At 72.8% G+C, this 42,919-nt stretch carries 34 protein-coding genes (1 of these 34 running past the window's edge); 23 read left to right on the forward strand and 11 right to left on the reverse strand.

Annotation, left to right across the window (positions count from 1 at the left end):
• From ACIP4O_RS20165 to ACIP4O_RS20180, 4 genes are all read left to right on the forward strand, one after another.
• A protein-coding gene (locus tag ACIP4O_RS20165) for an ABC-F family ATP-binding cassette domain-containing protein (protein ID WP_401576164.1) crosses the window boundary here: on the forward strand, positions 1-444 show its 3' portion. It extends 1,176 nt beyond the left edge of the window; only the last 444 of its 1,620 coding nucleotides appear in the window; its start codon lies beyond the left edge, outside the window; it ends in the stop codon at positions 442-444.
• A gap of 153 nt (positions 445-597) precedes the next feature.
• The gene (locus tag ACIP4O_RS20170) at positions 598-1,944 is read left to right on the forward strand and encodes a hypothetical protein (protein WP_401576166.1); all 1,347 of its coding nucleotides are present in this window, start codon (positions 598-600) and stop codon (positions 1,942-1,944) included.
• A gap of 133 nt (positions 1,945-2,077) precedes the next feature.
• Complete coding sequence (locus ACIP4O_RS20175) at positions 2,078-3,127, forward strand: MBL fold metallo-hydrolase (protein WP_401576168.1); 1,050 nt, start codon at positions 2,078-2,080, stop codon at positions 3,125-3,127.
• 63 nt (positions 3,128-3,190) lie between these two features.
• Positions 3,191-4,468 (forward strand): hypothetical protein, encoded by a 1,278-nt coding sequence (locus tag ACIP4O_RS20180; protein WP_401576170.1) that lies wholly within the window; start codon positions 3,191-3,193, stop codon positions 4,466-4,468.
• 90 nt (positions 4,469-4,558) lie between these two features.
• Here ACIP4O_RS20180 and ACIP4O_RS20185 read toward each other — a convergent pair whose 3' ends face one another.
• Together ACIP4O_RS20185 and ACIP4O_RS20190 are read right to left on the reverse strand one after the other, a co-directional pair.
• Complete coding sequence (locus ACIP4O_RS20185) at positions 4,559-5,209, reverse strand: DedA family protein (RefSeq protein ID WP_401576257.1); 651 nt, start codon at positions 5,207-5,209, stop codon at positions 4,559-4,561.
• A gap of 104 nt (positions 5,210-5,313) precedes the next feature.
• Positions 5,314-6,084, reverse strand: a complete 771-nt coding sequence (locus tag ACIP4O_RS20190) for an MBL fold metallo-hydrolase (RefSeq protein WP_401576172.1) — start codon at positions 6,082-6,084, stop codon at positions 5,314-5,316.
• A gap of 167 nt (positions 6,085-6,251) precedes the next feature.
• Between ACIP4O_RS20190 and ACIP4O_RS20195 the strand changes: the two genes are divergently transcribed.
• The 5 genes from ACIP4O_RS20195 (at position 6,252) to ACIP4O_RS20215 (ending at position 13,671) form a co-directional block, all read left to right on the forward strand.
• Positions 6,252-6,656 (forward strand): hypothetical protein, encoded by a 405-nt coding sequence (locus tag ACIP4O_RS20195; protein ID WP_401576174.1) that lies wholly within the window; start codon positions 6,252-6,254, stop codon positions 6,654-6,656.
• A 112-nt stretch (positions 6,657-6,768) separates the two neighbouring features.
• Positions 6,769-8,892, forward strand: a complete 2,124-nt coding sequence (locus tag ACIP4O_RS20200) for an alkaline phosphatase family protein (protein ID WP_401576176.1) — start codon at positions 6,769-6,771, stop codon at positions 8,890-8,892.
• A 100-nt stretch (positions 8,893-8,992) separates the two neighbouring features.
• A complete protein-coding gene (locus ACIP4O_RS20205; protein ID WP_361321274.1) occupies positions 8,993-9,418 on the forward strand; it encodes an OsmC family protein in 426 nt (141 codons plus the stop codon).
• Positions 9,419-9,598: 180 nt separating this feature from the next.
• Positions 9,599-13,078 carry a phosphodiester glycosidase family protein gene (locus ACIP4O_RS20210; protein WP_401576178.1) on the forward strand — a complete coding sequence of 1,160 codons (3,480 nt, stop codon included), beginning with the start codon at positions 9,599-9,601 and terminating at the stop codon, positions 13,076-13,078.
• Between the two features lie 101 nt (positions 13,079-13,179).
• On the forward strand, positions 13,180-13,671 hold the full coding sequence (locus ACIP4O_RS20215; protein WP_401576180.1) for a DUF4396 domain-containing protein: 492 nt from the start codon (positions 13,180-13,182) through the stop codon (positions 13,669-13,671).
• Between the two features lie 92 nt (positions 13,672-13,763).
• Here ACIP4O_RS20215 and ACIP4O_RS20220 read toward each other — a convergent pair whose 3' ends face one another.
• Positions 13,764-14,993, reverse strand: coding sequence for a chitinase (locus tag ACIP4O_RS20220; RefSeq protein WP_401576182.1), 1,230 nt, complete (start codon positions 14,991-14,993; stop codon positions 13,764-13,766).
• 247 nt (positions 14,994-15,240) lie between these two features.
• Here ACIP4O_RS20220 and ACIP4O_RS20225 point away from each other — a divergent pair, with 247 nt between their 5' ends.
• Positions 15,241-15,552, forward strand: coding sequence for a 4a-hydroxytetrahydrobiopterin dehydratase (locus tag ACIP4O_RS20225; RefSeq protein WP_401576184.1), 312 nt, complete (start codon positions 15,241-15,243; stop codon positions 15,550-15,552).
• 2 nt (positions 15,553-15,554) lie between these two features.
• The gene (locus ACIP4O_RS20230) at positions 15,555-16,271 is read left to right on the forward strand and encodes a class I SAM-dependent DNA methyltransferase (protein ID WP_401576185.1); all 717 of its coding nucleotides are present in this window, start codon (positions 15,555-15,557) and stop codon (positions 16,269-16,271) included.
• Positions 16,272-16,343: 72 nt separating this feature from the next.
• On the opposite strand, the gene ACIP4O_RS20235 is transcribed toward ACIP4O_RS20230, so the two are convergent.
• Positions 16,344-17,129, reverse strand: coding sequence for an aldo/keto reductase (locus ACIP4O_RS20235; RefSeq protein WP_401576259.1), 786 nt, complete (start codon positions 17,127-17,129; stop codon positions 16,344-16,346).
• Between the two features lie 228 nt (positions 17,130-17,357).
• Positions 17,358-19,181 (reverse strand): AMP-dependent synthetase/ligase, encoded by a 1,824-nt coding sequence (locus ACIP4O_RS20240; protein ID WP_361321262.1) that lies wholly within the window; start codon positions 19,179-19,181, stop codon positions 17,358-17,360.
• A gap of 617 nt (positions 19,182-19,798) precedes the next feature.
• Between ACIP4O_RS20240 and ACIP4O_RS20245 the strand changes: the two genes are divergently transcribed.
• The gene (locus tag ACIP4O_RS20245; protein WP_218105334.1) at positions 19,799-19,879 is read left to right on the forward strand and encodes a tryptorubin family RiPP precursor; all 81 of its coding nucleotides are present in this window, start codon (positions 19,799-19,801) and stop codon (positions 19,877-19,879) included.
• A gap of 143 nt (positions 19,880-20,022) precedes the next feature.
• On the forward strand, positions 20,023-21,069 hold the full coding sequence (locus ACIP4O_RS20250; protein WP_401576187.1) for a cytochrome P450: 1,047 nt from the start codon (positions 20,023-20,025) through the stop codon (positions 21,067-21,069).
• On the opposite strand, the gene ACIP4O_RS20255 is transcribed toward ACIP4O_RS20250, so the two are convergent.
• Entirely contained in the window at positions 21,060-21,587 is a 528-nt protein-coding gene (locus tag ACIP4O_RS20255) for a GNAT family N-acetyltransferase (RefSeq protein ID WP_401576189.1), read from the reverse strand. The genes ACIP4O_RS20250 and ACIP4O_RS20255 overlap by 10 nt on opposite strands.
• 49 nt (positions 21,588-21,636) lie before the next feature.
• Positions 21,637-22,500 (reverse strand): LysR substrate-binding domain-containing protein, encoded by an 864-nt coding sequence (locus ACIP4O_RS20260; RefSeq protein ID WP_401576191.1) that lies wholly within the window; start codon positions 22,498-22,500, stop codon positions 21,637-21,639.
• Between the two features lie 139 nt (positions 22,501-22,639).
• Between ACIP4O_RS20260 and ACIP4O_RS20265 the strand changes: the two genes are divergently transcribed.
• Entirely contained in the window at positions 22,640-23,644 is a 1,005-nt protein-coding gene (locus tag ACIP4O_RS20265; protein ID WP_401576193.1) for a bile acid:sodium symporter family protein, read from the forward strand.
• Positions 23,645-23,697: 53 nt separating this feature from the next.
• On the forward strand, positions 23,698-24,960 hold the full coding sequence (locus ACIP4O_RS20270) for an MFS transporter (RefSeq protein WP_401576195.1): 1,263 nt from the start codon (positions 23,698-23,700) through the stop codon (positions 24,958-24,960).
• Positions 24,961-25,394: 434 nt separating this feature from the next.
• Here ACIP4O_RS20270 and ACIP4O_RS20275 read toward each other — a convergent pair whose 3' ends face one another.
• From ACIP4O_RS20275 to ACIP4O_RS20290, 4 genes are all read right to left on the reverse strand, one after another.
• Positions 25,395-26,114 (reverse strand): hypothetical protein, encoded by a 720-nt coding sequence (locus ACIP4O_RS20275; RefSeq protein ID WP_401576197.1) that lies wholly within the window; start codon positions 26,112-26,114, stop codon positions 25,395-25,397.
• A 179-nt stretch (positions 26,115-26,293) separates the two neighbouring features.
• Entirely contained in the window at positions 26,294-27,166 is an 873-nt protein-coding gene (gene fdhD, locus ACIP4O_RS20280; protein ID WP_401576199.1) for a formate dehydrogenase accessory sulfurtransferase FdhD, read from the reverse strand.
• A gap of 173 nt (positions 27,167-27,339) precedes the next feature.
• A complete protein-coding gene (locus tag ACIP4O_RS20285; protein ID WP_401576201.1) occupies positions 27,340-28,845 on the reverse strand; it encodes an MFS transporter in 1,506 nt (501 codons plus the stop codon).
• A 142-nt stretch (positions 28,846-28,987) separates the two neighbouring features.
• Complete coding sequence (locus tag ACIP4O_RS20290) at positions 28,988-29,599, reverse strand: TetR/AcrR family transcriptional regulator (RefSeq protein ID WP_401576203.1); 612 nt, start codon at positions 29,597-29,599, stop codon at positions 28,988-28,990.
• A 298-nt stretch (positions 29,600-29,897) separates the two neighbouring features.
• On the opposite strand from ACIP4O_RS20290, the gene ACIP4O_RS20295 reads away from it, so the two are divergent.
• The 8 genes from ACIP4O_RS20295 (at position 29,898) to ACIP4O_RS20330 (ending at position 42,727) form a co-directional block, all read left to right on the forward strand.
• Entirely contained in the window at positions 29,898-30,845 is a 948-nt protein-coding gene (locus ACIP4O_RS20295) for a beta-ketoacyl-ACP synthase III (RefSeq protein WP_401576205.1), read from the forward strand.
• 270 nt (positions 30,846-31,115) lie between these two features.
• Positions 31,116-32,297: an ROK family transcriptional regulator gene (locus ACIP4O_RS20300; RefSeq protein WP_361321240.1), complete on the forward strand. Its 1,182-nt coding sequence runs from the start codon at positions 31,116-31,118 to the stop codon at positions 32,295-32,297.
• A gap of 290 nt (positions 32,298-32,587) precedes the next feature.
• A complete protein-coding gene (locus ACIP4O_RS20305) occupies positions 32,588-34,075 on the forward strand; it encodes a sugar ABC transporter ATP-binding protein (RefSeq protein WP_401576261.1) in 1,488 nt (495 codons plus the stop codon).
• The gene (locus ACIP4O_RS20310; RefSeq protein ID WP_401576207.1) at positions 34,072-35,115 is read left to right on the forward strand and encodes an ABC transporter permease; all 1,044 of its coding nucleotides are present in this window, start codon (positions 34,072-34,074) and stop codon (positions 35,113-35,115) included. The genes ACIP4O_RS20305 and ACIP4O_RS20310 overlap by 4 nt, the downstream gene beginning before the upstream one ends.
• Before the next feature lie 150 nt (positions 35,116-35,265).
• Positions 35,266-36,306: a substrate-binding domain-containing protein gene (locus ACIP4O_RS20315; protein WP_401576209.1), complete on the forward strand. Its 1,041-nt coding sequence runs from the start codon at positions 35,266-35,268 to the stop codon at positions 36,304-36,306.
• Between the two features lie 77 nt (positions 36,307-36,383).
• Complete coding sequence (locus tag ACIP4O_RS20320; protein WP_401576211.1) at positions 36,384-37,604, forward strand: Gfo/Idh/MocA family protein; 1,221 nt, start codon at positions 36,384-36,386, stop codon at positions 37,602-37,604.
• 14 nt (positions 37,605-37,618) lie between these two features.
• Positions 37,619-38,623: a sugar phosphate isomerase/epimerase family protein gene (locus ACIP4O_RS20325; protein WP_401576213.1), complete on the forward strand. Its 1,005-nt coding sequence runs from the start codon at positions 37,619-37,621 to the stop codon at positions 38,621-38,623.
• A 426-nt stretch (positions 38,624-39,049) separates the two neighbouring features.
• Positions 39,050-42,727: a ThuA domain-containing protein gene (locus tag ACIP4O_RS20330; RefSeq protein WP_401576215.1), complete on the forward strand. Its 3,678-nt coding sequence runs from the start codon at positions 39,050-39,052 to the stop codon at positions 42,725-42,727.
• Positions 42,728-42,919 lie beyond the last annotated feature (192 nt).

Genomic DNA, 42,919 nt, shown 5'->3' on the forward strand with positions numbered 1-42,919 from the left:
CGCGTCGTCCCCGGGCACTTCGCGCAGACCCACGCGCACCCCGAACTGGAGGGACGCACACTCCTCGACATCCTGTGGAACGAGCACGCGAAGGACCGGGGCGCCGCGATGTCACGGCTGCGCCGCTACGAGCTGACGGGACAGGCCGAGCAGCGCTACGAACGCCTCTCCGGCGGCCAGCAGGCCCGCTTCCAGATCCTCCTGCTCGAACTGGAGGGCGTGACCGCGCTCCTCCTCGACGAGCCGACGGACAACCTGGACCTGGAGAGCGCCGAAGCCCTCCAGGAGGGACTGGAAGCCTTCGAGGGCACGGTCCTCGCCGTCACGCACGACCGCTGGTTCGCCCGCTCCTTCGACCGCTACCTCGTCTTCGGCGAGGACGGCCGCGTCCGCGAGACGCCCGAGCCGGTGTGGGACGAACGGCGGGTCGCGCGGGCGCGGTAGGAGGAGGCGGGCCGCGGCGGTACGGGGGTGGTGGCGGGCGTACCGGCGCGGCGCGGGGGCCCGCCTCGTGCCCCTGCCGCTCCTGCCCCCGCTGTTCCCCGCCCCGGGCGCACTCCCGGTGCGGGCCGCGCGCGGGCACGGCACAGTGGGGGAGTGGGCGGTGGCGAGCGGCGGGACGCGGGCGGGAGCGGCGACGGGGCGGGCTTCCTCGCGTCCTTCCCGGCGGGTTCCGGTTTCGCGCCCGCTCCCGGGCTGCGTGAGCGGCTCGCGGCGCCGGCCGCTCGCGCGGACGTCGTGGCCGCCGCGTGCGGATACTGGGAGCGGCGCGGGCTCGGTACGGAGCCGGGCCGGGTGCTGCTCGCGCCGGGCGGGGCCGCCCTGCTCCTCGCGCTGCTCGCCGCCCGGGGCGGCGATGTCCTCGTACCGCGCCCCTGCGCCGCCTGGTGGCTGCCGCAGGCCCCTCTGCTCGGGCGCACCGCCCACCCCGTGCCCACGCCGGCGGAGTACGGGGGCGTCCCCGACCCGTACGCGCTCCTGGAGACCGTGCGGCGGGTGCGGCGCGAGGGCGGCGATCCGCGCGTGCTCGTCCTCGGCCTCGTCGACGACCCGACCGGGACCGTGCCCGAGCCCGAGGCGGTCGACGCGGCCCTCGAAGCGGCGGCCGGGGGCGGGCTCACCGTCGTCGTCGACGAGACGCTGCGCGACACCCGGCACTCCCCGCACCACCTTGTCCCGGGCCCCGCGCGCGCCCATCCGGACGACGTCGTCGTCCTGACCGACCTCTCCGGGGCGCTGCTGCCCGCCGACTGGCCCCTCGCCCTGGCCCGTTTCCCGGCCACCCCCGCGGGCCTCGCGCTGCGCGCCCGTACCGCCGACGCGCTCACCGTGACGGGCGCCCACCCGGCCGCACCGCTCCTCGCCCCCGCCGCGCACGCCCTCACCGAACCGGCGGCGCCACGCGAGCGGACCCGCGCGATCGCCCACGCGCACGGCCTGATCGCCCGTGCGGCCCACGCGCGCGCCACGGCGGCGGGGGCGTTCGCGCTGTCGCCGCGCGCCGGGCACTCCCTCCTCGTCGACCTCGGCCCCTTCCGTGAGGCCCTCGCCGCGCGCGGCGTACTCGACGCCCTCGACCTCGAAGCCGACCTCGGCGCGCGGCTCCCCTTCCCCGTGCACGGCGGCCACCGCTTCGGCGATCCGCTCACCGCGCTCCGCCTGCGCGTGCCGACCGCGGGGCTGCTCGGCGCCTCACCCACCGCGCGCGAGCCCGCGCTCACCGCCCCGGACCCGCTCGCCTTGCCGGACCCGCGCCGGGCCCTGAGCATGTTCGAAGCCGTCCTGCGCGACCTCGCCGCCGCCGAGCCGCCGCACGCCCCGACAACGAGGCGCCGGCGCGGCGGCACGGGCACGGACTCGGGCACGGATTCGGGCCCAGGCGCGGGCACGGACTCGGACGCCGGTGGTGGCAGCGACGCCCGCACCGGGAAGGGAGTGGAATGAACGTGGGCCCCCGCGCGATGCCGGCCGTCCGGTGCCAGGGCCCGGGGGCTGCGCCGGGGGCCGGAAGGCGGCCGGGGGCGGGCGCTCCGGTGAGAGCGACCGAGGCCGCGGCCGGTGAGAGCGAGGGCCTCGGATGACCCCCGCGCCGCCGAATCCCCCGCGACCCCCCGCACGCCCGGCGGCTCCCCCGCCGGCCGAGCCCCGCCCGCTCGGCGAACGCCGCGTGTGGCCACGGGACTTCCGCGACCGGCTCAGCGCGCCGCTGCCCGGGCTGCGGGAGTACGCGCGGCTGGTGCGCGAGGGCGCCGTACGACCGGCGCCCGCAGGGCTCGTGGACGTGCCGCGCATCCCGTGCGCGCCCGCGCCGCCGCCGGTGCCCCGCCCCGGTGAGCTGGCCGTCACGTGGGCCGGGCACGCGAGTTTCGTCGTACGGATCGGCGGGCTCACCGTGCTCACCGACCCCGTGTGGTCGCGCCGCATCCTCGGCACCCCCGCCCGCGTCACTCCCGTCGGCGTGCCGTGGGACTCGCTCGGCCGCGTCGACGCTGTCGTCCTGAGCCACAACCACTACGACCATCTCGACGCCCCCACGATGCGCCGCCTGCCCCGGACGACGCCCGTCTTCTGCCCCGCCGGGCTCGCCCCATGGTTCAGGCGGCGCCGCTTCACGCGGGTCACCGAACTGGACTGGTGGGAGGCCGCCGTCCTGGACGGCGTCCGCTTCGACTGCGTACCGGCGCACCACTGGTCCAAACGCGGCCTGGGCGACACGTGCCGCAGCCTGTGGTGCGGCTGGGTCCTCACCGCTCCCGACGGCCCGCGCCTCTACTTCGCGGGCGACACGGGCTACGGCCCCGCCTTCACCGAGATCGGCCGCCGCCTGCCCGGCATCGACCTCGCGCTCCTCCCGGTCGGCGCCTACGACCCGCGCTGGTGCCTGGGGGACGTGCACTGCGACCCCGAGGAGGCGGTACGTGCCGCGGGCGACCTCGGCGCGGCCCGGATGGCCCCCATGCACTGGGGCACCTTCCTGCTCTCCGCCGAGCCCGTGCTCGAACCGCTCCTGCGCACGCGCGCCGCCTGGCTCGCGGCGGGGCGCCCTCGCGCGGATCTGTGGGACCTGCCGGTGGGGGCCTCGCGCGTCCTGGAACGGCTGCCGGAGAGCGGGACGGGGACGCGGTGAACCCTCGCGCGCGGGTCGTTACGCGTTCGTAGTCTCGTATTCGCACAACCGTGTGAAGCTGTGGTGAGTCTTCTGTGTGTACCACGAAGACAGGGGAAGACCATTAACGCCGCACGCCGTACCACGCTCGTCGTCGCCACCTCCGCCGCGCTCGCCCTAACCGGCATCGCCGCCTGCGGCACCGTCGAGGACCTGAGCGCAGCGCAGAAGATCCAGAAGGCCGCCGACAAGCTCGGTGAGCAGAACGCGCTGAAGGTCGAGTTCGGGCTCGACGCCGATCCGCGGGTGCTCCAGCGCCTGACCGCGGAGGACGACCCCGCCGACAAGATGTCGGCGACCGCGGCGAAGAACGTCTCCAAGCTGCGCGTCGCGGTCACCGTCCAGGCCACGAAGCCGCTCGCCGAGGCGGAGCAGGACGACATGAAGTCCGTCGCCGTCACGCTCGGCTCCGGCAAGGGCGCCGAGCTGCTCGATCTGCGGATGATCGACAAGACCCTCTACCTGCGCGCCGACCTCGACCAGCTCGGCAAGACCTTCGACAGCCCCCTCCCCGCCGACTCGAAGCCCCCGGCCGGGATGGGCGCCATCAGCGACCTGTTCGAGGGGAAGTGGGTGAAGACCGGCACCGAGGCGCTCAAGGGAGCGGCCGGCGAGAAGGACAAGAGCGACGAGGAGCTGGACCCCAAGACCGTCGACAAGCTCAAGACCGACCTCTCCTCGATCGTCACCCGCCGGGTCACCTTCACCGACAAGGGTGAGAAGGACGGGACCCGGCACATCCTCGCCAAGGCCCCCGCCCGCGCCCTGCTGAGCGACCTCCTCGGCGCCGTCCAGGACGTCTCCGACAAGCTCCCGGCCGGGACGCTGCGGGGCATGCCGAGCGACAAGGACCTCAAGGACGTCCCGAACAAGAAGATCGGCGTCGACTTCGGGATCGAGGACGGCCGCCTCTCCGGTCTCACCTTCGACACGACCCAGCTCGCCGAGCCGGGCGACGGCATCAAGAAGACCGACAAGCTGGACGTCGTCCTGCGCTTCACGGACCCCGGCAAGGTCGTGGCTCCCTCGCACGCCACCGAGATGCCGAAGGGCAAGAACGGCGCCCCCTTCGGCCTGGACCCCGAGGCGCTCCTCAACGGTTCGGACATGGGCGAAGCCTTCGACGAGGACTCCTTCAAGAACGACCCCGCCTTCCGCCAGGAGTTCGAGAAGCAGCTCCGCAAGGAGATGGACAAGCAGTTCGGCGCCGACTGGGAGAACGGCCCGATGGGCGACGAGATCGAGAAGCAGATCCAGGCGCAGCTCAAGCTCCAGTTCGGCGACTCGGCCGCCAAGAGCTGAGGGGAACGGGGACGGGGGCGGCAGGGGCCGCGGCCGCTACGAGGACGGGCGACACGCCCCGCGGGCTCCCCGCCCCGCCTCCGTACGCGCTCAGGCCCGTGCCCGCCCCTCCTCCGTGTCCTCCGTGCCCGCCGGGGGCGCGTCGCCCTCGTCCGCGCCCCGCTCCCCGCGCAGCCGCCGCCACACCGGCGGTCCCCCGCTGATCAGCAGCGTCAGCGCGACCGCCGCGACGACGCCCTGCCACGGCTCGGGGAAGAGCGAGCCGCCGAGGATGCCGACGAGCTGGTAGGTGAGCGCCCAGGCGAGGCACGCCGGAGCGTTGCCGCGTACGAAGATCCGCAGCGGCATCTTCGCCATGAGGCACGCGAGCATGACCGGGATACGGCCGCCGGGGACGAGGCGCGACAGGACGAGGAGCGGGATGCGGCGGTTCTCCAGGCCGCGCCGGGCCTGTGCCAGGCGGTCGGCGGGGGCCCGGTCGCGCAGGGCGTCGAGCCAGCGCGAGCCGTTCTTCGAGCGCATCCCGCGCTGCCCGAGCCAGTAGAGCGCCACGTCCCCGAGGAACGCGGCGAGCGCGGCGGTCCCGAAGACGAGGAGGAGGTTGAAGGGGTTGTGGTGGAGGGCGACCACCGAGGTCGAGCTGACGAGCACACCGGTGGGTATCACGGGGACGAGCGCGCCGAGCAGGACGAGCAGGAAGAGCGAGGGATAGCCCACCGCCTGCTGCGTCACCCCCGGCACCTTGTCCGCGACGCGGTCCGCCGCCTGCGAGAGCGCCCGCGCCCCGTCCCACGCCGCGCCCCGCGCGTTGTCCACGGCCAGGTCCCAGGCCGCCCCGCGCCCGGTCACCGCGCCACCTGGGGGCGCACGCTCTCGCCGTGCCCGAGCAGGTGCACCGCGACGTCCGGCGCGAGCTGCGCCGCCTGTCGTACGAAGTCGACGCCGGGCGAGTGGAACTCGTGCGGGCGCACCGCGTCGAGGCCGATCGGCCAGTACGTGCCGAAGTGCACGGGCACGGCGGCGCGGGGCCGCAGATCGCTCAGCGCCAGCGCGGCGCGCTCCGGATTGAGGTGGTCGTGCCCGAGCCCCGGCCCCCAGCCGCCCACCGGCAGCAGCGCGACGTCGACGGGGCCCGTCTCGCGCGCCATCCCGGAGAAGAGCCCGGTGTCCCCGGCGAAGTAGGTACGCGCCGTGCCACTGATGACGTAGCCGAGCGCGGGCGCCTGGCGCCGGCCCACGGGAAAGCGCCGCCCGTCGTGCCGGGCGTGGACCGCGCGGATGTCGAGCCCGCCGATCCGCTGCTTGTCACCCGGGGCGACCTCGACGAGTTCGAGGCGCGCGAGCCGCCGCCCGAGCCCCGGCACCGCCCGCAGCGCGCCGCGCGGCAGCAGCACCACCGTCCCGGGCGCGAGGCGCGCGAGCGAGGGCACGTGCAGGTGATCGCTGTGCAGGTGCGAGACGAGCACCCCGTCCGCGCGCAGCACGACGGGCGGGGGCAGCGCGCCCTGACGGCGCCGCAGGTGGGCGAGCCGCCGCACGAGCACCGGGTCGGTGAGGAGCCGTGTCCCCGCGTCCTCCACGGTGCAGGTCGCATGTCCCCACCAGGTGATCTCCACCGTCGCCGCTCCTCCTCGCCACCGCCGCGGGGCCGCTTCGCCGTCCGCGGGCTCCCGTCGAGCCTAAGGGCTCCAGTAGAGTCGGCACTCATCCGGACGAGTGCCCCGCGGGCGCCGTCCCACACGGGGTGGCGAACACCGGCCCCGGAGCGGAACGGGGGAGTGCTGTGAACGGGCACCGCGCGGTGGCGATCGCCGCCCTCGTACCCCTGGAACGGCTCGACACGCAGCCGTACCTCGTCGACATCCGCAGTCAGTTCGCGCACTGCGCGCAGTGGGCGGCCGAGCGCGGGCACACCCTCGTGCGGGAAGTGCTCGCGCACGGCCTCGCCCCCGCGCACGAGGCCTTGTGGGACCCGGTCGACAGCGGCGAGGCCGATCTCTTCGTCGTCGCGGAGGCGGCGGCGCTCGCCGAGGCGGTGCGCCCGGCGGACGAGTTCCGCGCCCTGTGCGAGCTGCGGGGCATCCCGCTCGCGCTCGCCGCGCTCCCCGAGCCCCGCTACGACGCCGCCCACAAGGCCCGTATCCACCGCAGGCTCTCCATGCCGACCGCCGGCTACGACGGCCGCTGAACTCCCCGGCCACGACCCCGCGACGGGCGGGAAGCCGGCCGAACGGGGTGTGCGAAGGTGGGGGGACGGTCCGAGGGCATTCCGCGCGGACCGCGTGAGGAAAAGGTGAGCGGTGAAAGAGGAGAGGTGGCGCGGGGCCGGGAGCGCCGTGTTGCGGATGTTCGCGGTCTGGGGGGTGAGCACCCTGACGATGCTGGTGCTCGCCGGACTGCTGCCGGACTTCAAGCTCCAGTCGCCCGACGGGGACAGCGCGACGCGCATCGCCATGACGGCCGCGCTCGGCGCCGGGGTCTTCGGGCTGCTCGGCGCCCTCGTGTGGCCGCTGCTCGTGCGCACGCTGCTGCTCGTGCCCGCCTTCGTCCTCGCGGTGCTCGTCTTCTTCCTCAACGGCTCGCTGCTGCTCCTCGCGCTGCGGCTCGTCCCGGTCAACAGGGGCGAGGTCAACCCGGAGACCGCCGTCGTGGTCGCCGCCGTCATGTCGGCCGTCGCCTCGGCGACCGGGGGCGCGCTCGCGGTACGGGACGACAACGCCTACCGCCGCCGCCTCCACCGCCTCGCCTACCGCCGCTACGGCCGCCCCAGCGGCACCCCGGCCCCGCCGGGCACGGTCTTCCTCCAGCTCGACGGCCTCGGCCACGACGTCCTCATGGACGCGGTCGGCAAGGGCGTCATGCCGACCGTCGCCGGACTCCTCGGCGGCTTCCCGAGCCACCGCGTCACGCCGTGGCGCACCGACTGGTCGAGCCAGACGGGCGCGAGCCAGCTCGGCATCCTGCACGGCAGCAACTTCGACGTCCCCGCCTTCCGCTGGTACGAGAAGGAGACCCGCGAGGTCGTCGTGTCGAACCGCCCGGCGAGCGCGGCCGAGCTGCAACGCCGGGCCGTCGAGCGCACCGGCGACTCGGGCCTGCTGAGCCTGGACGGCGCGAGCCGCGGCAACCTCTTCGGCGGCGGCGCCGACCAGCTCGCGCTCGTCCTGTCCGTCGCGGTGCGCCGCGGTAAGGAGACCCGCTCGCGCGCCGGGTACTTCGCGTACTTCAGCGACCCCGCGAACGCGGTGCGCACCGCCCTGTCCTTCGTCGCCGAGGTCGGCCGCGAGATGTGCCAGTCCACGCGCGCGAGACTGCGCCGCGAACGCCCCCGCATGGGACGCGGCGGCCTCTACCCCTTCGTCCGCGCCTTCGCGACCGTCGTCGAACGGGACGTCGTCGTCGCGGCCGTCATGGGCGACCTGCTCGCGGGCCGCACCGCGATCTACGCCGACCTCGTCGCCTACGACGAGGTCGCCCACCACTCGGGCCCGAGCAGCCGCGACGCCGAGCAGATCCTGCGCCGCCTCGACCGCTCCCTCGCGCTCGTCCTCAAGGTCGCCGAACTCGCCCCGCGCCCCTACCGGATCGTCCTCCTGTCCGACCACGGCCAGAGCCCCGGCGAGACCTTCCGGATGCGGTACGGGCTCAGCCTCGGCGAACTGGTCCGCGCGGGCTGCGGACTGCCCGTGCCGCGCAAGGTGCGCCGTACGCACTCGGGCAACGAGGCGCGCGCCGCGGTCCGGGCGGCGCTGCACCGCCCCGTCGAGGAGCGCGCCGAGGAGCACCACGCCTCACCGCGCCGCTCCGAGCCGGTCGTCCTCGCCTCGGGCAACCTCGGTCTCGTCTCCTTCCCCGACGTCCCGCACCGCATGACCCGCCAGGAGATCGAGCGCCGCCACCCCGCGCTCCTCTCGACGCTCGCGCACCACCCGGGGGTCGGTTTCCTGCTCGTACGGGACGAGGAGCACGGCGGCGTCGTGCTCGGCGCGTACGGGGCCGAGGTGCGCCTGCGGGACCTCGGCGCGCATCCGACGGCCGAGGAGCTGGGCCCGCTCGCCGTCTTCGGGCCCGGCGCGGCGGAGGCCGTGCGGCGCACCGACTCCTTCCCGCACTGCGCGGACATCATGGTCAACTCCTGGTACGACCCGGAGACCGGTGAAGTCCTCGCCTTCGAGGAACAGATCGGCTCGCACGGCGGGCTCGGCGGCGACCAGTCCCGGCCGTTCCTGCTCTCGCCGCTCGCGCTGAGCCCCCCGGTCGCCGAGGGCGCGGAACTCGTCGGCGCCGAGCGGGTGCACGAGGTCCTGCGAGGCTGGCTGCGCGAGAGCCACGGCCCGCAGATCCCGCTGCCCAGCCGCCCCGCCGAGGCCGCTGCCGCGCCCGTACCGGTGCCGCCAACTCCGCCTCGCGCGGGCGGAATGTGATCGTATAGGCCACGGCCCGCCCCCCGCCGGGGCGGACCGGCCCCGCCCCGGGCCTCGTTCGCGCGAGCCCCGGGGCCCCCGCTCGCGAAAGGACCGCACCGTGGCCACCACTCGTTCCGCGCACACTGTCTGGGAAGGCGACCTGCTCAAGGGCAGCGGCACCGTCACGCTCGACTCCTCCGGCGTCGGCTCGACCCCCGTCTCCTGGCCCTCGCGCGCCGAGGAGCCGAACGGGAAGACCAGCCCGGAGGAGCTCATCGCCGCCGCGCACTCCTCGTGCTTCTCGATGGCGCTCTCCAACGGCCTCACCCAGGCCGGTCACGCGCCGACCCGCCTCATCACGTCGGCGGACGTCACCTTCCAGCCCGGCACGGGCATCACCGGCATCCACCTCTCCGTCGAGGGCACCGTGCCCGGCATCGACGAGGCCGCCTTCACCGCCGCCGCCAACGACGCCAAGGCGAACTGCCCGGTGAGCCAGGCCCTGGCCGGCACCACCATCACCCTCTCGGCGAAGCTCTGCTGAACGGGCCTCACCCGCCCGCCGCGCCCGGTCCCGGCCGCCCCTCCTCGCACGGGGCAGCCGGGACCGGGCGCGTCACGCACTGTTCAATGGTGCGTCCTCTGGCATCCCTGGTGCGGAGGAGCCGGACGCGCCAAGGTGAGGTGCGGCCCCACCTCCGGGGCCCTCCCGAGGAGGAGTTACGTGCCCCCACGCCCCACCCGCTCCAGAACCCCCCGCTCCGCGATCCCCCGCTCCAGGACCTTCAGCGCCCTCGCCCTGACGCTCGCCCTCTTCGGCACCGGCGCCGGTCTCCAGAGCGCCTACGCGGCACAGCCCGCACCCGCCGAGGCCCCGCCCCCCACCGCGGGCCCCGCCGCCCCGCCCCCCGCGAGCGCCCTCGCCGCCACGGACACGCCCGCTCCGCGCACGTACCCCGAGAGCGACGGCCTGGAGACCGCCCGCACGAGCCGCCCGCTCGCGCCGGGGACCTCCCTCACCTCCTACGACCGCCTGGAGAGCGACAAGTGGCTGCGCGTCCACGAGCTCTCCGCCGACCTCGGCACCGCCGTCCGCGCCCAGTACCTCAGCTCGGCGAAGGGCGTCTCCACGCGTGAGCCCGTCTCCGCGCTCGCCGCGGGACACGACCCGGGCAAGGGGCGGCGCACGGTCGCCGCGCTCAACGGCGACTTCTTCGACATCAACGAGACGGGCGCCCCCGAGGGCTCCGGGCTGCACGCGGGCGCGCTCCTCAACTCGCCGCAGCCGTCCCACACCCGCGCGATCGGCTTCGACGCCGCGCAGGCGGGCCGCGTCCTCGACCTCTACTTCGACGGCACCCTGACGCTCCCCTCGGGCGACCGCCCGCTCGCCGCGCTCAACGCGGCCGACGTCCCCGCCGACGGCATCGGCGCCTACACGGCCGGGTGGGGCGAGGCCGACCGCGCCCTGACCGTCAACAGCGCCTCCGACAGCGCCGAGGTGACGGTCGTCAAGGGCCGTACGACGGACACCGCGCACCAGCCCGGCAGTGGCCGCCTGCCCGCCGGGGCGACCGCGCTCGTCGGCGCGGGCAAGGGCGCCGAGGCGCTGCGCGCGCTGCCCGAGGGAGCGCCCGTGAGCTGGAGCTACCACCCGCGCACGGGCGACGGCTCCGCGCCGCCGCGCGAGGCGATCGGCGCCAACGAGTACCTCGTGACGGACGGCGAGCCCGTCGACCACACGGGAGAGGGCAACGACACGGCGGCGCCCCGCACCGCCGTGGGCTTCAGCCGCGACGGCCGCACGCTGCACGTCGTCTCCGTGGACGGCCGCCAGGCCGACAGCGGCGGCGTCACGCTCACCGAACTCGGCCTGATGCTGAAGAAGGCCGGTGCCTACAACGCCGTCAACCTCGACGGCGGCGGCTCCTCCACGCTTCTCGCGCGCGCCCCCGGCACCGACTCGCTCCAGGTCGGCAACCAGCCCTCGGACGGCACCGAACGCCCCGTCCCCAACGGCCTCGTGCTCACCGCGCCCGACGGCTCGGGCCGCCTCGCGGGCTACTGGGTGAGCACCGCGATGGACCCGCTCGGCGCCCCGACCGCCGACCCCGTCGCCGGCGGCCACCCCGACCGCGTCTTCCCCGGGCTGCACCGCGAACTGACCGCCGAGGGGTACGACGAGACGTACGGGCCCGCGAAGGGGGCCCCGGTGTGGACGGTGCGCGGCGCGGGCTCCGTCGACCGCGACGGGCGCTACACCGCGCCCCGCACGCCGGGCACCGCCGAGATCACCGCCCGCAGGGGCGGCGCCAAGGGCGCCACGAAGCTCACCGTCCTCGGCCCCCTCGACCGCGTCGACACCGGCACCCGCCGCCTCTCGCTCCCCGACGCCACGGCGAGCGCCCGCTTCGGCGTCACCGGGCTCGACGTCGAGGGGAACAGCGCCCCCGTCGAGCCCTCCGACGTCCGGCTCGCCTACGACCACGACCTGTTCACGATCACCGCCGACGCCGACGGCTTCACCGTCAAGGCGCGCACGGAGGGCGCGGCGGGCACGGTCACCGCGACGGTCGCCGGGCACTCCACGGCCCTCGCGGTCTCCGCCGGGCTCACGGACCAGGCCCTCACCGGCTTCGACGACGCGGCCGACTGGGCGTTCAGCCAGGCCCGCGCCGCGGGTTCGCTCGCCGCCGTCGCGGACAGCCACGACGGCACCGGGCTGCGCATGACGTACGACTTCACGCAGTCGACGGCGACCCGCGCCGCCTACGCGAGCCCGCCCGCCTCGCTGGCGGTGCCCGGACAGCCGCAGGCGTTCACGCTGTGGCTCAAGGGCGACGGACACGGCGCCTGGGCGACCCTCCACCTCAAGGACGCGACCGGGACGGACCAGTTGCTGCGCGGCCCGTACGTCGACTGGACCGGGTGGAAGAAGGTGACCTTCCCGGTGCCGCAGTCTGTCGCGTACCCCGTCTCCGTCTTCCGCTTCTACCTCGCCGAGACCGACGCGACGAAGCAGTACACGGGCGAGGTCGAACTCGACGGCCTCACCGCGCAGGTCCCGCCCGCCGTGGACCTGCCCGCGAGCACCCGCCCGCACGACGGGCTGATCACGACCGCGCGCGACGTCCAGGGCAAGGACTGGCGGTTCGCCGTCATGTCCGACGCGCAGTTCGTCGCGAGGGACCCCGACGGCGAGAACGCCGTCCAGGCACGGCGCACGCTGCGCGAGATCAAGGCGGCGAAGCCCGACTTCCTGATCATCGACGGGGACCTCGTCGACGAGGGCTCTCCCGAGGACCTGGCCTTCGCGCACCGGATGCTCGACGAGGAACTGGGCGACGCCGTGCCGTGGCACTACGTCCCCGGCAACCACGAGGTCATGGGCGGCTCGATCGCCAACTTCACGAAGGAGTTCGGCGCCGCCGAGCAGACCTTCGACCACAAGGGCACCCGCTTCCTGACCCTCGACACCTCCGGGCTCGGGCTGCGCGTCTCCGACTTCGCGCAACTCGGCCGCCTGCGCGCCGCCCTGGACGCGGCCGCGAAGGACCGCGCGGTCGACTCGGTCGTCGTCGTCGCCCACGTACCGCCGCGCGACCCGACCCCGCAGAAGGGCAGTCAGCTCGGCGACCGCAAGGAGGCCGCGCTCGTCGAGTCGTGGCTCGCGGACTTCCGGCGCACGAGCGGCAAGGGCGTCGCGTACGTCGCCGGGCACGTCGGCACCTTCGACGCCTCGCACGCCGAAGGGGTCCCCTACCTGGTCAACGGCAACTCGGGAAAGAATCCAGCGACGCCCGCCGACGAGGGCGGCTTCACCGGCTGGAGCCTTCTCGGCGTCGACCGAGCGGCGCGTCCGGGTGACGCGCTCCCGGAGGGCTGGCTCGGCGTCCAGACCCGCCCGCACACCGACGCCCTGCGGCTCGAAGCGCCCGCGCGCCTCACGCCCGGCACGGGCGCGACCGTCACCGCGAGCCTCACCCAGGGCACGCGCACGGTCCCGCTCGGCTGGCCCGTCAGCGCCGACTGGTCCGCCTCGCGCGGCCTGCACCTGGGCCCGGCGCGCACGGCGGGACCGCGTGACACGGCCGCGTACGACCCGGCGACGGGACGGCTCACGGCCCTGCGCCCGGGGACGGTCACGCTGGCGGTGACCGTCTCGGGGGTACGCGCCGAGGCGCGGGTGACCGTACGGCGCTGACCCGCGCACCGCGTCCATACCCCCCTCGGGAATACCCCAGGGGGGTATGGTGTTCTCCCTCGCGGAAGCCACCCGTACGACGCACGAGAAGGGGGAGCGCGATGGACCACGAAGGCCACCACGCCACGCCCGAAGGCCCCGCCGGCTGGTCCGGCACGCCCTGGTCCCTGGCCGCGCAGGCCACTCTGCACTGCCTCACCGGCTGTGCGATCGGCGAGATCCTCGGCATGGTGATCGGGACGGCGGCCGGACTCCACAACGGCGCGACCGTCGCCCTCTCGATCGTCCTCGCCTTCGTCTTCGGCTACGCGCTCACGATGCGCGGCGTCCTGCGCGCCGGGCTGAGCCCGCGCGCCGCCCTCAAGGTCGCGCTCGCCGCCGACACGGTCTCGATCGCGGTCATGGAACTGATCGACAACACGGCGATGGTCGCGGTCCCCGGCGCGATGGACGCGGGCCTCGCCGATGTCCTGTTCTGGCTCTCGCTCGCGGGCTCCCTCGCCCTCGCCTTCCTCGTCACGACACCGGTCAACCGCTGGATGATCGGACGCGGCAAGGGTCACGCGGTGGTCCACGCGCACCACCAGCACTGAAGGAGTGTCGTACGGGGGCGGGGGCGACCACATGCCGTGTGGTCGCCCCCGCCCCCGTACCCGGGTGTGCCCCGGTCCCGCTCAGGCCTCGTTCAGCACGGCCCGTCGTCCTGCCACGCGCCCCACTCGCCCGTCGTGCCGGGCTTCTCGTTCGTCGTCCACCACTTCGCCTCCCACGTGTGCCCGTCCTGGGTGACCTTGTCGCCCTTGACGTACACCGCGCTCGCGCTCCAGGCACCCGCCACGCACTGGCCCGTGCCGGGGTCGGTGGGCGGGTCGGTCGGGTCGGTCGGCGGGTTCGTGGGCGGGGTCGCGCCCGCGAACTTCACGGAGAACTTGGCGAAGTCCCACGCGGACTGCGGCACGCTGCTGCACGTGCCGCTGGTCCTGCCGCCGTTGTCGGCGGGGCTGCACTGCCGGTCGCGGTTGAGGGACCAGAAGGTGAAGCGGGCCATGCCGTGCGCGTTCGCGTAGTCCAGGACCGTCTGGAAGTCGGCCTGGGTGAAGTACTCGCCCGTGTCGCTGCGGCCGTTCATGCCCGAGAAGCCCTCGTGCGCGTACGCGGTCGCCTCGCTCCACCCGAAGGTCGAGCGCAGCACGCCGTTGAAGGCCGTGAGCGCGGCGGTCTGCGAGGCCGCGCCGTTGAAGCCGCCGTCGAACGGCATGATCGAGAAGTTGTCCGGCGTGAAGCCCTGCGCCTTCGCCTCGTTCAGCATCTGCTTGCCGAACCAGCCCGTGCCGTCGGCCGTCCCGGCCGTCGTCACCGAGACGTACAGCCCCGGGTTGTTCTTCTGGAGGATCTTCGCCGCGCCGATCTCCCGCGCGATGGCCGCCGTGTTCTCGTACTCGGGCTCCTCCAGGTCGAAGTCGATCGCCTTGAGCTGGTACTTCGTGATGACCTGCTGGTACGCCGCCGCGGTCGACGCGGCGTCGGTACAGGCCTGGCCGAGCTTGGTGCCGCCGTAGCCGCCGATCGAGACGGAGACGTCACCGCCCTTGGCGCGGATCGCGCTGATGACGGAGCCGACGGCGGTGTCCGAGGAGACGGGCGCGGTGCCGTCCCAGGTCGGGCTGCACCCGCCGCCGTTCGGAGCGAGGATGAACGCGAGCTGGAACGCCTTGAGCCCGGAGGCGTCCATGATCGCGGTGGCGCTGGGCGGGTCGTTGTCGAGGGGCATGAGGTAGGGCGCGGCGGCGTACCAGCGCTTGTCCAGGGTGGCGCTCTCGGCGCCGGAGGCCGAAGCCGGCAGCAGCGCGGTGAGCCCGGCGGCGGCGAGCGCGGAGGCGGCGGCGCCGCACAACAGGGCACGAAGACGTCTCACGGGGATCTCCCAGGGGGTGAAGAGGCGCCTCACTTTCCCGCCGTTGTAGCGAACACGTCAATGGATTGGACTAGACCAAGGGAAAGTCTTGACCCGGGGGCGAAGGAAGTCCCGGTCCCGGGGGCCCGAGGAGGCGTCACCCGGCGGCCCCGCGTGCCCGCCCGGCCACTCGCACGGACCGGCCGGTAACCTGACCCGGCATCAACCGGCCCGTCCCCCGGCCGGTCGTACCCCCCGAGGAGCAGCCATGCCCGCCGCCAGCCCGCTGCCCGCCGCCGAGATCGGCACCGCCCTCGCCGGCCTGCCCGGCTGGAGCGCCGAGGACGACCGCCTCACCCGCCTCTACCGCCTCCCCAGCCACCTCGCCGCGGCCGCCTTCGTGCTGCACATCGCCTCCGTCCAGGAGGAGATGGACCACCACGGCGACCTCACCCTCGGCTACAACACCGTCGAGGTGGCCACCCACACGCACAGCGCGGGCGGGCGGATCACCGCGCTCGACGTCACGCTCGCGCGCCGTATCGAGGGCCTCTCCGCCGCCCATGGGGTGCGGGGCTGAGGATGCTCGACTACGACGACGAGGCCGCCCGCTACGACGAGAGCAGGGGCGGCCTCCCGCGCGCCCGCGCCGCCGCCGAGGCCGTCACGGGACTCCTGCCGCGCCGCACCCGCACCCTCGTCGACCTCGCCTGCGGCACCGGGATCGTCGGCGGCTGCCTGCGCGAGGCCGGGTACACCGTGCTCGGCGTGGACCTCTCCGCGGGGATGCTCCACCGGGCGGCGGGACGCCTGGACGCGGCCGTACGCGCCGACGCGCGCGCCCTGCCGCTCGCCTCGGGCAGCGCCGAAGCGGTCACCGCCGTGTGGCTGCTCAACCTCGTCGACGACGCCGCGCCCTTCATCGCCGAGGTCGCCCGCGTCCTGCGCCCCGGCGGCCTGTTCGTGACGACCGTCGACAAGTCGGCCGCGCACGCGCGCGGCAGCGACATGGACGCGCTGCTCGCCCCGTACCGCCCCGTCGAGCTCCCGGACGGCGCGGGCCGCGTGACCGCCCTCGCCGCCGCGCACGACCTGCGCCCGCACGGATCGGCCCGCTTCACCGGGCACGGCCAGGGCCGCAGCCCCCGCGAGGTCGCCGCCCGCGTGCGCGAGGGCAGCCAGTACGCGGCGGGCGGCGAGGACCTGGCCCGCCGCCTCGAAGCGCTGCCCCGCCCGGACGAGCCCCGCCCGGACCCGACGTACACGCTGCTCGCCCTGCGCAAGCGCAACCGGGGCTGAGTCCCGGAGCGAGGAAGGGGACGCGCGGCGTGGGCCGCGCGTCCCCTTTGTCCCGCGTTCCCCGGGCCTCGGTCAGTTGACCTCGTCCGGGTGGCCGCCGAGCCGGTGCTCCTCGTTGAGGGCGCGGATCGCGGCCATGTCCTCCTCGTCCAGCTCGAAGGAGAACACGTCGATGTTCTCCTTGATCCGGGACGGGGTCACCGACTTCGGAATGACCACGTTACCGAGCTGGACGTGCCAGCGCAGCACGACCTGCGCCGGGGTGCGGCCGTGCTTCTGGGCGATCGCCACGAGCGCGGGCACCTCCAGGAGGCCCTTGCCCTGGCCCAGCGGCGACCACGCCTCGGTCGCGATGCCCTGCTCGCCGTGGTAGGCGCGCGACTCGCCCTGCTGGAGGTGCGGGTGCAGCTCGATCTGGTTGACCGCGGGGATCACCGAGGTCTCCTCGATCAGCCGCGCGAGGTGAGCGGGCGTGAAGTTGGAGACGCCTATCGCACGGGTGCGCCCGTCGGCGAGAAGCTTCTCGAAGGCCCGCCACGTGTCGACGTACAGGTCCTTCGACGGGCACGGCCAGTGGATCAGGTACAGGTCCACGTAGTCGAGGCCGAGCTTGTCGAGGGAGGCGTCGAAGGCCCGCAGCGTCGCGTCGTACCCCTGCTCCTCGTTCCACAGCTTCGTCGTCACGAACAGCTCTTCGCGGGCGAGCCCCGAGGCCGCGAGGGCCTTGCCCGTACCGCGCTCGTTGCCGTAGATCGCGGCCGTGTCGATCGAGCGGTAGCCGGCGTCGAGCGCGAGCCCGACGGCGGTCGTCGCCTCGTCGTCGGGCACCTGCCACACACCGAAACCGAGCTGCGGCATCTCGACGCCGTTGTTCAGGACGATCGGGGGAACCACCTTGTGCGCACTCACTGCGTCTGTTGATCCTTAAGCGCTCATAGGCCGGCACGGGGACGGGCCGGCCTCCGCGCCGTCCGCCCCGCCCGGACCGTACCGGACGTACTCACCGACCTTAACGACGCGCGCTCGGGCACGTGTTCCCGGGGCGGGGGGCACGGCGCTCGCCGGGCGGCGGGGCGCCGTCCGGGCTCAGCCCCGGTACAGCGCCGTGATCTCGTGCGCGTACGTCTCCTCGATCGCCTTGCGCTTGAGCTTGAGCGAGGGCGTGAGCAGCCCCTGTTCCTCGGTGAAGGGGCGGGACAGGATGCGGAAGGTGCGGATCGACTCGGCCTGCGAGACCTGTGTGTTCGCCGCGACGACCGCGCGCCGCACCTCCCGCTCCAGCTCCGGGTCGCGCACCACGGCCGCCGGCTCCCTGACCGGCTGCCCGCGCATCTCCAGCCAGTGCGTCACCGCGTCCTCGTCGAGCGTCACGAGCGCGGAGACGTACGGGCGGTCGTTGCCGAGCACCACGCACTGCGCCACGAGCGGGTGTTCGCGCACCCGGTCCTCCAGCGGCCCGGGGGAGACGCTCTTGCCGCCCGAGGTCACCAGGATCTCCTTCTTGCGGCCCGTGATGGTGAGATAGCCGTCCTCGTCGAGCCGCCCGAGGTCGCCCGTCGCGAGCCAGCCCTCGCGCAGCGCCGTGTGCCCGCTGCGCGGCGTGTTGAGGTAGCCCTGGAAGACGTGCTCCCCGCGCAGCCACACCTCGCCGTCCTCCGCGATCCGCACCGCCGTCCCCGGCAACGGCCGTCCCACCGTGCCGAAGCGGGCCCGGCCGGGCGGGTTCGCGGTCGCCGCCGCGCACGACTCGGTGAGCCCGTACCCCTCGTACACCGTCAGACCCGCGCCCGAGAAGAACAGCCCGAGCTTGCGGTCCATCGCCGAGCCGCCCGACATCGCGTACCGCAGCCGGCCGCCGAGCACCGCGCGCAGCCGGGCGTACACGAGCTTGTCGTAGAGCTGGTGCTGCATCCGCAGCTGCGGCCCCGGCCCCCCGCCCAGCCCCAGTGCCCGCTGCTCGCGCGCCTCCGCGTACCGCACCGCGACCTCGACCGCCTTCGCGAAGACCGCGCCCCGCCCCTCCGCCTCCGCCTTGCGCGCCGCCGAACGGTGGATCTTCTCGAAGATGTACGGGACGGCGAGGACGAAGGTCGGCCGGAACGCCGCCAGTTCGGGCAGGAGCGCCTCGGCGCTGAGCCGGGGCTGGTGCCCGAAGCGGACCCGGCCCCGCACCGCCGCGACCTCCACGACGCGCCCGAAGACGTGCGCGAGCGGCAGGAACAGCAGCGTCGACGCCTCCTCGCCGCGGTGCGGGGTGAAGACCGGCTCCCACGCGCCGAGCAGCGTGTCCGCCTCGAACATGAAGTTGCCGTGGGTCAGGACGCACCCCTTGGGGCGGCCCGTCGTGCCCGAGGTGTAGATGACCGAGGCCACCGAGTCGGGCGTGACCGCTCTGCGGTGCCGGTGCACCACCTCGTCCGCGATGTCCGCGCCCGCCGCCATCAGCTCCTGCTCCGCGCCCGCGTCGAACTGCCACAGGCGGCGCAGGTGCGGGAGCCGGTCGACGACCGAGCCGACCGTCATCGCGTGGTCCTCGTGCTCCACGAACGCGGCCGAGACCTGCGCGTCGTGGAGCATCCAGTACACCTGCTCCGCCGACGACGTCGGGTACACGGGCACCACCTGCGCGCCCACGGTCCACAGCGCGAAGTCGAGCAGCGTCCACTCGTACCGCGTCGGCGCCATGAGCGCGACCCGGTCCCCGAAGCGGATGCCCTCGGCGAGCAGCCCCTTCGCGACCGCGAGCACCTGATCGCGGAAACCGGCCGCCGTCACGTCGTGCCACCGCCCGCCGCTCTTGCGCGCGAGCACGACACGGGCCGGGTCCTCGATCGCATGGTCGAAGACACAGTCGGCGAGGCCGCCCACCGGCCGCGCCCGGGTCAGCGGGGGCTGACTGAACTCGCGCAAAGCTGCTCCTCGTGGCGCCGCGGACCCCAGCGCCGGGCTGGTGCGGGGGTGCGGCGCCGAGACGCTACCGCAGGTAAGGGCGACCGGGGGAGCCCTCGCACGACGCCTGTCCCGCCCGCATATGCCCCGAATCCCGCCTGCGAACCCACCCCAACCCGGACGCAGCGGGACAGGTGGTGAGGAGAATCGCGGGGGATTACTGACTGAGGAGTAAGTACCGCGCGGCCCTCCTCCACGGAATCTGTACCGAAGCCGCACGGGTTTCCGCAGGTGAGGCGGTGTCAGGTGGGGGAGTGGGTGGCGGCCGGCCGAGGAGCCGGGGCGCGCGGAGGGGGGTGAGGAGAGGGGGCGCGCGAGGCGGGCCGGGCGCGCCGAGCGCTGATTCCGTACGAACTCCCCGCCGCGTCGACCGGATAAACCCAGGCCGCTGTCTTTCGGACAACCGGGCCCGGAAAAAGGCCGGAGAGCCCCTGTGGTGTCAAGTTCTTCCCATGAGCGTTGACAGGCCATCAATTGCTGGTCTTCACTGATCATCAGCGCGCCGAAGGGAAATCCGATCGATCGACCGGAAGGCACGCTGTTTTCCTCGACCGCCCACCCGGAAAGAAGGAAAGAATATGCGGCTGCTTTTCTCGCTCAAGAACAAGATGTCCCAGCAGAAGAGCCTGAAGGCTCACGCCTGGTACATCTGGTACTGATCCCCTCGGCCGCGTTCTCTTCCCGGGAGCGCAACTTCGAGCCGGAACGGCGCCCGGCGACAGGTTCGCCGGGCGCCGCCGTTCCGGCCTTCCGCCGCCCTGCCGGCTCGCTGCCCTTCTCCCGGCTTTCTGGAGCTGCACGGATGACGTCACACACCCCGACGCGCCCCCACGAGCGGGAGACCCGCTTCGCGCCGCCCCTCGAAGCCCTGCTCCGCGACCACCTCGGCGCGGACCTCTTCCGTCCCGAGCCCGACACGGTCGGCGTCGCGGGGCCCGCGCTCGTCGACCGGATACTGGCCGCGCGCCCGGCCGGCAAGACCGAACGGCCGACCTTCAAACCGCTCCTCGGCCGGGCGATCCCGCACCAGCGGGCGGCGACCCAGATGCAGGCCATCGGCCACGACGTGCGGGCGGCCCTGAAGCGGGAGGCGCCGCGCGACCCGGACCTCTCGGGTCTCTGGCCCCACGTCGGCCACGTCTACCTGCGGGACCTGATCCTCGGCGGGGACCCGCGCCGGCTGCGCGTCCTGATGAACCGCGCCCTGGAACTGACACCGAAACTGACCTGGACCGTCATCGCGGCCGGAGCCGCCCTCCCCGCCCCGCGCCGCCGCACCGGGACGACCCGGCTCGGCGCGCTGAGCGCCGAGGCCGCCACGTACCAGGAGCGCAGGTACGCGATGGGGCTCTACCGGCGCACGGCCGCCCCCGTGTGCTTCACGATCTCCACGCTCGTCGCCAACGCCCTCTGGCTCGGGGCCCCCTTCGCCGCCGACGTGCCGAGCCGTCACCTCGTCCACGAGTCCCTGCGCCTGCTGCCCCCCTCCTGGAATGTCCTGCGCAATTCCTCGCCCGAATATCCCGCGATCGACGCCCGCATCACACCCGCCGACGACGTTCTCGTGCTCCCTTTCCTCAGCCATCGCGATCCCGCGCTGTGGAAGAACCCGGAGGAATTCCGGCCGGAGCGCTGGGAGGAACTCGACCCCGACAACACCCCCGGATATCTGCCTTTCGGGCATGCGTCCGAACGCTGCTGGGGACGGCACATGGTCATGCCGCTCGCCGAAACGCTGCTGGACATGATCCGGTCCAGTGGCCTGGTCGTCGACCCGCGGCAACGCAGCGCACGGGTGCCGCTCACCGGACTGATGGGCGTGGACCGGGTCCGCCTCGTTCACCCCTGAGCCCTCGCCCGGGCCGCCCCCGATGGCGCGCCGCCCGCCGGTCGCACCATCAGCACGTCGACCGGGCCCTCGTCCTCGACGAGGAAGCCATGGCGGGCGTAGAACCGCTGGGCGGCGCTCCCGCGCAGCACGTGCAGACGCACGGGCTGCCCGTCCGCGCGCCCCAGGAGCGACCGCAGGACGGCGCCGCCGAGGCCCCGCCCCTGGTGGCGCGGGGCGAGGTAGAAGTGTTCGAGCCAGTAGCCGCCGGCCTCGGCGGGCCGGAGCGTGACGCAGCCCGCGAGCGCCCCCGCGTACACGATCGCCGAGGTGTGGACCGGCGAGAAGGAGTCCCGCAACCGCTGCCGCACCCGGCGCGCGTCGTAGCGCCCGAGGCGCTCCAGATCCGGGCGCATGACCTCGGCCCGTATCTCCACGAGCGCGTCGAGATCCGCCGCGGTGGCGGCGCGCAGCGCCCACGCCACGACCTCGGCCCCGCCGCTCGTCCTCGTACTGTTCCCCGCCGCCTCTGTGTGCATGGCGGGAATATGTCATGGGCGGTCGGGCGGGCGGTAAGGGGTTTCGTCCTCACCCCCCGTGCAGCCGGTCCCCGCTCGCCAGGATCGCCTCCGCGAGCGCCCGCCCCGGCTCCCGCGCCTCCGCGCGCCGGTCGTCGTGGACCAGTACGAAATCGACGTCCCCCAGCGCGGGAAGACCCGCCCGCTCGGGCACCCGCACCAGGCCCGGCGGGATCAGGCCACGCGCGTGGGGGAGGACCCCGAGGCCCGCCCGGGCCGCCGCGACGAGACCGTTGAGGCTGCCGCTCGTGCACGCGACGCGGTACGCGCGCCCCTCGCGCTCCAAGGCGCGCAGCGCCCGGTCGCGCGTAAGGGCGGGCGGCGGGTACACGATGAGCGGGAGCGGCAGCCCCGGGTCGAGCCGCGGCCGCTCACCACCGATCCACACGAGCGTGTCGCGCCACACCAGTACCCCGTGCGACTCCTCGGCCCGCCGTTTGGCCAGCACGAGATCGAGACGCCCTTCGGCGAGCCGCTCGTGGAGCGTCCCCGACAGCCCCACGGTCAGCTCCAGGTCCACTTCCGGGTGCGCCCGCCGGAAGGACTCCAGGATCTCCGGGAGCCGGGTCAGGACGAAGTCCTCGGAGGCCCCGAAGCGCAGCCGCCCCCGCAGCCGCGTCCCCGCGAAGTGCGCCGCCGCCTGCTCCTGCACCGCGAGCAGGCGCCGCGCGAAGCCGAGCATCGCCTCGCCGTCCTCGGTGAGCGCGACCGCGTGCGTGTCCCGGCCGAAGAGCGGCCTGCCGGTCTGCTCCTCCAGGCGCCGTACGTGCTGGCTCACCGTCGACTGCCGCACCCCGAGCCGCTGCGCGGCCCGCGTGAAGCTCAGTGTCTGCGCCACGGTGAGGAAGGTGCGCAGGTGGGAGGGCTGGTACACGGTGGGGGAGTGTAGCCCCGGCCATCGCGGTGCGCGATAACAGTCAGAGCGGTGTACGGGCTTCCCGATCAGCGGCCGGGTGCGGCACGATCGATGGTGCCCCCACCCATCTCCGTACGCCCCGAGGACGGCCCCGCCCATGAAACGCCTCCGGCTCCCGCTGGACCCGTACGTCCTGTCGCTCCTCGGCACCGTCCTGCTCGCCGCGCTGCTCCCCGCGCGCGGCGGCGTCGCCGACGGCGTGTCGGGGGCGTCGACGGCCGCCGTGGCGCTGCTCTTCTTCCTGTACGGGGCGCGCCTGTCCACCGCCGAGGCGCTCGACGGACTGCGGCACTGGCGGCTGCACGTCACCGTCCTGGCCGCGACGTTCCTCGTCTTCCCGCTGCTCGGCCTCGCCGCCTACGCCCTGCGCCCCTGGCTCCTGAGCCCCGACCTCTTCACGGGCTTCCTCTTCCTCACCCTCGTGCCCTCGACGATCCAGTCCTCGATCGCCTTCACCTCGCTCGCGCGCGGCAACGTGCCCGCCGCGATCTGCGCGGGCTCCTTCTCCTCGCTCTTCGGCATCGTCCTCACGCCGCTGCTCGCCGCCGCGCTCCTCGGCGACAGCGGCGGATTCTCGGCGGGCGCGCTCGGCAGGATCGCCGTACAGCTCCTCCTGCCGTTCCTGGCCGGGCAGTTCCTGCGCCGCTGGGTCGGCGGCTTCCTGACCCGGCACAGGAAGGTGCTCGGGTACGTGGACCGGGGCTCGATCCTCCTCGTCGTCTACACGGCGTTCAGCGAGGGCATGGTGCGGGGCATCTGGCACCAGGTCACCGTCCCGCGCCTCCTCGCCCTGCTCGTCGCCGAGGCGGTCCTCCTCGCCGCGATGCTCGGCCTCACGTGGTGGGGCGCGGGGCGCCTCGGCTTCCCCCGCGCCGACCGCGTCGCGATCCAGTTCGCGGGCTCGAAGAAGTCCCTCGCCTCGGGGCTGCCCATGGCGAGCGTCCTGTTCGGCGCCCACGCCTCGCTCGCGGTGCTGCCGTTGATGGTGTTCCACCAGATGCAGCTGATGGTGTGCGCGGTGATCGCGCGCAGGCGGGCGGCGGAGGGTGAGCGCGGGGCGATCGGCGAGGTGGCCGCCCTGACAGGGAGTGGCCGGGGCTGAATAGGGTTGGGGCACACCCCGCGTCGCACCACTTCTCCGGAGACCCGCACTTCATGCCTTCCGTGCCTGTGGACCCCCGCGTCCGCCGCCACCGCGTCGCCCTCAACCTGTGCTTCGCGATACCCGGCGTCTCGCTCGCCACGTGGGTCACCCGCACCCCCGACGTGCGCGACGGCCTCGGCGCCTCGACCGCCGAGATGGGCCTCGTGCTCTTCGGCATGTCGATCGGCTCGATGCTCGGCATCCTGGCGGCGGGCGGTCTGGTGGCCCGCCACGCGACCCGCCCGGTCATCATCGCGGGCATGACGCTCGTGCTGGCGGGCGTCGGCGTGGTCGCACTCGGTACGGGGGCGTCGGCGGCGCTCCTCGTGGCCTGCGGCCTCATGTTCGTCGGCGCGGGCATCGGGCTCTCGGAGGTGGCGAGCAATGTCGCGGGCGTCCACGTCGAGCGGCAGATGGGGCGCCCGGTCCTGCCCATGATGCACGGTTGCTACAGCCTCGGCACGGTGGTGGGCGCGGGACTCGGCGTGGCCGGGGCGGCGGTGGAATTCCCGGTCCCGTGGCACCTGGTGATCGTCCTGGCCCTGCTGGTCGCGGTCTTCGCGTACGCGATCCCGGGCCTGCGCCCCGGCGTCGGCGGTACGGGCACGGACGAGGCCGGGCCGGTACGGGAACGCCGCCTCTACCTGAACCCGCGTCTCCTCCTCATCGGCGGCGTCGTCTTCGGCGTGACCCTCGCGGAGGGCGCCGCGACGGACTGGCTCCCGCTCCTGATGGTCGACGGTCACGACATGCCCGCGGGCCTCGGCTCGCTCGTGTACACGGGTTTCGCCGCGACGATGGCGGCGGGCCGCTTCGCCGGGGGCCCGGTGGTGGCGCGCTTCGGCCGCGCGAAGGTCCTGGGCGCCGGAGCGCTCCTCACGGCCGCGGGCATCGCCCTGGTCTCCTTCGTGGACAACCCGGCGACAGCGGGCTGCGCCGTCCTCCTCTGGGGTCTGGGCACCTCCCTGGGCTTCCCCCTGGCCCTCTCGGCAGCAGGCGAATCGGGCCCCGACACAGCCGCCCGCGTCGCCCTGACCTCCCGCATCGGCTACGTAGCCCTCCTCGCGGGCCCCCCGTACCTCGGCTTCCTGGGCGACCACAACGGCCTCCGCACCGCCATGCTCCCGGTCCTGGCCCTGATGCTCCTGGCAGCGGCCGTCTCCCCGGCAACGGCCCCGCGCTCGGCGGCGGGGGTGGCCGAGACCACGATCCCGGACCCGGCGGCACCGGCCCCGCGCGCCGACACGGCGGTGTCAGGCGAGGGACAGGGCTGAGGGGCAGTCGGCCCGGCCCGCACCGCACCCGACGGACGGAAACCAGCCGAACGAGGCGCTGACGGTGACACTTTCTCAGCCGCTCGGAAGGCGCCCGATCCCCGCGTGGGTCTCGATGAAGCATCGGCTCCCTGACGGTCCCGCCAACAACCACACGGTGGTGGCGGAGAGGCACAGCCTCCGCCGACAGCCCACCTGCACCCGGCTACCTACGTTCGGCGCCGCGTCTCACGCTGGGCAGGTCAGGGGCACGCTCGTGATCCCGTCCAGGTCGCGGGCCATCGCCGGTACGGTCATCACCCCGGGTTCCGAACAGGCGAACGCCTGTGCCTTCGTGCGCGCAGTGGTAGGGCCGAGGCCGTGAACGGGCCGGGGCACGTGGCTGAAGGATTCATCCCGGCCCGTCTGGTGAACTGCGGCAAGAGATGGCTGGTCTATTCCTCCCGGGCCTCCGGAGGAATAGGTGCGTCGAAGATGTCGACGACGAATTCCGAGGTGGCGCTGCCCTCGAACTCGCTGTCGCGCTCCCGGCGAAGCAAGGTGTGAATCCTCACCCAACGCGCCTTGTCACTCGCCTCTTCCGCGACATCAAGCGCACTGCGAACGGGACCGATACCGCCGGTGGGCCGATTGCTGGACCAGGTTTCCATGAGCTTCGCATCGACGGGAAGCGGCCAGGTGCGAAGCTCGGCGCCGGGCGGTACGGAGATCTCGTCGCTGAGCAGCTGGACGATCCAGCCGGTACCTCCCTCGCTGCGGCGCTCGTTGGACATGCGGATGCCGAGCCCGATCATGTACGCGCTCTCCAGGTACTCCTCCAGCTCGTCGTCGACTTCGCTGAAATAAACAGCAGGGCGCACCACCTCGACCGGCCCGTAGCCGGTGAACATGCCGGGAATTGGCGTGCAATTCTCCGCGAGATACCGCCGCACGGCCAGGCGCACGGGCTGCGGGACGCCGTCGAGCACCGCTCCGAGAGAGGTCTCGTCCCGTTCGGCCAGAAAGGAGTTGAGCGTGTCGACCAACTCTCCGGTCAGAGGCAGATCGTCCGCCCCCAGCGTGGTGACGGCCTCCAGCTCGTCGCGGGGCCCTTTGACCAGCGCGAAGATTCTGCTCCGGCCCGGACTCGTGTGCGCAATGAACGAATGGATCATTTCCGTCTCACATCACGTCTCGTAGGCGGCACCGCCATGAACACATGGCGGCGCCGCCAAAAGTGAAGAGGAATCCCGTGAGTCGACGTGTCGTCCGAGTTCCCTACTCGTCCGCATGGCCAACGGCGGGTGGCTGTCGGAACCGGCATCCAGTCCGGGTCCGCGTGGCCGATGGCAGCCTATCCCAGCCTCTCGGGGCTGGCGCCCCTCACACCCGCCCCCTCCAGCACGATCCGTTCCTCCCCCGCGTACACGTTCATCGACTCGCCCCGCAGGAACCCCACCAGCGTCATTCCCGTCTCCGCCGCCAGGTCCACCGCCAGGGAGGACGGGGCCGAGACCGCTGCCAGGACCGGGATGCCGGCCATCACCGCTTTCTGGGCGAGTTCGAAGGAGGCGCGGCCGGAGACCAGGAGGATCGTGCGGCTCAGGGGGAGGCGGGCGTCGGTGAGGGCGCGGCCGACGAGTTTGTCGACCGCGTTGTGGCGGCCGACGTCCTCGCGGATGTCCACCAGTTCTCCCGATTCCGAGAAGAGGGCCGCCGCGTGGAGGCCGCCTGTGCGGTCGAAGACGCGCTGGGCGGCGCGGAGGCGGTCGGGGAGGGCGGAGAGGAGGGCGGGAGAGAGCCGCAGGGGCGGGGTCTCCTCGGCGAGGGGGAAGTGGGTCTGCGTGCGGACCGCGTCCAGGCTCGCCTTTCCGCACAGACCGCAGGACGAGGACGTGTAGACGTTCCGTTCCAGGGTGAAATCGGGGAGGGCCACGCCCTCGGTAAGTTGCACGTCCACGACGTTGTACGTGTTCGAGCCGTCGTCGGTCGCCCCGGCGCAGTACACGATCGACCGCACGTCGTCGGCGGAGGCGAGGACGCCCTCGCTCACGAGGAAACCGGCGGCGAGCGCGAAGTCGTCGCCTGGGGTGCGCATCGTGATGGCGAGCGGCTTGCCGGCGAGGCGGATTTCGAGGGGCTCCTCGGCGACGAGCGTGTCAGGGCGCGCCGAGACCGCGCCCGCCCGTACGCGGGTGACCCGCCGCCGTTCCGTCACGCGTCCCATGAGCGGCCCGCCCTTTTCCGTCCGTACCGATGAGCCATGGCGTCCGCCTGCCCGGCGAGGGCCGCGGCACGCCGGTACGAGCGTGCCACGGCCCTCGCGGCGACGGTACGGGGAGGGGGCCGGTCAGCGGCGTCCGCTCCCTGATCGGGAGGCGCGCTCCCGTTCCGTACGGCTCACACGTGGGCCACCGGGACCGCCTGCTCCTCCGCGCGGCGCGCGCGACGGCGGCGGAAGAGGAGACCGGCGGCGACGAGGCCCACGGCGAAGAAGACCGACGTCCAGACGTACGCGTCGGAGTAGCCGTGCACCCCGGCGGCGAGCCGTGCCTTCGGGTCACGCGCGTCGTGGGTGGCGAGGTAGTCGGACGCGCCGCTCGCGACGATCGTGTTGAGCAGTGCCGTGCTGAGCGAACCGCCGACCTGCTGCATGGTGTTCACGAGCGCGCTCGCCGCGCCCGCCTCGCTGTGCGCGACACCCACCGTGGCCTGGCTCATCGCGGTCGCCATCACGGCACCCAGCCCGAAACCCGCGAGGACGAGCGGCGGCAGCACGTGGCCCGCGTACGAGCTGTCCACGTCCAGCCGCGAGAGCCACAGCGCGCCGATCCCGCCGAGCAGCATCCCGGCGCTCACCACGAGCTTCGGCCCGAAGCGGGGGACCAGGACGCTCGCCCCGGTCGTCGCCGTGGACATGATGGCGAGGCTCATCGGCAGGAACGCGAGTCCCGTTTGCACCGGGGACAGCTCCAGGACCTGCTGGAGGTAGTACGTCAGGAAGAGGCTGATGCCGAAGATCGACGCGCCCGCGACGAGCATCGCGAGGTAGGCGGCGCCCCGGTCGCGGTGCAGGAGGATGCGCAGCGGCAGGAGCGGGTGGGCGGTGCGCGTCTGCCAGAAGCAGAACGCGGCGAGCAGCAGGGCGCTCGCGACGAGGAAGCCCCACGTGCTGACGGACGACCACGAGTGGGATTCGGCGTTCGAGAAGCCGTAGACGAGACAGAAGAGCCCCGCGCTCGCGAGCAGCGTCCCCGGCACGTCGAGCTTCTTCGTACGGTCGCGGGCGGTACGGCGCAGCAGGAGCAGGCCGCCGACGAAGGCGATGGCCGCGAAGGCGATGTTGACGTACAGGGTCCAGCGCCAGTTGAGGTGCTCGGTCAGGATGCCGCCGAGCAGCAGCCCGAGTGCCGCGCCCGAGCCGGCGACCGCGCCGAAGATGCCGAAGGCGCGGCCGCGCTCGGCCGGGTCGGTGAAGGTCGTCGTGAGCAGCGAGAGCGCGGCGGGTGCGAGCAGCGCGCCGAACAGGCCCTGGACGGCGCGCGCGATGATCAGGACCTCGAAGCTTCCCGCGGCTCCGCCGAGCACGGAGGCGAGCGCGAAGCCGACGAGACCTATGAGGAAGGCGTTCTTGCGGCCGAAGAGGTCGGCGACACGGCCTCCGAGGAGCAGCAGTGAGCCGAACGCGAGCGAGTAGGCCGTGACGACCCACTGCCGGTCCGCGTCGGAGAAGCCGAGGTCGATCTGCGCGGTGGGCAGCGCGATGTTCACGATCGTCGCGTCGAGGACCACCATGAGCTGGGCCACGGCGATGAAGACCATGATCAGCCAGCGGTGGGGCACGGGCCCGGGGGCGGTTCCGGCGGCTCCGGAACGTGCCGGGGCGTCGGTAGCGGGCGAGGACATGCGGTACTTCCTTGGATGGTTGGACGGTGAGGGAGGCTCTGGGGGGAAGCTCAGGGGACACGGGGGCAGGGGACACGGGGGCAGGGGACACGGGGGCACGGCGCAGGGCGTCGGGGCGGGCTTCCCCGGCCGCCCGGAACGGTCAGCTGTGCAGCAGGGCCGGGAGGAGCACGTCCTCCACGAGGGCTTCGAGCCCCGAGGGCTCGGTCTCGCCGTGGAGACCGCGCACGAGCGCGGCGCCGAAGAGGAGCCCGTCCAGGTGCCGAGCGGCGGCCGGACGGTGCGGCAGCTCGCCGCGCGCGACGGCGCGCCCCACGGCGGCGTCCAGCTCGGCCGACTCCGGTTCGATGAAGGCGCGCAGCAGGGCCTCGTGCAGCGCCCGGTCCGCGAGGGAGGCGTGCGCCACCCCCCAGACGAGCGCGGTCGATTCCTTGAACCCGGCCGCCACCCGCCGGGCGGCGGCGAGCAGGTCGCCGCGGAGCGAGCCCGTGTCGAGCCCCGCCCGCGGCACGGGACGGGTGCGTGAGACGGCCGTGGCCACGAGGTGCTGCTTGCTTCCGTAGAGCCGGTACAGCGTGGCCTTGCTGCACTGGGCGCGGGCCGCGACGCCTTCCATCGTCAGCGCCTCGTACCCCGTCTCCCGTACGACGGCGAGCGCCGCCGAGAGGAATTCGTCCTCCCGCTCGGGGGTGAGCCGGGGGCGCCGCACGGGAGGACGCGCCCCGTGCGCCCGATCCCCGGCTTTCTCGCTCATCAACGGCTCCCACAAAAGAAACGCTCACGTTTTTACAGGCCTCACCGTAGCGCGGCCGCCGGGAAAAACGCAAACGTTTCCAATGGGGCTTTGGCCGACCCCGCCGGGGGCGTCCCGCACTCCTTGGCGCCCCCCGTTCACCCCGCACGCCCCTGGCGCCCCCTGGTTCTGGGTGAACTCTCCAAGCGCGTCGCCCGAATCCTGTCGCTTTACCCACCTCCGTACCCGTCGGTAAGTGATCACGCTGGAACAATCCGTCTCACGGCTACGGAACACGGCTACGGAGGGCAAGACCCCCATGAACGGTTCACGGATCGTCGCGCTCGGTCACTACCAGCCCGGCCGGGTGCTCACCAACGAGGACCTCGCCGGCATGGTCGACACCAACGACGCGTGGATCACGTCCCGCGTCGGCATCAGGACCAGGCACATCGCGGGTGACGACGAACCGGTGGACGAGCTGGCCGCCTACGCGGGCGCGAAGGCGCTCGCCGCCGCCGGGCTCACGCCCGGCACCGTCGACATGGTGATCGTCGCGACCTCCACGGCCGTCGACCGCTCGCCCAACACCGCCGCCCGCGTCGCCGCGCGGCTCGGGATGCCCTCGCCCGCCGTGCTCGACGTCAACGTCGTCTGCGCGGGCTTCACGCACGCCCTCGCCCTCGCCGACGCCACGGTCCGCGCGGGCAGTGCCCGGCAGGCCCTCGTCATCGGCGCCGACAAGATGTCCGCCGTCGTCGACTGGACCGACCGCAGCTCGTGCGTCCTCGTTGGTGACGGAGCGGGCGCCGCCGTCGTCGAGGCGACCGGGGCGGGCGAGGAGCCGGGGATCGGCCCGGTGCTGTGGGGCTCGAACCCGGCGATGGGCAACGCGGTGCGCATCGAGGGCACCCCGGCGCGCTTCGCGCAGGAGGGGCAGACCGTCTACCGCTGGGCCACCACCCAACTGCCCGCCATCGCCCGGCAGGTCTGCGAGCGCGCCGGACTCACCCCCGAGGACCTCGCGGGCGTCGTGCTCCACCAGGCCAACCTGCGCATCGTGGAACCGGTCGTACGCCGCCTCGGCGCCGTCAACGCCGTGATCGCCAAGGACGTCGTGGACTCCGGCAACACCTCGGCCGCCAGTATCCCGCTCGCCTTCTCCAAGCTCGTCGAGCGCGGCGAGCTGAGCAGCGGCGACCCCGTCCTCCTCTTCGGCTTCGGCGGAAACCTCTCGTACGGGGGCCAGGTCGTCCGCTGCCCCTGAAATCCGCTCCTATCGGAGTAAACCCCCCGTACCGCGCGGTCGTTGGCCTGTGCCACTCGCCTCTTTGTCCTGCGCCGGGAGAAAGTAGGGGCCAATTCCCGCGCAAGTCCTTCCCCTTCCCGTACCCCGCTGCTACGTTCCACGTCGAAAGCGCGAACGCCCGTGAGCGCGAGAACGCCGCGACCCGCCGCAAGCGGGCCGCGGCGGCGGGCGGGGGCGGGGGCGAGGGAATCGGACGGCCGGTGAGGCGGGGAGGGGCGCGTGAGACGCATGACGGCACGACCCGCCAACACGCATCAGGCCCGATTGCTGCGACTGCTGCGCGACGGGGGCCCCAACTCCCGCGCCCAGCTCGGTGATCAGGTCGATCTCTCACGGTCCAAGCTGGCCGTCGAGGTGGACCGGCTCCTGGAGACCGGGCTCGTGGTGGCCGACGGGCTCGCCGCGTCCCGGGGCGGCCGGCGCTCGCACAACATCCGGCTCGCGCCCGGACTCCGCTTCCTCGGCGTCGACATCGGGGCCACCTCGATAGACGTCGCCGTGACCAACGCCGAGCTGGAGATCCTGGGGCACATCACCCACCCCATGGATGTCCGCGAGGGACCCGTCGCGGTCTTCGAGCAAGTCCTCGCCATGGCCGCGAAGTTGCGGGCATCGGGCTTCGCCGACGGCTACGACGGCGCCGGCATCGGCGTTCCGGGACCGGTCCGCTTTCCCGAGGGCGTGCCCGTGGCGCCGCCGATCATGCCCGGCTGGGACGGCTACCCCGTCCGCGAGGTCCTGAGCCAGGAACTCGGCTGCCCCGTCATGGTCGACAACGACGTGAACCTCATGGCGCTCGGCGAGCAGCACGCCGGAGTGGCCCGCTCGGCCGGAGACTTCCTGTGCGTCAAGATCGGCACCGGCATCGGGTGCGGAATCGTCGTCGGCGGCGAGGTCTACCGGGGCACCACCGGCAGCGCCGGGGACATAGGGCATATCCAGGTCGAGCCCGAGGGCAGGTCCTGCGCCTGCGGCAACAAGGGCTGCCTGGAAGCCCACTTCAGCGGTGCGGCGCTCGCCCGTGACGCGGAGGACGCGGCCCGCGAGGGCCGCTCGCCCGTGCTCGCCGAACGCCTCGCCACGCAGGGCGCGCTCAGCGCGGCCGACGTGGCGGCGGCAGCGGCGGCCGGTGACACGGCGGCCCTCGACCTCATCCGCTCCGGGGGCAACCGCACCGGACAGGTGATCGCCTCGCTCGTCAGCTTCTTCAACCCTGGACTCGTGGTGGTCGGCGGCGGGGTCACGGGCCTCGGCCACACCCTGCTCGCCGCCATCAGGACCCAGGTCTACCGCCAGTCCCTTCCGCTCGCCACGGGCAATCTGCCCATCGTCCTGGGCGAGTTGGGTCCGGCCTCCGGAGTCATCGGCGGCGCCCGCCTCATCAGCGACCACCTCTTCTCCCCGGCCTGACCCACCACCTCACGTACAGCGCCGCCAGCACGACCACCCGAGCCGCACCGCAGCACGAGCCGCACCGCGGTAAGCCACGCCCTCAACCCGCCACGCCCAAACCTGCCGCGCCCGAAAACCCGCCCGCACCGGACGAATCAAGCCCCTCAGGCGTTTGAGGAGCGGGGTGTGGGGCGGAGCCCCGCGACTTCGGGGCCCGGGGGCCACCCCGCAGCGGCACGTCACCCAAGGGGACCGCCATGGCACCAGCGCACCACCCACCCGAGAGCCCGCCGCCGGCGCTTCTCACCATGACCGGCATCACCAAAGCCTTTCCCGGCGTCCGCGCACTCGACGGTGTCGACCTCGACGTGCGCCCGGGGGAGGTGCACTGCCTGCTCGGCCAGAACGGCGCCGGGAAGTCCACCCTCATCAAGGTGCTCGCGGGCGCCCACCAGCCCGACGAGGGGAAGATCGTCTGGCGCGGCGAGGAAGTCACCCTCAGATCCCCAAGTGCCGCCATGGCCTTGGGAATTGCCACGATCTATCAGGAACTCGACCTCGTCGAACATCTCTCCGTCGCGGAGAACGTCTTCCTCGGCCACGAGCGCACCACCGCTGGTTTCGTGGTGCGTCCGGGCTCCGCCCGCGCCGAGGCGAGCGCCCTCCTCGCCCGCCTCGGCCACCCCGAGATCGACCCGGGTGTCCTCGTCGGCAAGCTCTCCGCCGCGCACCAGCAGATCGTCTCGATGGCTCGCGCGCTCTCCCACGACGTACGGCTCATCGTGATGGACGAGCCCTCGGCGGCGCTCGACCCGGACGAGGTCGAGAACCTCTTCCGCATCGTCGCCGACCTCACCTCCGACGGCGTCGCGGTCGTCTACATCTCGCACCGCCTGGAGGAGATCCGCCGCATCGGGGACCGGGTCACCGTCCTCAAGGACGGCCGCTCCGTGGCGGGCGGACTGCCCGCCGAGTCCACGCCGACGAGCCAGGTCGTCACGCTCATGACGGGCCGCAAGGTCGAGTACGTCTTCCCCGAGCGCCCGGCCGAGCAGTCGGGCGTCACCGTGCTCAAGGTCGAAAGCCTCGGCAGGGAAGGGGAGTTCGCGCCCGTCGACTTCGAAGTGCGGGCCGGTGAGATCGTCGGGCTCGCGGGCCTCGTCGGCTCGGGACGCTCGGAGATCCTGGAGACGGTGTACGGGGCGCGCAAACCCACGAGCGGGACCGTCACCGTCGACGGGCAGGCCCTGCGCCCGGGCAGCGTGCGCTCCGCCGTCCGCGCCGGGATCGGGCTCGCCCCCGAGGAGCGCAAGGCACAGGCACTCCTCGGCCTCGAATCCGTCACGCGCAACGTCTCGATCTCCACGCTCTCACGCTTCTCCAAGGGCGGCTGGATCGAGCGCGGCAAGGAGCGCGCGGCGGCGCGCGCGGCGACCCGTGAACTGTCGCTGCGCCCCGACAACCCCGACGCGCAGGTGCGTACGCTCTCCGGCGGAAACCAGCAAAAGGCCGTCCTGGCACGGTGGTTGCTGCGCGGCTGCAAGGTGTTGCTGCTCGACGAGCCGACGCGCGGCGTCGACGTCGGGGCGCGCGCCGAGCTCTACGCCGTCATCCGCAGGCTCGCCGACGACGGTCTCGCCGTCCTGCTCGTCTCCAGCGAGGTCCCCGAGGTCCTGGGGCTCGCCGACCGTGTCCTCGTCCTGCGCGAAGGCACCGTGGTGCACACGGCGCCCGCCCAGGAGCTCGACGAATCCCGCGTACTCGACCTCGTCATGGAAGGGAGCCCGGCGTCATGACGCAGCCCGCCTCACCCGCGCGCGAAGACGGTGCGGGAACCGCCGCCGCACCGTCCGAGAAGTCCCCGGGGACGCCCCCGAAGTCCGTCCCCGCCAAGCGACTGGTCCGCTGGGACGGACGCACGCTCACACTCGTCGGCGTCCTGGTGGCGCTCGCCCTGGTGGGTGCGATCACCAAGCCGGACCAGTTCATCGCGACCTCGAACCTCCAGCTGATCCTGACCCAGTCCTCGGTCATTGGCGTCGTCGTGGTCGGTGTCACCTTCGTCATCATCTCCGGCGGCATCGACCTCTCGGTCGGCGCGATCGTCGCCCTCGCCTCGGTGTGGGCGACGACCGTCGCGACGCAGGAGTACGGCTTCTGGGGCATCGCGTTCACCGCGCTCGTCGTCGGGCTCGCCTGCGGGCTCATCAACGGGGTCCTCGTCGCGTACGGGCGGCTGGTGCCGTTCATCGCGACGCTCGCGATGCTCGCCTCGGCGCGCGGGCTCGCCCTCCAGATCACCGATGGCCAGACGCAGATCGTCTCCGTGAAGTCCGTGCTCGACCTCGGCCGCCGCGAGAACTACGTCCTCGGCATCCCGCCCCTGGTCCTCGTCTTCCTCGTCGTCGTCGTCCTCGGCTGGCTCCTGCTGAACCGCACCACCTTCGGGCGGCGCAGCGTCGCGGTCGGCTCCAACCCCGAGGCGGCCCGCCTCGCCGGGATCGACGTCCGCCGCCAGCGCCTCTACCTCTACCTGCTCTCCGGACTGTGCTGCGGCATCGCCGCCTTCCTGCTCGTCGTCCTGGTGGGCTCGGGCCAGAGCACCAACGGGAACCTGTACGAACTCGACGCCATCGCCGCGGCGATCATCGGCGGCACCCTGCTCAGCGGCGGGCGCGGCACGATCGTCGGCTCCGTGCTCGGTGTGCTGATCTTCACCACGATCAACAACATCTTCGCGCTCAACAACCTCCAGACGGACGTCCAGCAGATCGCCAAGGGCGCCATCATCGTCATCGCCGTCCTCGTCCAGCGCCGCGACGCACGCGACACCTGATCCCGAGGCCCCGGGCCGCGGCACCACCCCCACCACGCACTCCCCGCACCCCCTGGTGCCTCCCGCACCACCCCCACCTCGCACTCCCCGCACCGTCCCGCACCACCCCACCACCCTCGCAGTACACGCCCTACGGGAAGGGTCACCGCCATGTCACACGCCACGAGCCGCAGAGGACTCCTCTTCGGCGGTGCCGCGGTCGGCGCGACCGCGCTGCTCGCCGCCTGCACCAGCAACGAGCCGGCCGAGGCCAAGGAGGAGAAGAGCGACGCGGCCCCGGCTGCCGAGGAGACCGGCAAGCACGTCACGATCGGCTTCGCCGGTCCGCAGGCCGACCACGGCTGGCTCAACGCCATCAACGTCCAGGCCGGTGAGCGGGCGAAGAAGTACTCCGACATCACCTTCGAGAGGACCGAGGGCTCCAACGACACGGCCACTCAGGCGGGCCAGATCGACACCCTCATCAACAAGAAGGTCGACGTCCTCGTCATCCTCCCCGCGGACGGCAAGGCCCTCACGCAGGCCGGCCTCAAGGCGATGCGCGCCGGTATCCCCGTCGTCAACCTCGACCGCATCTTCGACACCCCGCAGGCGTACCGCTGCTGGGTCGGCGGCGACAACTACGGCATGGGCCTCAACGCCGGGCACTGGATCGGCGAGCAGCTCAAGGACAAGAAGAACGCCAAGGTCATCGAACTCGCGGGCACCGACAGCCTGGAGCTGACCCGGCAGCGCACCAAGGGCTTCGACGACGCCCTGAAGAACTACCCGAACATCAAGAAGGTCGCCCGCCAGGCCGCCGAGTTCACCGTCGAGTCGGGCCAGGCCAAGATGGCCCAGCTCCTCCAGGCGCAGAAGTCCTTCGACGCCTGCTGGAACCACGACGACGACCAGGGCGTCGGCGCCCTCCAGGCCATCGAGCAGGCGGGCCGCGACGACTTCATCATGATCGGTGGCGCCGGCGCCCGTTCCGCGATGGACCACATCAAGGCGGGCGACGGCGTGCTCAAGGCCACCGTCCTCTACCCGCCGACGATGGCCGCCTCCGCGATCGACCTCGCCCGCGCCCTCGGTCAGGGCAAGGGGATCTCCGGGCTCTCCGAGGCCGAGATCCCCACCCAGCTCACGCTGTACTCGGCCGTGGTCGACAAGGACAACATCGACCAGTACCTGTCGACCGGCTTCAAGTAGGCCGCGCGGCAGCAAGGGGGGTTGACCCCGGCGGGGGCCGGCCCCCCACCCGTATCTCGCCAAGGAGGAATGACCGCATGAGCACTACGGAGCACGAGGACGAGTCGGCCACGAGCCCGCCGCGCCTCGGCGTGGGAATGGTCGGCTACGCCTTCATGGGCGCCGCCCACTCCCAGGGCTGGCGCACCGCGGGGCGGGTCTTCGCGCTCCCCCTCAGGCCCGAACTGGCCGCCTTGTGCGGGCGTGACGAGGCGGCCGTGACGAAAGCGGCCCGGCAACTGGGCTGGGCCGCGGCCGAGACGGACTGGCGGGCACTGATCGCCCGCGAGGACGTCGACCTGGTCGACATCTGCACTCCGGGCGACAGCCACGCCGAGATCGCCATCGCGGCCCTGGAGGCCGGCAAGCACGTGCTGTGCGAGAAGCCGCTCGCCAACACGGTCACGGAGGCCGAGGCCATGGTCGAGGCGGCCCGGGCGGCCCGCGCGCGCGGACAGCTCGCCATGGTCGGCTTCAACTACCGCCGCGTGCCCGCCGCGGCCTTCGCCCGGCAGCTCGTCGCCGAAGGCCGCCTGGGCACCTTGCGGCACGTCCGCGTCACCTACCTCCAGGACTGGCTGACCGATCCCACGTCCCCGCTCACCTGGCGCCTGGACAAGAACAAGGCCGGCTCCGGCGCACTCGGCGACCTCGGCGCGCACATCGTGGACCTCGCGCAGTACCTCACGGGCGAACCGCTCGTCGGCGTCTCCGCGCTCACCGAGACCTTCACGACCGAGCGCCCCGTCCCCGAGGGGTCCGGAGCCTGGCTCGGCGGCACGGGCTCGGGCGAGCGCCTCGGCCCGGTCACCGTGGACGACGCGGCCCTCTTCATCGGCCGCACCGCCTCGGGCGCCCTCGCCTCCTTCGAGGCGACGCGCGTCGCCGCCGGGCGCAAGAACGCGCTGACGCTCGAACTCAACGGCTCCAAGGGCTCGCTCTCCTTCAACCTGGAGCGGCTCAACGAGCTGTCCTTCCACGACCACACCGAGCCCGCCCCGACGAGCGGCTTCCGCCGCATCCTCGTCACCGAGCCGGAACACCCCTACCTGCACGCCTGGTGGCCGCCGGGCCACGGCCTCGGCTACGAGCACACCTTCGTCCACCAGGCGCACGACCTCGTGCACGCCCTCGCGACGGGCGAGCAGCCGGTACCGACCTTCGAGGACGGGCTCCAGGTGCAGCGGGTGCTCGCCGCGGTGGAGGAGAGCGCCGCGAAGAACTCCGTCTACACCCCCGTCCCCCAGCAGACCTCCTGAGAAAGGGCCCCCGCATGTCACGTGACTACACCCTCTTCACCGGCCAGTGGGCCGACCTGCCGTTGGAGAAGGTCTGCGAGCTGGCCAGGGACTTCGGCTACGACGGTCTCGAACTCGCCTGCTGGGGTGACCACTTCGAGGTCGACAAGGCCCTCAGCGACCCCGGCTACATCCCCTCGCGCAAAGCGCTGCTCGACAAGTACGGCCTGAAGGTCTTCGCCGTCTCGAACCACATGGCCGGACAGGGCGTGTGCGATCACCCCATCGACGAGCGGCACCAGAACATCCTGCCCGCCCGCGTGTGGGGGGACGGCGAGCCCGAGGGGGTGCGGCAGCGCGCGGCCGAGGAGATGAAGAACACCGCGCGGGCCGCCGCCGCGCTCGGCGTGGACACCGTCATCGGCTTCACCGGCTCCTCGATCTGGCACCTCGTCGCGATGTTCCCGCCCGTCCCTGACGGCATGATCGACCGCGGCTACGAGGACTTCGCCGCGCGCTGGAACCCCATCCTGGACGTCTTCGACCAAGAGGGCGTGCGCTTCGCCCACGAGGTGCACCCGAGCGAGATCGCCTACGACTACTGGACGACGGTGCGCGCCCTGGAGGCCGTCGACCACCGCCCGGCCTTCGGCCTCAACTTCGACCCGAGCCACTTCGTGTGGCAGGACCTCGACCCGGTCGGTTTCCTCTACGACTTCCGCGACCGGATCTACCACGTGGACTGCAAGGAGGCCCGCAAGCGCCTCGACGGGCGCAACGGCCGGCTCGGCTCGCACCTGCCCTGGGGCGACCCGCGCAGGGGCTGGGACTTCGTCTCCGCCGGACGCGGCGACGTGCCCTGGGAGGACGTCTTCCGGATGCTCGGCTCCATCGGCTACGAGGGACCCATTTCCGTCGAGTGGGAGGACGCCGGGATGGACCGGCTCCAGGGCGCCCCCGAGGCGCTGGCCCGCATGCGCGCGTACGACTACGAGCGGCCCACCGCCTCCTTCGACGCGGCCTTCAGCACGAAGGACTGACCCCGGCGCAACCGCTTTCCCCGGACCCCGGCCTTCCGGCCACCGCGTCCCGGGGCGGTACGCCCGGTTCCGCCCGGCCCGTGGCACCAGCCGCCACGGGCCGGTCAGGACTGCCCGCACGTGTCTTTGTCCTGTGGCGGGAAAAAGACGAACTAGCCTGCGTCCAAGGGCTATGCCGCACGGACAAAGCTCCACTACCGTCCCTGAGCGTGTACAGGACCTCGCGGTACACACAGCACCACCGCACTCGGCGCCACCGCACACCGCACCACCGCACACCGCACCACCGCACACCGCACCACCGCACACCGCACCACCGCACACCGCACCACGGCAGTACGTGCCACGCACGACGTAGCACGCCCCGGACGACGGCGCGCCCGGGGTCACCCGCCCGTACGACCGGCCCCCTGTGGAGGCACTCTCGTGCACAGGAAACGTCAGGGGTTCCGAAGAGGTCTCGCGCTCTTCACTGGAACCCTGCTCACCGCCGCATCCCTCACGCTCGTCGCGCAGCCCGCGGGCGCCGACGAGCCCGAGACCCCCGAGTTCCAGCAGGTGACCCTCGCCAAGGGCGCCGCGGAGACCGGGGAGCCGATGTCCCTCGCGGTCCTCCCCGACCGCAGTGTCCTGCACACCTCGCGCGACGGCACGCTGCGCCTGACCGACAAGAACGGCACCACCAAGGTGGCCGGCAAGCTCGACGTGTACTCGCACGACGAGGAAGGTCTCCAGGGCGTCGGCGTCGACCCGGACTTCGCCGAGAACCGCGCGATCTACCTCTACTACGCGCCGCCGCTCGACACCCCGGAGGGGGACGCCCCCGAGAACGGCACCGCCGCCGACTTCAAGCCCTTCGACGGCATCAACCAGCTCTCGCGCTTCACCCTCGCCCAGGACGGCACCCTCGACCAGGCGAGCGAGAAGAAGATCCTCGACGTCAAGACCTCGCGCGGCACCTGCTGCCACGTCGGCGGCGACATCGACTTCGACGCCGACGGCAACCTCTACCTGTCGACCGGCGACGACAGCAACCCCTTCGCCTCCGACGGCTACACCCCGATCGACGAGCGCGCGAGCCGCAACCCGGCCTTCGACGCCCAGCGTTCGGCGGGCAACACCAACGACCTGCGCGGCAAGATCCTCCGCATCAAGGTCCACGAGGACGGCAGCTACGACATCCCCGAGGGCAACCTCTTCGCCCCCGGCACCGACAAGGCCCGCCCCGAGATCTACGCGATGGGCTTCCGCAACCCCTTCCGGCTCAACGTCGACAAGGAGACCGGCATCGTCTACGTCGGCGACTACGGCCCCGACGCGGGCGCCGCATCGCCGAGCCGGGGCCCCGCCGGACAGGTCGAGTTCGCCCGCGTGACGAAGGCGGGCAACTTCGGCTGGCCGTACTGCACGGGCAAGAACGACGCGTACAAGGACTACGACTTCGCCACCGGGCAGTCCGGCGCCACCTTCGACTGCGCCGCGCCGAAGAACGACTCGCCGAACAACACCGGGCTCACCGACCTGCCGCCCGCGCAGGAGGCGTGGATTCCCTACGACGGCGGCTCCGTACCCGAGTTCGGCTCCGGCTCCGAGTCCCCGATGGGCGGCCCGGTCTACCACTACGACGAGAACCTCGACTCGCCGGTGAAGTTCCCGAAGGAGTACGACGGGGACTTCTTCGCGGGTGAGTTCGGCCGCCAGTGGATCAAGCGCATCGAGCAGGACGCGGACGGCACCGTCCAGTCGATCAACGACTTCCCGTGGTCGGGCACGCAGGTCATGGACATGGCCTTCGGCCCCGACGGCGCCCTCTACGTCCTCGACTACGGCCTCTCCTGGTTCGGCGGCGACGAGAACTCGGCGCTCTACCGCATCGAGAACGTCACCGACGGACGCGCCCCGGTGGTCGACGCGAGCGCCAACAAGACCTCCGGTCAGTCCCCGCTGCGCGTCGCCTTCTCGGCGAAGGGCAGCGACGGGGACGGCGACGCGATCAGCTACAGCTGGGACTTCGGCGACGGCTCCAAGAAGGTCGCGGGCGCCGACGCCGCCCACACCTACCGTACGGACGGCACCTACACCGCGACCGTGACCGCGACCGACGCCACCGGGCTCACCGCGACCGCGAGCGTCGAGGTCGTCGTCGGCAACACCGCGCCCACCGTCAAGCTGGAGGCCCCGGCGGACGGCGCGCTCTTCAAGTTCGGCGACACGATCCCGTTCAAGGTGACCGTCACCGACCCCGAGGACGGCCAGATCGACTGCTCCAAGGTCACCGTCCGCTACATCCTCGGCCACGACAGCCACGGCCACCCGATCACCTCCACGACCGGCTGCGAAGGCACCATCACCGCGCCGGCCGACGCCGAGCACGACCCCAACGCGAACATCTTCGGGGTCATCGACGCGGAGTACACCGATGGCGGGGGCGGCGGCCAGGCCGCGCTGACCGGCCACGCGCAGGTCAAGCTCCAGCCGCGGCACCGCCAGGCCGAGCACTTCAACACCTCCTCCGGCATCAAGACGTACGACAAGGCGGAGGCCAACGGCGGCAGGACGGTCGGGGACATCGACGACGGCGACTGGATCGCCTTCACCCCGTACAACCTGACCGGCGCCAAGAAGCTCACCGCCCGCGTCGCCTCGGGCGGGGCCGGCGGCTCCCTCGAAGTCCGCACGGGCTCGCCCACGGGCGCTCTCCTCGGCTCCACCGCGGTGCCGAAGACGGGCGGCTGGGAGACCTTCCAGAACGTGGACGTCAAGCTCGCCCAGGTGCCCAGGAAGACCACCTCGCTCTACCTCGTCTTCAAGGGAGCCACCGGACAGGGCGCGCTCTTCGACGTCGACGACTTCGAGATCACCTCGGACGCGGTCGTCAAGGGCAGCAAGCGGCTCCTGGTCTTCTCCAAGACCGCCGGCTTCCGTCACGACTCCATCCCCGAGGGCATCAAGGCGCTGAAGGAACTCGGCGCCGAGTCCGGGATCACCGTCGACGCGACCGAGGAGGCGGGGCAGTTCACCAAGAACAACCTCGCCAAGTACGACGCGGTCGCCTTCCTCTCGACGACCGGTGACGTCCTGAACGCGGACCAGCAGTCCGCCTTCGAGGCCTACGTCAAGGGCGGGGGCGGCTACATGGGCGTCCACGCCGCGGCCGACACCGAGTACGACTGGAAGTTCTACGGCGGCCTCGTCGGCGCCTGGTTCGACTCGCACCCGCAGATCCAGGAGGCGACCGTCCGCGCGGAGGGCCACGACCACCCCGCGACCGAGAGCCTCAAGGACGCCTGGCAGCACACGGACGAGTGGTACAACTACCGCACCAACCCCCGCTCCCAGGCCAAGGTCCTCGCCACCGTGGACGAGACCAGCTACAGCGGCGGCACCATGAAGGGCGACCACCCGATCGCCTGGTGCCAGCCGTACGAGGGCGGTCGTGCCTTCTACACCGGTCTCGGCCACACCAAGGAGTCCTACGCCGAAGCCGACTTCCGCGCCCACCTGCTCGGCGGCATGAAGTACGCCACCGGACAGGTCAAGGCGGACTGCAAGCCGGACAAGGACTACCGCCCGCTCTTCAACGGCCAGTCCCTGGACGGCTGGAAGCAGGCCGGTCCGGGGAAGTTCTCGATCTCCGACGGCGCCCTGCACTCCGAGGGCGGCATGGGCCTGCTCTGGTACCAGGCCAAGGAGTTCAAGAACTACTCCCTCAAGCTCGACTGGCGGATGCGGGGTGACGACAACTCCGGTGTATTCATCGGCTTCCCCGCCTCGGACGACCCCTGGTCGGCCGTGAACAAGGGCTACGAGGTCCAGATCGACGCCACCGACGCGGACGACCGCACCACCGGCTCGATCTACACCTTCAAATCCGCCAACCTCAAGCTCCGCGACCAGGCACTGCGCCCGCCGGGCCAGTGGAACTCCTACGAGATCAAGGTCCAGGGCGAGCGCGTCCAGGTGTACCTGAACGGTACGAAGATCAACGACTTCACCAACAAGGACCCCGAGCGCTCCCTCGCGGACGGCTACATCGGCATCCAGAACCACAGCGACGCCGACCACGTGTCCTTCCGCGACATCCAGATCAAGGAACTTCCCTGAGCACGGGCGGGACGCCGGGCCCCCGGGCACGGCGTCCCGCCCGCCCCCAGACGGCGGTGGGGGGGGGGCGCCCGGCCCCCCCCCCCCCCCCCCCCCCCCCCCCCCAAACCCCCCCCCCCCCCGGTTGTAATAAAAGGGGGGGGCCCAAGGCCCCCCAACCCCCCCCCCCCCCCCCCCCCCCCCCCCCCCCCC

Origin of the sequence: Streptomyces sp. NPDC088923 (assembly GCF_044749745.1) — a bacterium.
Taxonomy (GTDB): Bacteria; Actinomycetota; Actinomycetes; order Streptomycetales; family Streptomycetaceae; genus Streptomyces.

Bases quoted from the DNA above. Each gene is read 5' to 3' on its own strand.
- ACIP4O_RS20295 (WP_401576205.1), top strand. From the start codon at position 29,898: ATGAACGGTTCACGGATCGTCGCGCTCGGTCACTACCAGCCCGGCCGG.
- ACIP4O_RS20305 (WP_401576261.1), top strand. From the start codon at position 32,588: ATGACCGGCATCACCAAAGCCTTTCCCGGCGTCCGCGCACTCGACGGT.
- ACIP4O_RS20275 (WP_401576197.1), bottom strand. From the start codon at position 26,114: ATGATCCATTCGTTCATTGCGCACACGAGTCCGGGCCGGAGCAGAATC.
- ACIP4O_RS20225 (WP_401576184.1), top strand. From the start codon at position 15,241: ATGCCCGCCGCCAGCCCGCTGCCCGCCGCCGAGATCGGCACCGCCCTC.
- ACIP4O_RS20270 (WP_401576195.1), top strand. From the start codon at position 23,698: ATGCCTTCCGTGCCTGTGGACCCCCGCGTCCGCCGCCACCGCGTCGCC.
- ACIP4O_RS20285 (WP_401576201.1), bottom strand. From the start codon at position 28,845: ATGTCCTCGCCCGCTACCGACGCCCCGGCACGTTCCGGAGCCGCCGGA.
- ACIP4O_RS20255 (WP_401576189.1), bottom strand. From the start codon at position 21,587: ATGCACACAGAGGCGGCGGGGAACAGTACGAGGACGAGCGGCGGGGCC.
- ACIP4O_RS20315 (WP_401576209.1), top strand. From the start codon at position 35,266: ATGTCACACGCCACGAGCCGCAGAGGACTCCTCTTCGGCGGTGCCGCG.
- ACIP4O_RS20300 (WP_361321240.1), top strand. From the start codon at position 31,116: ATGACGGCACGACCCGCCAACACGCATCAGGCCCGATTGCTGCGACTG.
- ACIP4O_RS20310 (WP_401576207.1), top strand. From the start codon at position 34,072: ATGACGCAGCCCGCCTCACCCGCGCGCGAAGACGGTGCGGGAACCGCC.
- ACIP4O_RS20215 (WP_401576180.1), top strand. From the start codon at position 13,180: ATGGACCACGAAGGCCACCACGCCACGCCCGAAGGCCCCGCCGGCTGG.
- ACIP4O_RS20250 (WP_401576187.1), top strand. From the start codon at position 20,023: ATGACGTCACACACCCCGACGCGCCCCCACGAGCGGGAGACCCGCTTC.
- ACIP4O_RS20265 (WP_401576193.1), top strand. From the start codon at position 22,640: ATGAAACGCCTCCGGCTCCCGCTGGACCCGTACGTCCTGTCGCTCCTC.
- ACIP4O_RS20175 (WP_401576168.1), top strand. From the start codon at position 2,078: ATGACCCCCGCGCCGCCGAATCCCCCGCGACCCCCCGCACGCCCGGCG.
- ACIP4O_RS20230 (WP_401576185.1), top strand. From the start codon at position 15,555: ATGCTCGACTACGACGACGAGGCCGCCCGCTACGACGAGAGCAGGGGC.
- ACIP4O_RS20325 (WP_401576213.1), top strand. From the start codon at position 37,619: ATGTCACGTGACTACACCCTCTTCACCGGCCAGTGGGCCGACCTGCCG.
- fdhD (WP_401576199.1), bottom strand. From the start codon at position 27,166: ATGGGACGCGTGACGGAACGGCGGCGGGTCACCCGCGTACGGGCGGGC.
- ACIP4O_RS20235 (WP_401576259.1), bottom strand. From the start codon at position 17,129: ATGCCGCAGCTCGGTTTCGGTGTGTGGCAGGTGCCCGACGACGAGGCG.
- ACIP4O_RS20320 (WP_401576211.1), top strand. From the start codon at position 36,384: ATGAGCACTACGGAGCACGAGGACGAGTCGGCCACGAGCCCGCCGCGC.
- ACIP4O_RS20290 (WP_401576203.1), bottom strand. From the start codon at position 29,599: ATGAGCGAGAAAGCCGGGGATCGGGCGCACGGGGCGCGTCCTCCCGTG.
- ACIP4O_RS20245 (WP_218105334.1), top strand. From the start codon at position 19,799: ATGCGGCTGCTTTTCTCGCTCAAGAACAAGATGTCCCAGCAGAAGAGC.